Source organism: Gymnodinialimonas sp. (assembly GCF_059726805.1).
Genome location: NZ_AP041059.1, coordinates 663999 through 717500 on the forward strand (window position 1 = coordinate 663999; position 53502 = coordinate 717500).

At 64.0% G+C, this 53502-nt stretch carries 58 protein-coding genes, 1 tRNA gene and 1 pseudogene (2 of these 60 running past the window's edge); 36 read left to right on the plus strand and 24 right to left on the minus strand.

What is annotated here, in order from left to right:
* Nucleotides 1-850, minus strand: the 5' portion of a protein-coding gene (locus AC6I9R_RS03330) for a calcium-binding protein (protein ID WP_461429154.1). 809 nt of this gene lie to the left of the window's left edge; 850 of the gene's 1659 nt are visible here — the first part of the coding sequence; it begins with the start codon at nt 848-850; its stop codon lies off the left edge, out of view.
* 452 nt (nt 851-1302) lie between these two features.
* On the opposite strand from AC6I9R_RS03330, the gene rpsO reads away from it, so the two are divergent.
* Together rpsO and AC6I9R_RS03340 are read left to right on the plus strand one after the other, a co-directional pair.
* Nucleotides 1303-1572, plus strand: a complete 270-nt coding sequence (gene rpsO / locus AC6I9R_RS03335) for a 30S ribosomal protein S15 (protein WP_068360923.1) — start codon at nt 1303-1305, stop codon at nt 1570-1572.
* A 66-nt stretch (nt 1573-1638) separates the two neighbouring features.
* On the plus strand, nt 1639-2682 hold the full coding sequence (locus tag AC6I9R_RS03340) for a JmjC domain-containing protein (RefSeq protein WP_461429155.1): 1044 nt from the start codon (nt 1639-1641) through the stop codon (nt 2680-2682).
* Between the two features lie 121 nt (nt 2683-2803).
* Here the strand turns inward: AC6I9R_RS03340 and AC6I9R_RS03345 are convergent, their stop codons facing one another.
* Nucleotides 2804-3487, minus strand: coding sequence for a hypothetical protein (locus AC6I9R_RS03345; protein WP_461429156.1), 684 nt, complete (start codon nt 3485-3487; stop codon nt 2804-2806).
* A 222-nt stretch (nt 3488-3709) separates the two neighbouring features.
* Here AC6I9R_RS03345 and pnp point away from each other — a divergent pair, with 222 nt between their 5' ends.
* Nucleotides 3710-5833, plus strand: a complete 2124-nt coding sequence (gene pnp / locus AC6I9R_RS03350; RefSeq protein ID WP_461429157.1) for a polyribonucleotide nucleotidyltransferase — start codon at nt 3710-3712, stop codon at nt 5831-5833.
* A gap of 145 nt (nt 5834-5978) precedes the next feature.
* Complete coding sequence (locus AC6I9R_RS03355; RefSeq protein WP_461429158.1) at nt 5979-6359, plus strand: hypothetical protein; 381 nt, start codon at nt 5979-5981, stop codon at nt 6357-6359.
* 92 nt (nt 6360-6451) lie between these two features.
* Here the strand turns inward: AC6I9R_RS03355 and AC6I9R_RS03360 are convergent, their stop codons facing one another.
* Entirely contained in the window at nt 6452-7654 is a 1203-nt protein-coding gene (locus tag AC6I9R_RS03360) for a cation:proton antiporter (RefSeq protein ID WP_461429159.1), read from the minus strand.
* 268 nt (nt 7655-7922) lie between these two features.
* On the opposite strand from AC6I9R_RS03360, the gene AC6I9R_RS03365 reads away from it, so the two are divergent.
* Entirely contained in the window at nt 7923-8543 is a 621-nt protein-coding gene (locus AC6I9R_RS03365; protein WP_461429160.1) for a L,D-transpeptidase, read from the plus strand.
* 137 nt (nt 8544-8680) lie between these two features.
* Here the strand turns inward: AC6I9R_RS03365 and AC6I9R_RS03370 are convergent, their stop codons facing one another.
* Nucleotides 8681-9334, minus strand: a complete 654-nt coding sequence (locus tag AC6I9R_RS03370; RefSeq protein ID WP_461429161.1) for a peroxiredoxin — start codon at nt 9332-9334, stop codon at nt 8681-8683.
* A 220-nt stretch (nt 9335-9554) separates the two neighbouring features.
* On the opposite strand from AC6I9R_RS03370, the gene AC6I9R_RS03375 reads away from it, so the two are divergent.
* Nucleotides 9555-10988, plus strand: coding sequence for an aldehyde dehydrogenase family protein (locus AC6I9R_RS03375; RefSeq protein WP_461429162.1), 1434 nt, complete (start codon nt 9555-9557; stop codon nt 10986-10988).
* A gap of 349 nt (nt 10989-11337) precedes the next feature.
* Here the strand turns inward: AC6I9R_RS03375 and AC6I9R_RS03380 are convergent, their stop codons facing one another.
* From AC6I9R_RS03380 to AC6I9R_RS03405, 6 genes are all read right to left on the minus strand, one after another.
* Nucleotides 11338-12021 carry an RluA family pseudouridine synthase gene (locus AC6I9R_RS03380; protein ID WP_461429163.1) on the minus strand — a complete coding sequence of 228 codons (684 nt, stop codon included), beginning with the start codon at nt 12019-12021 and terminating at the stop codon, nt 11338-11340.
* On the minus strand, nt 12018-12281 hold the full coding sequence (locus tag AC6I9R_RS03385; protein WP_461429164.1) for a hypothetical protein: 264 nt from the start codon (nt 12279-12281) through the stop codon (nt 12018-12020). Before AC6I9R_RS03385 ends, AC6I9R_RS03380 begins: the two co-directional genes overlap by 4 nt.
* Complete coding sequence (locus tag AC6I9R_RS03390) at nt 12278-12481, minus strand: hypothetical protein (RefSeq protein ID WP_461429165.1); 204 nt, start codon at nt 12479-12481, stop codon at nt 12278-12280. The genes AC6I9R_RS03385 and AC6I9R_RS03390 overlap by 4 nt, the downstream gene beginning before the upstream one ends.
* Nucleotides 12478-13191 carry a class I SAM-dependent methyltransferase gene (locus tag AC6I9R_RS03395; RefSeq protein ID WP_461429166.1) on the minus strand — a complete coding sequence of 238 codons (714 nt, stop codon included), beginning with the start codon at nt 13189-13191 and terminating at the stop codon, nt 12478-12480. The genes AC6I9R_RS03390 and AC6I9R_RS03395 overlap by 4 nt, the downstream gene beginning before the upstream one ends.
* Before the next feature lie 121 nt (nt 13192-13312).
* Entirely contained in the window at nt 13313-13954 is a 642-nt protein-coding gene (locus tag AC6I9R_RS03400; protein WP_461429167.1) for a ChrR family anti-sigma-E factor, read from the minus strand.
* Between the two features lie 25 nt (nt 13955-13979).
* A complete protein-coding gene (locus AC6I9R_RS03405; RefSeq protein ID WP_461429168.1) occupies nt 13980-14534 on the minus strand; it encodes a sigma-70 family RNA polymerase sigma factor in 555 nt (184 codons plus the stop codon).
* A gap of 249 nt (nt 14535-14783) precedes the next feature.
* Between AC6I9R_RS03405 and AC6I9R_RS03410 the strand changes: the two genes are divergently transcribed.
* The 5 genes and pseudogenes from AC6I9R_RS03410 (at nt 14784) to AC6I9R_RS03430 (ending at nt 19202) form a co-directional block, all read left to right on the plus strand.
* Nucleotides 14784-16076, plus strand: coding sequence for an NAD(P)/FAD-dependent oxidoreductase (locus AC6I9R_RS03410; RefSeq protein WP_461429169.1), 1293 nt, complete (start codon nt 14784-14786; stop codon nt 16074-16076).
* On the plus strand, nt 16073-16837 hold the full coding sequence (locus tag AC6I9R_RS03415) for a DUF1365 domain-containing protein (RefSeq protein ID WP_461429170.1): 765 nt from the start codon (nt 16073-16075) through the stop codon (nt 16835-16837). Before AC6I9R_RS03410 ends, AC6I9R_RS03415 begins: the two co-directional genes overlap by 4 nt.
* A pseudogene (locus AC6I9R_RS03420) lies at nt 16834-18027 on the plus strand (MFS transporter); the annotation flags it as partial. The gene AC6I9R_RS03415 and the pseudogene AC6I9R_RS03420, both read left to right, overlap by 4 nt.
* Before the next feature lie 51 nt (nt 18028-18078).
* A complete protein-coding gene (locus AC6I9R_RS03425; protein WP_461429215.1) occupies nt 18079-18816 on the plus strand; it encodes an SDR family NAD(P)-dependent oxidoreductase in 738 nt (245 codons plus the stop codon).
* A 71-nt stretch (nt 18817-18887) separates the two neighbouring features.
* Nucleotides 18888-19202, plus strand: a complete 315-nt coding sequence (locus AC6I9R_RS03430; RefSeq protein ID WP_461429171.1) for a DUF3775 domain-containing protein — start codon at nt 18888-18890, stop codon at nt 19200-19202.
* A gap of 178 nt (nt 19203-19380) precedes the next feature.
* Here the strand turns inward: AC6I9R_RS03430 and AC6I9R_RS03435 are convergent, their stop codons facing one another.
* Nucleotides 19381-20436: a saccharopine dehydrogenase gene (locus AC6I9R_RS03435; protein WP_461429172.1), complete on the minus strand. Its 1056-nt coding sequence runs from the start codon at nt 20434-20436 to the stop codon at nt 19381-19383.
* 121 nt (nt 20437-20557) lie between these two features.
* Between AC6I9R_RS03435 and AC6I9R_RS03440 the strand changes: the two genes are divergently transcribed.
* Entirely contained in the window at nt 20558-21034 is a 477-nt protein-coding gene (locus AC6I9R_RS03440; protein ID WP_461429173.1) for a DUF2383 domain-containing protein, read from the plus strand.
* Nucleotides 21035-21055: 21 nt separating this feature from the next.
* Here the strand turns inward: AC6I9R_RS03440 and AC6I9R_RS03445 are convergent, their stop codons facing one another.
* On the minus strand, nt 21056-21760 hold the full coding sequence (locus AC6I9R_RS03445; protein WP_461429174.1) for a response regulator transcription factor: 705 nt from the start codon (nt 21758-21760) through the stop codon (nt 21056-21058).
* Nucleotides 21757-23664 carry a PAS-domain containing protein gene (locus AC6I9R_RS03450; RefSeq protein ID WP_461429175.1) on the minus strand — a complete coding sequence of 636 codons (1908 nt, stop codon included), beginning with the start codon at nt 23662-23664 and terminating at the stop codon, nt 21757-21759. Before AC6I9R_RS03450 ends, AC6I9R_RS03445 begins: the two co-directional genes overlap by 4 nt.
* Nucleotides 23665-23864: 200 nt before the next feature.
* Between AC6I9R_RS03450 and AC6I9R_RS03455 the strand changes: the two genes are divergently transcribed.
* The 11 genes from AC6I9R_RS03455 (at nt 23865) to AC6I9R_RS03505 (ending at nt 34295) form a co-directional block, all read left to right on the plus strand.
* On the plus strand, nt 23865-25838 hold the full coding sequence (locus AC6I9R_RS03455) for an AMP-binding protein (protein WP_461429176.1): 1974 nt from the start codon (nt 23865-23867) through the stop codon (nt 25836-25838).
* 104 nt (nt 25839-25942) lie between these two features.
* Complete coding sequence (locus AC6I9R_RS03460; RefSeq protein ID WP_461429177.1) at nt 25943-26761, plus strand: ABC transporter ATP-binding protein; 819 nt, start codon at nt 25943-25945, stop codon at nt 26759-26761.
* A complete protein-coding gene (locus tag AC6I9R_RS03465) occupies nt 26754-27110 on the plus strand; it encodes a hypothetical protein (RefSeq protein ID WP_461429178.1) in 357 nt (118 codons plus the stop codon). The genes AC6I9R_RS03460 and AC6I9R_RS03465 overlap by 8 nt, the downstream gene beginning before the upstream one ends.
* A gap of 2 nt (nt 27111-27112) precedes the next feature.
* On the plus strand, nt 27113-27748 hold the full coding sequence (locus AC6I9R_RS03470; protein ID WP_461429179.1) for a hypothetical protein: 636 nt from the start codon (nt 27113-27115) through the stop codon (nt 27746-27748).
* 45 nt (nt 27749-27793) lie between these two features.
* The gene (locus AC6I9R_RS03475; protein WP_461429180.1) at nt 27794-28780 is read left to right on the plus strand and encodes a branched-chain amino acid ABC transporter permease; all 987 of its coding nucleotides are present in this window, start codon (nt 27794-27796) and stop codon (nt 28778-28780) included.
* Between the two features lie 4 nt (nt 28781-28784).
* Nucleotides 28785-29201: a hypothetical protein gene (locus AC6I9R_RS03480; RefSeq protein ID WP_461429181.1), complete on the plus strand. Its 417-nt coding sequence runs from the start codon at nt 28785-28787 to the stop codon at nt 29199-29201.
* Nucleotides 29201-30286, plus strand: a complete 1086-nt coding sequence (locus tag AC6I9R_RS03485) for a branched-chain amino acid ABC transporter permease (RefSeq protein ID WP_461429182.1) — start codon at nt 29201-29203, stop codon at nt 30284-30286. Before AC6I9R_RS03480 ends, AC6I9R_RS03485 begins: the two co-directional genes overlap by 1 nt.
* A 126-nt stretch (nt 30287-30412) precedes the next feature.
* Nucleotides 30413-31693, plus strand: a complete 1281-nt coding sequence (locus AC6I9R_RS03490; protein ID WP_461429183.1) for an ABC transporter substrate-binding protein — start codon at nt 30413-30415, stop codon at nt 31691-31693.
* 126 nt (nt 31694-31819) lie between these two features.
* Nucleotides 31820-32650 carry an ABC transporter ATP-binding protein gene (locus AC6I9R_RS03495; protein ID WP_461429184.1) on the plus strand — a complete coding sequence of 277 codons (831 nt, stop codon included), beginning with the start codon at nt 31820-31822 and terminating at the stop codon, nt 32648-32650.
* A gap of 22 nt (nt 32651-32672) precedes the next feature.
* The gene (locus tag AC6I9R_RS03500) at nt 32673-33053 is read left to right on the plus strand and encodes a cupin domain-containing protein (protein WP_461429185.1); all 381 of its coding nucleotides are present in this window, start codon (nt 32673-32675) and stop codon (nt 33051-33053) included.
* 36 nt (nt 33054-33089) lie between these two features.
* Nucleotides 33090-34295 (plus strand): phenylacetate--CoA ligase family protein, encoded by a 1206-nt coding sequence (locus AC6I9R_RS03505; RefSeq protein WP_461429186.1) that lies wholly within the window; start codon nt 33090-33092, stop codon nt 34293-34295.
* Here the strand turns inward: AC6I9R_RS03505 and AC6I9R_RS03510 are convergent.
* Nucleotides 34292-34600, minus strand: a complete 309-nt coding sequence (locus tag AC6I9R_RS03510) for an EF-hand domain-containing protein (RefSeq protein WP_461429187.1) — start codon at nt 34598-34600, stop codon at nt 34292-34294. The genes AC6I9R_RS03505 and AC6I9R_RS03510 overlap by 4 nt on opposite strands.
* 234 nt (nt 34601-34834) lie before the next feature.
* Between AC6I9R_RS03510 and AC6I9R_RS03515 the strand changes: the two genes are divergently transcribed.
* Together AC6I9R_RS03515 and AC6I9R_RS03520 are read left to right on the plus strand one after the other, a co-directional pair.
* Nucleotides 34835-36541 (plus strand): peptidoglycan-binding domain-containing protein, encoded by a 1707-nt coding sequence (locus AC6I9R_RS03515; RefSeq protein ID WP_461429188.1) that lies wholly within the window; start codon nt 34835-34837, stop codon nt 36539-36541.
* A gap of 14 nt (nt 36542-36555) precedes the next feature.
* Nucleotides 36556-37077: a DUF4329 domain-containing protein gene (locus AC6I9R_RS03520; protein ID WP_461429189.1), complete on the plus strand. Its 522-nt coding sequence runs from the start codon at nt 36556-36558 to the stop codon at nt 37075-37077.
* Nucleotides 37078-37246: 169 nt separating this feature from the next.
* Here AC6I9R_RS03520 and ykgO read toward each other — a convergent pair whose 3' ends face one another.
* Nucleotides 37247-37372, minus strand: coding sequence for a type B 50S ribosomal protein L36 (gene ykgO / locus AC6I9R_RS03525; protein ID WP_008562923.1), 126 nt, complete (start codon nt 37370-37372; stop codon nt 37247-37249).
* Nucleotides 37373-37544: 172 nt separating this feature from the next.
* A tRNA-Val gene (locus tag AC6I9R_RS03530) sits at nt 37545-37619 on the minus strand.
* Between the two features lie 170 nt (nt 37620-37789).
* Here AC6I9R_RS03530 and AC6I9R_RS03535 point away from each other — a divergent pair.
* The gene (locus tag AC6I9R_RS03535; RefSeq protein ID WP_461429190.1) at nt 37790-38647 is read left to right on the plus strand and encodes an N-formylglutamate amidohydrolase; all 858 of its coding nucleotides are present in this window, start codon (nt 37790-37792) and stop codon (nt 38645-38647) included.
* Nucleotides 38648-38878: 231 nt separating this feature from the next.
* Here the strand turns inward: AC6I9R_RS03535 and AC6I9R_RS03540 are convergent, their stop codons facing one another.
* Nucleotides 38879-40183 (minus strand): DNA polymerase IV, encoded by a 1305-nt coding sequence (locus AC6I9R_RS03540; RefSeq protein WP_461429191.1) that lies wholly within the window; start codon nt 40181-40183, stop codon nt 38879-38881.
* A 79-nt stretch (nt 40184-40262) separates the two neighbouring features.
* Between AC6I9R_RS03540 and AC6I9R_RS03545 the strand changes: the two genes are divergently transcribed.
* Nucleotides 40263-40565 carry a DUF6958 family protein gene (locus AC6I9R_RS03545; RefSeq protein WP_461429192.1) on the plus strand — a complete coding sequence of 101 codons (303 nt, stop codon included), beginning with the start codon at nt 40263-40265 and terminating at the stop codon, nt 40563-40565.
* Here the strand turns inward: AC6I9R_RS03545 and AC6I9R_RS03550 are convergent.
* Nucleotides 40562-41053 (minus strand): GNAT family N-acetyltransferase, encoded by a 492-nt coding sequence (locus AC6I9R_RS03550; RefSeq protein WP_461429193.1) that lies wholly within the window; start codon nt 41051-41053, stop codon nt 40562-40564. The two genes, AC6I9R_RS03545 and AC6I9R_RS03550, sit on opposite strands and share 4 nt — an antisense overlap.
* Nucleotides 41054-41177: 124 nt before the next feature.
* On the opposite strand from AC6I9R_RS03550, the gene AC6I9R_RS03555 reads away from it, so the two are divergent.
* Genes AC6I9R_RS03555 through AC6I9R_RS03565 form a run of 3 tightly spaced genes read left to right on the plus strand, consistent with a single transcriptional unit; the run spans nt 41178 to nt 43127 of the window.
* Complete coding sequence (locus AC6I9R_RS03555; RefSeq protein ID WP_461429194.1) at nt 41178-42068, plus strand: SPFH domain-containing protein; 891 nt, start codon at nt 41178-41180, stop codon at nt 42066-42068.
* Complete coding sequence (locus tag AC6I9R_RS03560; RefSeq protein ID WP_461429195.1) at nt 42068-42346, plus strand: NfeD family protein; 279 nt, start codon at nt 42068-42070, stop codon at nt 42344-42346. Before AC6I9R_RS03555 ends, AC6I9R_RS03560 begins: the two co-directional genes overlap by 1 nt.
* Nucleotides 42330-43127 (plus strand): hypothetical protein, encoded by a 798-nt coding sequence (locus AC6I9R_RS03565; RefSeq protein ID WP_461429196.1) that lies wholly within the window; start codon nt 42330-42332, stop codon nt 43125-43127. The genes AC6I9R_RS03560 and AC6I9R_RS03565 overlap by 17 nt, the downstream gene beginning before the upstream one ends.
* Here AC6I9R_RS03565 and pyrF read toward each other — a convergent pair.
* From pyrF to AC6I9R_RS03580, 3 genes are all read right to left on the minus strand, one after another.
* A complete protein-coding gene (pyrF, locus tag AC6I9R_RS03570; protein WP_461429197.1) occupies nt 43124-43813 on the minus strand; it encodes an orotidine-5'-phosphate decarboxylase in 690 nt (229 codons plus the stop codon). The two genes, AC6I9R_RS03565 and pyrF, sit on opposite strands and share 4 nt — an antisense overlap.
* A 54-nt stretch (nt 43814-43867) precedes the next feature.
* Nucleotides 43868-44056 carry a hypothetical protein gene (locus AC6I9R_RS03575; protein WP_461429198.1) on the minus strand — a complete coding sequence of 63 codons (189 nt, stop codon included), beginning with the start codon at nt 44054-44056 and terminating at the stop codon, nt 43868-43870.
* A 330-nt stretch (nt 44057-44386) separates the two neighbouring features.
* Nucleotides 44387-45016: a helix-turn-helix transcriptional regulator gene (locus AC6I9R_RS03580; RefSeq protein ID WP_461429199.1), complete on the minus strand. Its 630-nt coding sequence runs from the start codon at nt 45014-45016 to the stop codon at nt 44387-44389.
* A gap of 56 nt (nt 45017-45072) precedes the next feature.
* Here AC6I9R_RS03580 and AC6I9R_RS03585 point away from each other — a divergent pair, with 56 nt between their 5' ends.
* The 4 genes from AC6I9R_RS03585 to clpB all read left to right on the plus strand — a co-directional run bounded on the left by AC6I9R_RS03585 (nt 45073) and on the right by clpB (nt 49151).
* Complete coding sequence (locus AC6I9R_RS03585) at nt 45073-45489, plus strand: SRPBCC family protein (protein ID WP_461429200.1); 417 nt, start codon at nt 45073-45075, stop codon at nt 45487-45489.
* Nucleotides 45486-45905: a DUF6855 family protein gene (locus AC6I9R_RS03590; protein WP_461429201.1), complete on the plus strand. Its 420-nt coding sequence runs from the start codon at nt 45486-45488 to the stop codon at nt 45903-45905. The genes AC6I9R_RS03585 and AC6I9R_RS03590 overlap by 4 nt, the downstream gene beginning before the upstream one ends.
* 36 nt (nt 45906-45941) lie before the next feature.
* A complete protein-coding gene (locus AC6I9R_RS03595) occupies nt 45942-46448 on the plus strand; it encodes a hypothetical protein (protein ID WP_461429202.1) in 507 nt (168 codons plus the stop codon).
* 87 nt (nt 46449-46535) lie between these two features.
* On the plus strand, nt 46536-49151 hold the full coding sequence (clpB, locus tag AC6I9R_RS03600) for an ATP-dependent chaperone ClpB (RefSeq protein WP_461429203.1): 2616 nt from the start codon (nt 46536-46538) through the stop codon (nt 49149-49151).
* Nucleotides 49152-49310: 159 nt separating this feature from the next.
* Here clpB and AC6I9R_RS03605 read toward each other — a convergent pair whose 3' ends face one another.
* The 3 genes from AC6I9R_RS03605 to AC6I9R_RS03615 all read right to left on the minus strand — a co-directional run bounded on the left by AC6I9R_RS03605 (nt 49311) and on the right by AC6I9R_RS03615 (nt 50990).
* Entirely contained in the window at nt 49311-49733 is a 423-nt protein-coding gene (locus tag AC6I9R_RS03605) for a VOC family protein (RefSeq protein ID WP_461429204.1), read from the minus strand.
* A 186-nt stretch (nt 49734-49919) separates the two neighbouring features.
* On the minus strand, nt 49920-50438 hold the full coding sequence (locus AC6I9R_RS03610; RefSeq protein ID WP_461429205.1) for a fasciclin domain-containing protein: 519 nt from the start codon (nt 50436-50438) through the stop codon (nt 49920-49922).
* A gap of 81 nt (nt 50439-50519) precedes the next feature.
* Entirely contained in the window at nt 50520-50990 is a 471-nt protein-coding gene (locus AC6I9R_RS03615; RefSeq protein ID WP_461429206.1) for a fasciclin domain-containing protein, read from the minus strand.
* Nucleotides 50991-51298: 308 nt separating this feature from the next.
* Here AC6I9R_RS03615 and AC6I9R_RS03620 point away from each other — a divergent pair, with 308 nt between their 5' ends.
* Both AC6I9R_RS03620 and msrP read left to right on the plus strand, forming a co-directional pair.
* On the plus strand, nt 51299-52783 hold the full coding sequence (locus AC6I9R_RS03620; protein WP_461429207.1) for an FMN-binding glutamate synthase family protein: 1485 nt from the start codon (nt 51299-51301) through the stop codon (nt 52781-52783).
* A gap of 174 nt (nt 52784-52957) precedes the next feature.
* A protein-coding gene (gene msrP, locus AC6I9R_RS03625) for a protein-methionine-sulfoxide reductase catalytic subunit MsrP (protein WP_461429208.1) crosses the window boundary here: on the plus strand, nt 52958-53502 show its 5' portion. Its footprint extends 364 nt past the window's final position; the window shows 545 of its 909 coding nt (coding positions 1-545); it begins with the start codon at nt 52958-52960; its stop codon lies beyond the right edge, outside the window.

Below are 53502 nucleotides of genomic sequence, written 5' to 3' on the forward strand. Positions count from 1 at the left end.
CGATAATGGCATCATCGGGCAACAGCGGTGTCAGGTTGGTGAATTGGGTAAGGGGACCAGAGGGCTCCGCCTCGGGATCGGGGGGCGTGATTTGCACCGTCTCGGCTTCCGGCAGGATCTGCGGATCGCTGGTTTCAGGATCGGGCGCCTCTAAGGCCTCAGCCAACAGAGGTGACGTTTGCGGCGTCAGCGGATCGCCCCCGGGGTCCAGAGCTGCCAAGCCCTCTGCATCGGGGATAACCTGCGGCTCCAGACCGCTTTCGTCGCCGCCCATGACAACGCGGACGTGCTCGGCGGTCATGCCCTCGGCGCCTTCCACCAAAGTCACGGGCAGGCCGTTGGCCAGCACGATCGCGGCGTCTTCTTCGGCGTCATATTCAACTGAAATCTCGGGCGCGTCCGAGGGCTGGCCTTCAAACTCCAGCACCAGGGTGTCGGTTGCGGTGTCGAAGCCGTCGACATAGGCCACGTCTTCGCCGTTCTCGAAGGTAGCCACGGTGTGGACTTCCAGGAAATCTGCCGTGGGCGCTGCCGCTTCGGCACTGGTCCAGGCGCTGTCGATCCCGGCTTCTTCAGCCTCGGCCTCCTGCGTTGACGGGTCTTCATCCTCCAACTCAATCGCGTCGAGCGGCGTGTAGGACAGGGCGGCTTCCGATTGCTCGTCTTCGGGCGCCTCCCCCGGGAACAGCAGGTCGGTCAGCCCGTCGCCTTCGCCGGATTGATCGGACAGGTCTTCTTCGCCGCCGGTGTCCGTCTCGGGATCATCGGCTTTATCGTCGCCTGAGTTCACGAACCCATCGACAGCAAGCCCCATCAGGAGCAAAGCAAATACACTTCCGGCGACGATCATGGCAGATCCCTCGGGTTGTCCGGTCTTGGAATTGACAGCGGGCGGTGGAATGGCGGGCGTTGGATGTTCAGGTCTGCCGCGACTGTGCGACGGGCCTGGCCCATGCCTTCTGGCAACAACCGGATGACCGTGCGGCTTGGCGGCATGAAGATGCGGCCAGTCGCAGGAAAGATCACCTGATGATCCGTTTCTACGGGTCAGGCCTTATCGAAAGCTAAAGCCCCGGCACATTCATACCCAAGATTTCTACCAAATTCGCGGTGAATCTTTGGCTGTGGTTAACGCATTCGCGCACGGCGGCGGCGCATCTGTTCGCGGGGGGGTTCCCTCGCGCAATGATTCGGTGTAGCTGCGCGCATCTGCATCGGGCCTCGGCTCGAGCGGACCCTCCATGGGCCTTGCTGGACGACATCCCGGCCTGCGCCATAACTCTAACCCTTAAGGAGACCCCGATGTCGATTACGCCAGAAGAAAAAGCCCGCCTGATGAAGGAATTCGCCACCAAAGAAGGCGACACCGGCTCCCCTGAAGTTCAGGTTGCCATCCTCACCAGCCGCATCTCGACCCTGACCGAGCATTTCAAGAGCCACAAGAAAGACAACCACTCCCGTCGTGGTCTGTTGATGATGGTGGCACAGCGCCGCAAGCTCTTGGACTACACCCGCGCCAAGGATGAGGCCCGTTACCAGGATCTGATCAAGCGCCTGGGCATCCGCCGCTAAGGCATGCCTTACACTGCTACGGAGGGGCCGCATCACGCGGCCCTTTTTGTGTTTGCCCCCCGGTGAATGCTCGCCGCCCGGTCGCACCAAGTCCTTGCCTTTTTTGTGCGCTGCGCCTCCATTAGCCTGTGGAAGGCAGCACAACGCCTGTCGCCGAAACCTATTTGCAAGGACGACCCGGCCATGGACGCACTCTCTCCTGATCTGTTTGCCAAAATTCTGAACAGGGACGATTGTCACCGCTTCGTCGAAACCCACCTGGGCCGGTCCGCGGCACATTTCACGGAATGTACGTTCCCGGACCTCGGCTTTGACCTGCCCCGGTTCTATGAAGTTTTGAGAGATACGGTTTGGGGTAGCAAAGCTGATCTGAAGTTCCTTGCAGATCGCGAGAAGGATAGCGCACCCGTGGATTGGTCGTCCTTTGTGACAGAGCAGGGTGTGCTGACCTTGGATCAGATCCTTCGGTTGAAAGCCGCGCGCACGACGATCTACGCGCGCCAGATGCATTTGCGGGATCAGAGCCTGCGACACCTGGTACAAAGCCTGGGCCGCACCGGGTATTTCCGCGCCCGTGTGAACGCATTCTTTACACCTGCCCATGGGCGGGGGACCGCGATCCACTTCGACCAACACGATGTGCTGGCGTTGCAGGTCCATGGGTCAAAGATCTGGACCGTAGATCAGACTCCGGTGGTGGAAAATGTGATGTTCGAAATGGGCGAGTTGGACGGGGTTGACCTGAAGTTCCGCGCGCCGACCGAGTATCACTTGAAGGCAGGGGAGGCGCTATATGTTCCGCGCGGCGTGATGCACAGTGTCGAGACGTTGGACGAGGACTCACTGCACCTTGTCGTCGGTTTGCGGGCCTTGAACTGGCATGATGTTGCCCTCCACTGGGTGGAGCGCGAAATGAAAACCAACCCCGCGATACGCGCGCCCGTTCCGGCGCGCGTTTCACAGGAACAAGCCGCTGCAGTGTTTGGTGCCTTGTCCGACCCGGAGGTGCTGCAGGCGACCATACAAAGCGCGCTCAAGAACAGAGCGATGCAACAAGGCAATTTGCAGTTTGGACAGATTTTCGCGAGGGATATCGCGAAGCTTCTGTAGGTAAGAGGAAGCCCGCCTTCCCGCAGATCCAAGGCGCTTTCCAATCAAGCTGAATTGGTGTCGGGCCGCCGAACTGGGCGGCCCTTTTGCGTTTGTGGTTTGGTCAGGGACCCTCGTGGGTCTATTGGCTTACGGCGAAGGGATAGCATGCTTCGCCGGTCATATCCCCAACGGAGAACAGGGCTAGGAAGATGCCGCTGGGAGCGTTGTAATGGTGACCGCCAGCGGTGCGCGTGTCGTCTACCCGAAGAGTCGTTTCGGCGAACGCCTCTGCTCGGTTTCGGAAGGCCTCAGCCGTGGCCTCGACATAGCCGGGGCCGCCTTCGGCCCAGTGGATCAGGCGAAGGGAGGCAGGCTGTGCCCAGGGCATGTTGATCCCCTGGCACCCCAAAACGCCATCAAGCGGGCGCACGGTGACGTTGGCGCGGATGGGGTGCAGGCAGGCCTCATCCTGGATGATCTCAACGCTCATTCCAGCGTTGAAGGTGGTCCCCTGACGGATCACGGGCCCGATGGCATCGACAGGTATGCCTTGGAGGACCCACCCGGCCTGCACGCGGATGGTGCAAGCAGGGTTTGCGCGCTCCACCAGATCAGCTCGAAACCCACCTCCGCCGGATGCGGCACCCGCTGAGACGCCAGACGGCGGTGTGAGCAGGTCATAGGTTGGCGACATGCGCAGAAAGCGGCCAACCGCCGGAAGGGCGCGCCACGTGGCCGATGCGCCATCGACGGCTTGGGCGGGGGCAGTGGTTGGAATACTGGCGATTGCAGCCACAAGAAGGGCCCGGAATGCAGGGGACATAGAAACTTCCTCTCAAATTAATCGGGAAACGCTATCGCGAGATATTGCCCCTTGCAAAGGGCATGGCTTTGCAAAGCGGGCAAAGTCCTGTATGCGCCCTCACATCTGTGACGACACGCTTTGATCCCGGCGTTCGCAAAGGACAGGGGTCGGCGGCAATGGGGCCGCCATATGGATGAGGGACGCGGCAGGGGCCGCGAGAGCCCTCGAATAGGAAACTAGATGTTCAACATTGTTAAGAAAGAGATCCAGTGGGGCGAAGAGACGCTGACACTGGAAACCGGTCGTGTGGCCCGTCAGGCTGACGGCTCCGTGATTGCGACGCTGGGGGAAACCAGCGTCATGGCCAACGTGACGTTCGCCAAAAGCCCAAAGCCCGGAATGGATTTCTTCCCATTGACCGTGCATTACCAGGAAAAATACTACGCCGCGGGCAAGGTCCCCGGCGGCTTCTTCAAGCGTGAGGCGCGGCCCACCGAGAAGGAAACCCTGACAGCCCGCCTGATCGACCGTCCGATCCGCCCGCTGTTCGTCCCCGGTTTCAAGAACGAAACCCTCGTGATGTGCACCGTGCTGTCCCACGATCTGGTCAACGACCCCGACATGGTCGCGATGATCGCGGCGTCGGCTGCGCTGACGATTTCCGGCGCGCCGTTCCGTGGCCCGATCGCTGGGTGCCGCGTCGGCTTTGAGGATGGCGAATACATCCTGAACCCCGAGATCGACGACATGCACGATCTGCGCAACAACCCCGATCAGCGCCTCGATCTGGTTGTTGCAGGCACCAAAGATGCCGTCATGATGGTGGAATCGGAAGCCTATGAGCTTTCGGAAGCCGAGATGCTGGGTGCGGTGAAGTTCGCCCACGACAGCATCCAGCCCGTCATCGACCTGATCATCGATCTGGCCGAAGACGCCGCGAAAGAGCCCTTCGATTTTGAGGCGCCCGATTATTCCGAGCTCTTTGCCGCCATTCAGGCAGCGGGCGAGGCGAAGATGCGCGAAGCCTATGCGATTTCCGACAAGCTGGAGCGTCAGGCAGCGGTTGCTGCTGTGAAGGAAGGCGTGAAGGAAGGCCTTTCGGAAGAGCAGTTGGAAGACCCGAACCTGTCGGCGGCTTTGAAGAAGCTGGAGTCCACGGTTCTGCGCTCTGACGTCGTGAAGAATGGCCGTCGCATCGATGGCCGCGCGCTGGACGAGATCCGCGATATCGTGTCCGAGACGAAGGTCCTGAACCGGACCCACGGCTCGGCCCTGTTTACGCGCGGTGAAACCCAGGCGCTCTGCGTGACCACTCTGGGCACCGGAGACGATGAGCAGTTCATCGACGCGCTGCACGGCAACTTCAAATCCAACTTCCTGCTGCACTATAACTTCCCCCCCTATTCGGTGGGTGAAGCCGGTCGCGTGGGCCCTCCGGGCCGTCGTGAGATCGGCCACGGCAAGTTGGCGTGGCGTGCGCTTCAGGCGGTTCTGCCTGCGGCAACCGACTTCCCCTACACCGTGCGCGTGGTGTCCGAGATCACCGAATCCAACGGCTCGTCTTCGATGGCCTCCGTCTGCGGTGGCTCTCTGTCGATGATGGACGCGGGCGTTCCGCTCAAGGCCGCCGTTGCGGGCGTCGCCATGGGTCTGGTGCTGGAGGAAGACGGCTCCTACGGGATCCTGTCGGATATTCTGGGGGATGAAGATCACCTGGGCGACATGGACTTCAAAGTGGCTGGAACGGAAGCGGGCATCACGTCCCTGCAGATGGACATCAAGGTCGCCGGCATCACGCAGGAGATCATGGAGAAGGCGCTGGAGCAGGCGAAAGCAGGCCGGTTGCATATCCTGGGTGAGATGGCCAAAGCGGCCACCGAAGCGGGTGAATTCTCCGAGCATGCCCCGCGCATCGAGACGATGCAGATCCCCACCGACAAGATCCGCGAAGTGATCGGCTCCGGCGGCAAGGTCATCCGCGAGATCGTGGAAGTGTCCGGCGCCAAGGTCGACATCAACGACGAAGGCATCATCAAGATCGCGTCTCCCAATGGCGACTCGATCAAGAAGGCCTACGACATGATCCACTCGATCGTGGCCGAGCCCGAGGAGGGCAAGATCTACAAGGGCAAGGTCGTGAAGATCGTCGACTTCGGCGCCTTCGTGAACTTCTTCGGCAAGCGCGACGGTCTAGTGCACGTGTCCCAGATCAAGAACGAGCGTCTGAACCACCCCTCTGACGTCCTCTCCGAGGGCCAGGAGGTTTGGGTCAAACTGCTTGGCTTCGACGATCGCGGCAAGGTCCGTTTGGCCATGAAGATGGTCAACCAGGAGACCGGCGAAGAGGGCGTCGCGGCTGAGTAACCCCGCGCCCGATGGAATTGGAAAAGGCCCCGGCGGAAACGCTGAGGCCTTTTTTGTGGTGTGTCAAAGTTTGGATTTTGGCCCATTGTGGTCATTCAGTACCAAGACAAATGCCAGTCGATTAAGTACAGTTGTTGATGGTGGAATGCTTGAAGAAGAGCGGACAAATCTCATGTGCAGTAGGAACGGGTTGTCCGAAGACGACAGTATTTGGGATGGCGTCCAAGTAGACTGGGGCGGTAGATCCGCTCCTACAATTGCTTCCCAGAAGAATGCGGAGTCTTTACTGAGAATTCTTAGGCCTCTCAATTTGATGCCGAAATCCGCCGGGCGTGGTTTCTGGGAAACTACGATACTGTCGTGGAAAGACCCGCTGGTAGATATTGAGGTCTTTGATGGCCGGTTCGAGCTTTATATTTATCCACCCTTGGTTTCTGGCCCACTATTTGACGTCCATGAGTTTGACGGTGGACTTGAATCCGATTTGGATCGACTCTTAGAAAAACTAAAGACACTTCTCAATTGAAGGAGGCACAGTTTCGTAAAGCTTACACCGGGCGAAGCTAACCTCGCGCCTCCAGCCCCTAACGCATAGTCTTTCGCCTGACGCCTCAGCCGCTACCCCCGCCCGATGCGCTTGGCCAGCGGCGTTGCACTAACCCCGTGGAGCAGGACCGACAACGCGACGGTGAGGGAGACGCAGGCCAGAAGCTCTTCCTCGCCGGGCAATTCGAACTCGTCCATCATGATCAGGGTGAACAGGATCGAGGCGAGGCCGCGGGGGCCGAACCAGCCCAGGAACAGTTTCTCGCGCGCGGGCAAGCCGGTGCCTGCGAGCGACAGGAAGATCGGCACGATCCGCACGAGGGTCAGCATCGATAACGCCACGAGGCCGGTGGACCAGGTGAAGTGGGACAGGCCGTCGGGCAACATCAGCGCCCCGAAGACGAGGAAGGCGGACATGGTCAGAAGCTGGCCGGTGCCCTCCATGAACTCTCGGATGAAGTGGATGTCGTGGCGGTAGGTGTTGCCGAAGACGGCGCCCGCCACGAAGGCCGCGATGAAGCCGTTGCCGCCGATCAATTCGGCGGCGAGGAAGCTGATCAGGGCCGTGCTGATGAACACGACCCCTTGGGCGCTTTCCACGATCAACGCGCGCTTCTGGGCAAGATCCAGGGCGCGCGCCACGCCCCAGCCCACCGCAATGCCAACGAAGGGGCCGAGGATAATCTGCGTCACCGCCATCAGCGCCAACCCCTCGGTGCCCTGCATCGCCGAGGACGCCATGATCGCGCCCAACAGCACGAAGGGCAGCACCAGGCCGTCGTTCAACCCGCTTTCTACGTTGATCGATTGGCTCAGATGCGCAGGCACGTCGGGGCTGGAAACGACGGTTTGCCCAAGGGCGGCATCGGTGGGGGTCAGCAGCGCGGCGGTCAACAGCGCGAGGGCAAGGCCGCCTTCGGGGAAGATCGTGAAGACCACCAAGGTGCCAAGCGCGATGGTGCCGGGCATCCCCAGGATCAGCATCCGAAGGGGCAGCGTGAAACTGGTTCTCAACTGCGCAAACCGCACATGGCTGGCGTCGGCGAACAGGATCAGGACCAGCGTGATCTCGGCCAGAAGCCGGGCAGAGCCGCGCAGGTCTTCCGTCGTCCCGAGCGACGCCGTAACAGGCGCGCAGAGGTAGCCGAGGGCCACGAAAATCAGCGGCAGCGTCAGGATCGTCTTTGAGATTGCCCGGGTCAAAAGCGCATAGGCGACCGCGCAGATCAGCACGCCAAGCAGGACGATTTCGAGGGAGGAGGTGCCGTGTTCCATGGCCAACTCTGTTTGCCTAATCCGCAAAGCGCAAGGACGCAGCGCGGTTTGGCAGCGTGCATCACGGCCTGTTTACCCGCCCCAAAGCGCGCGTCAGCGTGTCGATTTTGCCAAGATTTGCCGAAAAAACCGGCAAAGGCCCAATGGGTGCAGGATTTCCTTACGCAGATGTGACTAAAAGCGACGCCGTGGGGACTTGTCCACAGGCCCCACGGTTGAGACATTAGGGCTACTGATTCCATACGACGACCGTTTAGGACCGAAAACAATGCTGACGCGCCGCCATTTTATCACCACCACCACGACGCTGTTCTCAGGCGCGCTTGTTGCGCCTGCTTTCGCGCAGGATGCCGTGGGGATCGAGATTGACGAGGCCCTGGACGTTGCGGGCAACACCGGCCCGAACCCCTGGGGTCTGCATGAGCGTTTCATGCCCACACGCGTGGCGGCCAACGGCGGCCTGCGTGTCGGCGACATCCACGTCGATCCGACAGCCCGGTTCCTGTATCACATCGAAGAGGGCGGCACCGCGATGCGTTACGGCGTGGCCGTGGGCCGTGCGGGTCTCTACCAGCCCGGCAACTTCCGCATCCAGCGCGTGGCCGAGTGGCCCTCCTGGACGCCCACCGCGAACATGATCCGCCGCGAGCCCGAGGTCTACGCCCAGTACGCCGAAGGCGTGCCCGGCGGCCCCGACAACCCGCTGGGTGCCCGGGCGCTGTACCTCTATGCCGGGGGCCGCGACACCTACCTTCGTATCCACGGCACGCCGCAGCCCTGGTCCATCGGCACCTCTGCCTCGTCGGGCTGTGTGCGTCTGGTCAATGATCACGTGATCCAGCTGGCCGACAATATCCGCACTGGCAGCCGGGCGATCCTGCACAGCTGATCGGCCATGGGTGCACCATGAATGTGCACCCTACGGGTGGCCCCGGGCCGCATGCCAGAAATCGCAAAAAAAGCCCCGACCGATTGGCCGGGGCTTTTTGTGTTTGGTGCGGGGGGTGAAACCCGCTCTGCGTCCCTTCACCCGGGAAGCTTCGCCATCCGCAGATAGGGCAGCTTGGTATCGATGCTGCCGTATTTCGCGATGGCGTCTTCATCGGACACGGCGACAGGCACGACGACGTCCTGGCCGGGGACCCAGTTGGCGGGGGTTGCCACGTTCTCTTTCGCCGCCGTCTGCAGGCCATCGAGGGCGCGCAGAACCTCGGCAAAGTTGCGGCCCACGTTCATCGGGTAGGTCATCGTCAGTTTCAGCTTCTTGTCGGGCCCGATGATGAAGACGGACCGCACCGTGGCGGTGTCATTAGGGGTGCGCCCGTCGGGCAGATAGGCCTCGGCGGGCAGCATGTCGAAGGCTTTGGAGACCTCAAGGCCGGGGTCTGCGATGATCGGGAAGGTCGGCTCGGCGCCCGCGACGGACTGGATGTCGCCCTTCCAGCGTTTGTGCTCTTCCACGCCATCAACCGAGACGCCGATGACCTTGGTGTTCCGCGCCGCCCATTCGTCGGCCAGCTGCGCCACGGCGCCGAATTCAGTCGTGCAGACCGGCGTGAAGTCCTTGGGGTGGGAGAACAGGATCGCCCATTGGTCGCCCACGAAATCGTGGAGCGTTGTGGTGCCGTGGTCGGTTTCGACCGTGATGTTCGGGATCTCGTCATTGATGCGCAGGCCCATGGGGTGCTCTCCTTTTTGCCGTCAGAATCGATGTCACTGCGAAACCTAAGCATTTCGATGCGGGTTGTCAGGGAGGGCATCACAGAAAAGAGGATCGATTGCGCGCAGGGGCGCCTGCGCGGACGGGTGTTCTGCGGCGGGCGCGCGCGATGGTCCGGCGGGACTTGCGCCTTGGCGCGTCCGCTGTCACGGTCCCGCGCGAAACAGACGGGAGGCTTCCATGAGCAACGCAAAGAACTTCTACATCGACGGCAAATGGGTGGCCCCGGTACAGGCCCGCGATCTGGCGGTCATCGACCCGTCGACCGAAGAGGTTTGCGAAACAATCTCGCTCGGGGATCAGGCCGATACCGATGCGGCGGTTTCTGCTGCGCGCCGGGCGTTCGCAAGCTGGGGCGTGAGCGATCCGGCAGCGCGGATCGCCGTGGCGGAAAAGGTGCTGGAGGTCTACAAGGCCCGGTCCGAGGCTATGGCCCAGGCGATCTCGAAAGAGATGGGCGCGCCCCAGGATCTGGCGCGGGCACAGCAGGTGGGCGCGGGGTCCTGGCACCTGGAGGGGTTCATTCGCGCGGCGAAGGATTTTGTCTGGGATCATCCCCTGGGCGACTGGGCGCCGGGGGAGCGGACGGTGTATGAGCCGATTGGCGTCTGCGCGCTGATCACGCCCTGGAACTGGCCGATGAACCAGATCGTGCTGAAGGTCATTCCGGCACTGCTGACCGGTTGCACGATGGTGCTGAAACCATCCGAAATCGCGCCTTTGTCGGGCATCTTGTTTTCCGAGATCATGGACGAGGCGGGCGTGCCCGCGGGCGTCTACAATATGGTCAACGGGGACGGTCCGGGCGTGGGCAGCCAGCTGTCGGCGCATAAGGACGTGGACATGGTGAGCTTCACGGGCTCCACCCGGGCGGGGCGGTTGATCTCGAAAGCCGGGGCCGAGACGATCAAGCGGATCTCGCTGGAGTTGGGCGGCAAGGGAGCGAATATCATCTTTGCCGATGCCGATGAGAAGGCAGTGAAGCAGGGCGTCATCCGCTGTTTCCGGAACACGGGCCAGAGCTGTAATGCGCCCACAAGGATGTTGGTGGAGCGGTCTCGGTATGATGAGGCTTTGGAGCAGGCGGCGGAGGCGGCGGCGAAGGTGACTGTGGGGCCAGCCTCGGAAGAGGGGCGGCACATTGGGCCGGCCGTCAGCGAGGTGCAGTTCAACAAGATCCAGGATCTGATCCAGGTGGGGATCGACGAGGGTGCCCGGCTGATTGCGGGCGGTGTGGGGCGGCCTGAGAACCTGAACCGGGGCTACTATATTCGCCCGACGGTCTTTGCCGACGTGACGCCGGATATGACGATCTACCGCGAGGAGATCTTTGGGCCGGTCCTGTCGATCATGCCGTTTGACGGGGAGGACGAGGCCGTGGCGATTGCCAATGATACCGAGTACGGGCTGACGAATTATGTGCAGACCGGGGACGTGGAAAAGCTGCGGCGGGTGGCGCGGCAGCTGCGGTCCGGGATGGTGGAAGGCAATGGGCAGGGGTTTGCCCAGGGCTCTCCGTTTGGGGGGTACAAGCAATCGGGGAACGGACGCGAGGGCGGGCGGTTTGGTCTACATGAGTTTTTGGAGACCAAGGCCGTGTCCGGCTGGGGGTGATCAAGCTTGAGCATCTGCGTAAGCGTCGGATAAGTATGTATTTTCAGTTTCGCGTTAACCTTTTGGAAAGGTTTTGCGCGGGAGAAGAGAGAGGGGCTGCGGGCGCGGCCCCTTTTCTTTTGCGGGGTGTTTGGGGCGGGCGGGGAGACGCTGGTTTGCGGCTTTTTGCGAAGCAAAAAGCGCAAACGTCGCCCCTCCCGCCCTCCCGTAGGGCGCTCGGTTTGAGGTGACGGCGCGGGGGGCTGGTGGAGGGACGCCTCCCCTTACGGCGGCGAAGCCGCCTGTCGGGCAGGGGGCGGGGAGTTGTATTTGGCAAGATGAAAGGGAGCGCGCGGTTGGGGGCGGTGCGTCAGAACGGCACCGGGGCGCGGAAGGTCATGCCGATGCCGCCATCGGGGTGGCGGAGTTTCAGGCTTTCGGCGTGGAGCATCAGGCGCGGGAAATCGCGGGCGGGGCCTGTGGCATAAAACGGATCGCCCAGGATCGGGTGGCCGATTTCGCGCATGTGGACGCGGAGTTGGTGCGAGCGCCCGGTTTTGGGGAAGAGGCGCATCCTTGTGGTGCCGTCTTCCACGCGCATCCGGCGCCAGTCGGTCTGGGCCGGTTTGCCGGTGTCCCAATTCACATGTTGCAGCGGGCGGTTGGGCCAGTCGACGATCAGGGGCAGGTCGATGTGGCCTTCCCTCTCCGTAACTTCGCCCCAGACCCGGGCGACGTAGGCTTTCTTGGTGTGGCGTTTCTCGAATTGCAGGCCCAGGTGGCGTTGGGCGTGGGGGGTGCGGGCGAAGACCATGACCCCCGAGGTGTCCATGTCGAGGCGGTGGACCAGAAGCACCTCGGGGAAAGCCACTTGCAGCCGCGCGATCAGGCAATCGGCCAGGTGGTCGCCCTTGCCGGGCACCGAGAGGAGGCCTGCGGGTTTGTTGACCAGAAGCAGCTCGTGATCCTCATGGAGAATATCGAGCGGGGTGTCGGGCGGGCTGTAGGTGAAATCTGACGTGACAGGCCCGGACGTCGCAGGCTCAGGCGTCATGGAGCCGTCAGGATGTTCATCGCGTTCATGGCGATCAGCACGAAGGTGAGGAAGAACAATGTCTTGCGCTCGCTTTTGTCCTCCTCGCTGGTGAGCCAGTATTTCAGCTGGCCCGAGAAGCCGCCCACGGTGGGGATCTGTGGCCCGCCCTGATCGGCCTGGCGCGCGCGCAGGGTCATCAGGGTGCGGAACATCAGGAAGGCCCAGGCGATGAATACGAGCGCTTGCAGCGCCAGGCGGATGATTTGACCGGTACTCATTCAGGCGGGTCCTTTCGCAATTGCCAGGCCGACCACAGGGCGGAGCCGCCAAAGAACGCCCCGCCGATGATCGCGATTTCCAGCGATGCGATACCAGAGATCCCGTGGCTCGCATAGGCACCGATCAGCAGCGCCAGCCCGCCGAGGCTGATGGCCAGGCGTAGTTTCAACTCGCCACGGGAGGGGCCGAACTTGCTCATGGGGCTTTGCGGGCGCGGATGTACCAGCCCGGCGCCGAGGACCAGACAGTTTCGCCCCGGCGGCCCGCGTAGTTTGATTTTCCGGCAAACCGCGCGCGGGCCTCCAGGATATCGAAGAGGGCGGCCCCGGTTTCCACAATCCCCCGGATCGCCTTATCGCCCCGGCCCTTGATCATCAGCGCCGAGGTGCGGCGGCCGAAAACCAGGGGCAGGAGGGTGGTTTCTTCATACCCGAGCCCGTCGAGGGTGGTGCCCCACCACGACGGCGTGTGGCGGTTGAAATCATCGGGGTGGCCGTGGACGGGGTACATCCAGGGCACGATGATATGGAGCGTGCCGCCGGGTTTGAGGGCCCGCGTGACCTCGTGCAGGGAGGCTGTGTCGTCGTAGATATGTTCGAGCACGTTGAAGGTAATCACGGCATCGAAATGGGCATCGGCGAAGGGGATGGGGTCGCCCACCTGCACCAGATCGGTGGGGTTGAACTCCTCGTTGATGTTGACCGAGCGGTAGGTGGCGGTTTTGGCCAGATGTGGCGCGTAATTGGTGGTGGTGCCACCGCCGAAATCCAGGACCTCGCCCTGAAGGTCCAGGGTGCGGATCAGGTCCAGCTCCATCCGGCGCAGCATGGTTTCCTTGGCGCCGTAAGCGCGCAGGGCCCGGAACCGGGCGAGGCTGGGGAGGGGGGGATCTTGCAGGGTCAGGGTCATGGGGCGCTTTGCGGTGGCAGCTTCGCCTCCCTCGGTCGCGCAAATCCGGGGCGCTGGCAAGGGGTCCACGCAAAACGCCGCCCCCGGGGGAGCGGCGTTGAAGACGGGTTGGCGCCTGGGGTCAGATGCCCACGAAGGGTTGCGCGATGCGCGGCAGCAGGCCCTGGAACTTCAGCTTGGCGTTGGTGGCGACCAGGCAGATGCAATCTTCGCCGGGTTCGGCCACGGGCTGGTGATTGGTGTCGGCATCGGCCAGTTCCAGATCACCGCGGGCGAAGACGCCGTCTTCGTCGCGGAAGGCGCCTTTGAGGACCAGTGTCATCTCAGTCCCGTGGTGGCTGTGGGCGGGCATCGCCTTGCCGGCGGGGATCAGGAGGAGGCGGGCAGTGCCGCCCTCGTCCGAGTGCAGGATGCATTGCTTCACGCCACGACCGACCGAGCGCCAGCGCACGGCATCCTCATCGCCGCCAACCATCGCCTGCAGGGGTGCGGGGAAGGTCCCCACCGACGGTGCGGGGCGTTCAATCGGGGCGCTGCCGCGGATCTTGGCCAGGGTCTGTTCCAGGCTATCCTCGGCCACCTCGGCGGTGTCCATGCTGCACAGGACGGCGCCGCCGAGCGCCTCAAACGTCTCGAGCCGGGCGCGGGCGTCATCGCTGAGCGAGACGTGGGTCGCCAGCACAAGGTCAAAGGCCTTGGCAAGCGATCCGGACGCATAGCCCATCAGCATATCGTCGGGGACGGAGTGGTGTGTGTCGGTCATTTCAATCTGTCGTTCTTAAAGCGTTTCAATTCATCGAGTGTCTAAGTCGATCGAGGGCTAACCTAATCCGCGACTTGATTGTGCCAAGGGGCAAACCGGTTTCTATCGCGATTTCGGAATGGGTGAGGTCGCCGTAGTAGGCGTGCTTGATCAAGTCCCGCTGTTTCTCGGGCAGGGTGGCAAGCGCCTTTGCAAGGCGTGTCGTGTCCTGTTGCAGCGCGATGACGTCGGCCTGGTCGGGGCCTTGCTCGGGGCCCCAGGGCAGCTCTTCCGGCTCAGGCCGGGAATAGCGGCGCAGGAGGTCAATTTTACGGTTGCGGGCAATCGTGAAGATCCACGTCGCCACAGAGGCGCGTGCCGGGTCATACATATGTGCTTTGCGCCAAAGTGTGGCCATGACATCCTGCATACAATCTTCAGCGAGGCTGGGATCAGCCCCGGATTTGATCAGGAACGCCTTCACCCGAGGGGCGAAGTGCCGAAAAATCTCGGCGAAGGCGGACTGATCCTGGTCCTGCGCAATGGCCGCCATCTTCGCGACCCATAGCGCTTCTGAGTTTTCGTTTGCCGTCACGGTCATTCCACGCAATCTGTCTGGCAATAAGTAGCGCCCGTAAGCGCATCCTCCACCGGACAGACTGTCACAAGTGCGTGGTCGTTCGCGATCAGCTTATTCGTGTTACGGCGCTTCGCCTAGTGTGGATCACTTTTACATGAGATCAGAAACGATTTCACGTGAAATGATTGGCGCAGCGGGGGGTTTCTTTGATCCTCTTCCGGGCCCGGACCGTATATCCCTTGAACAATCGCGATGTGCGCAGGGGATATTATGCCGTTTGAGACGCCCGTTCAGGGACCCAAGAAGATCGCCGTCATCGGCGCAGGAATTTCGGGGATGGCTGCGGCCTACCATCTGTCTACCGACAACCAGGTGACACTGATCGAGGCCGAGGGCCGATTGGGCGGCCATGCCCGCACCATCGTGGCCGGAAAGAACGGCGATCAGCCCGTGGACACGGGGTTTATCGTGTTCAACCACGTGAATTACCCCAACCTCTGCCGCCTGTTTGACGAGTTGGACGTGCCGACGGCCCTGTCGGACATGTCCTTTGCGGCCTCCATCGGCGGGGGGCAGATCGAATACGGGTTGCGCAACCTGCGCGCGCTGTTTGCTCAGCCCGCCAACCTGGCGCGCCCCGGGTTCCTGCGCATGGTGCGGGACCTGATGCGCTTCAACGCCAAGGCCGAGACCGTGGCCACCGACAGCACCGTGACCCTGGGCCAGTTGATGGACCAGATGAACATGGGGCCGTGGTTTCGGGACTATTACCTGACGCCCGTCTCGGGCGCGATCTGGTCGACGCCGAAAGAAGAAATCATGGATTTCCCGGCGCAGGCCCTGGTGCGCTTTTTCCGCAATCACCATCTGCTGGCCGCCACCGGGCAGCACCAATGGTACACGGTGCAGGGCGGCTCGATTGAATATGTGAAGCGGCTGGAGGCCGCGATGCGGGCGCGGGGCGTGGATATTCGCCTGGGCAACGGCGTGCAGGCCGTGAAGCGCGACGCGGGCGGTGTGCAGATCCAGCAAGAGGGCCACTGGGAAAACTTTGACGAGGTCGTCTTCGCCACCCATTCCGACGACACGCTGGCGATGCTGGCCGATCCCTCGACCGCCGAGAAGGCCGCGCTGGGGGCCGTGCGCTATCAGCCCAACGAAATGGTGCTGCACGCCGATGCGCGCGCCATGCCGCAGCGTCGCGCCACTTGGAGCAGCTGGAATTACACCGAGCGGCCGGGCTTCACCGGCGGGCCGATTGACCTGACCTACTGGATGAATTGCCTGCAACCGATCCCCGAGGCTGACCCGATGTTCGTGACGCTCAACAGCCGGGCCCCCATCGATGATAAGCTGATCTACGACACGGCCACCTTCCGGCACCCGGTTTACGATCTGCCCGCCTTGGCGGCACAAAAGACCATCGCCCAGATGAACGGCGAGAACGCCACGTGGTTCTGTGGCGCCTGGATGAAAAACGGGTTCCACGAGGATGGCTACGCCTCGGCCATGGATGTGGTTGCGGGGCTGAAAGCTCGGACCACCAGCGCGCTGGTGGCATGAGCGGCAGCGTCGATCATATCCAGGGACAGACGTTCCACGGGCGGCGCGGCGCGGTGGAGAATGCGTTCACCTATGGCATTGATTACGTGATGCTGGACGCGGAAGCGCCTGCGCGCGGCCCTGCGTTCTTCGGGCGCAACCGGGGTGGGCTGTTCTCTTTGCAAGACAGCGACCACGGCGGCGCGCCCAAGGATGGCGCGGGCGCGCCCTGGGCGCGGGAGGTTCTGCAAGCCCATGGGCTGGCGGGCGTGACCGATGGCAAGTTGATGCTTCTGGCGCAGCCTCGGGTCCTGGGCCATGTGTTCAACCCGGTGTCGTTCTGGCTGGCCTATGACCGCCAGAACCGCCTGCGCGCGGTGATCGCAGAGGTTTCCAACACGTTCGGCGACCGGCATTCGTACCTTTGCGCGCACCATGATCAGCGGGTGATTTCCCGCGAAGACACGCTGACGGCCACGAAGATCTTCCACGTCTCACCGTTCCAGCCGATCAAGGGCGGCTATACGTTCCGCTTTGATATCCGGCCCGACCGGGTCGGCATCTGGATCGAGTTCACCACCGGCAACGAAGGCGTGCTGGCGACGCTGACGGGCGCGCGCGCGCAATTGACCAATGGGTCGATCCTGCGCGCGGCGCTGCGACGCCCGTTGGGCTCGCGCCGGGTGCTGACGTTGATCCACTGGCAGGCGCTGAAACTGTGGTGGAAAGGCGCGTCCTATCGCACCCGGCCCGAGCCGCCTGCGGAAGAAGTCTCTCGGTGAGAAAAGCGCCGTCGCTGCCCGGCTATGCCGTTTTCGCGGCGATGCTGGCGAGCGCGGGCTTGCCCATCTATATCCACGCGCCGAAATTCTACGTCGACACCTATGGGGTGAGCCTGACTGCGCTGGCGGCGGTGCTGTTCGGCTTGCGCCTGTTCGATGTGGTGCAGGACCCGGTGCTGGGTTGGCTGGTGGGACGGCTGCGGGCGGCGCGGGGCGGGGCCGTTTTGGTGGGCTGCGGCGTGATCGCGGCGTCGATGATCGGCCTGTTCGCCGTGGCGCCGCCGCTGCCGCCGTTGGTGTGGTTCACCTTGACGATGATCGGCCTGTTCTCGGCCTTCTCGTTCCTGACCATCGCGATGTATTCCGAGGGGGTGACGGCAGCCGCGCGCGTGCCGGGCGGGCACCTGAAGCTGGCCGCCTGGCGCGAGACGGGGGCGCTTTTGGGGGTCTGCGTGGCATCCATCGCGCCCTTCGTGCTGGGGTTCGCCGGGTTCGCGGTGTCGTTTGTGGTGCTGACCGCGCTGGCCGTCTGGTTGATGCGGGGCGAATGGGGCGGCGGCGCGGCGCTTCAGTCCGGGGGCTTCGGGCCGGTCCTGCGGGATCCGCTGGCGCGACGGCTGTTGTTGATCGCGCTTTTGAATGCGGCACCGGTGGCGGTCTCCTCGACCCTGTTCCTGTTCTACGTCGAAAGCGTGCTGATGGCGGGTGACGGGGCCGGGGCCTTCCTGATCCTGTTCTTCATCATGGCCGCCGTCTCGGCCCCGATCTGGAGCAGGCTGGCCGCGCGCCACGGCAGCCGCCGAATGCTGTTTGCCGCGATGACACTGGCGATCGTGGGGTTTCTGGGCGCGCTGGCGCTGGGGCCCGGGGATACGCTGGCCTTTGCGCTGGTGTGCATCGTCACCGGCTTCGCGCTCGGCGCAGATTTCGCGTTGCTGCCCGCTGCCTTTGCCGCAAGAATGGAACAGGTGGCCCCCGACGCGGGTGAAGCCTTCGGCCTGTGGGCGTTTGTGTCCAAGGCCACGTTGGCGATTGCGGCAATCACGCTACTTCCGGCCCTGGAAGCGGCAGGGTTTCGCGCAGGAGAGGCGTCGCCGGACCAGGCGATTGCACTTCTGAGCTATCTATATGCAGGGGTGCCCTGCGTGCTGAAATTAGGCGCCATGGCGCTGTTAGGATTTACCCCCCTGCCGGGGGACAGAAAAGCGGCCCCCGAGGGGCAGGATTTGAAAGGACACTTGATGCGGGATTGGGCGGGAAAGCGGTATTGGTTAGTCGGGGCGTCTGAGGGCTTGGGGCGCAGCCTGGCCCAGATCATGAGCCGGTCCGGCGTGAAACTGGTCCTGTCGGCGCGGTCCGAGGACAAGCTGCAGGCCCTGGCCGCCGAGCTGCCCGCGCCCGCCGAGGTGGTGGCGATGGACATCGGTGACCGCGCCTCGGTCGAGGCCGCTGCCGCGCAGGTGGGCGAGGTCGACGGCGTGGTGTTCCTGGCGGGCGTCTACACGCCGATGAAGGCGCAGGAATGGGATGCCGACAAGGTCGAGCAGATGTTCGACATCAACCTGACGGGCGCCGCGCGCGTCGTCGGCCAGGTGATCGCGCCGATGGTCGAGCGCAACGCGGGCCACATCGTGCTGACCGGCAGCCTCTCGGCCTACCGGGGCCTGCCCGGCGCGATCGGGTACTCGGCCTCCAAAGCCGGGCTGATGGCGCTTGCGGAATCGATGCACGGCGATCTGCGGCACACGGATGTGGAAGTGCAATTGGTCAACCCGGGTTTCATCAAGACCCGTCTGACCGACCAGAACGAGTTCGACATGCCCTTCATCATGGAGCCCGATGCCGCCGCGCAGATCATGTTCGAGCATATGTGTACCGATGATTTCCAGCGCGATTTCCCCTGGGGCTTCAGCCTGGTGTTCCGCCTGTCGCGGTTCCTGCCGACAGGGCTTTACGAGCGGCTGTTCTTCCGCCGCTGAGCTTGTCCTGAGTCAAAGCGCGGGCGTGTTGCTTCTGGTTTGCTGAGGGCAGAAACCGGAAGGAGCGGGATATGGAAATCTCTACGCGGGCCGTCGCCCATGTGATCTTGATGGGCCGAGAGATGGGCCGCGCCGAAGGCGAGTTGCGCGGGTTTATCGAGCGATTGCCCGAGGAAGAGCAGGCCGAACTGGTCGCGATCTTCTGGATCGGGCGCGGCAGTTACGAGCCCGAGGAATTTGACGAGGCGCTGGCGATGGCGCAGCAGGAGGCCTCCGCGCCGACGGCAGACTACCTGTTCGGCAGCCCCCACTTTGCCGATCATCTGGAGGCGGGCGCAGAGGCGCTGGATCTGGATGTGGCGGGGCAGGAAGAGGACCTGCTTTAGGGTTTGCGCCGCCTTCGGCGTCGCCGGGGGGCCTCGCGCCCTGCGGGCGCTCGGCCCGGTGCATTGTATCTGGCAGGGGTGCTTGGGGCCGCGTGCGGAAGGGGGCGCTGCCCCCTTTGCGTCTTTTCCGAGGGAAAAGATCGCATACCCCCGGGATATTTTTAGAACGGGGAAAGGGTTAGAGGGGGGCGAGCGCCTGTTGGTAGGTGGTGTGGGCGCGGGCCCAGACGCCGTGGGTGAATTGCGGCAGGGTCAGAAGGTGGGGGAGCAGTTGCGCGGCGAAATCCTCGGAGCTTTCAAGCGGCAGCAAGGACGGCAGGTTGTCGATGGCCATGACGTCGAGCGGCGGGGTTTGGGCGACGCGGAGAACGGGCGCGGCCCAACTGGTGACGCGGTCGTAGACCTTGATCGGCGAGAAGTCCGAAGAAGGATCGCAAGCGATATCGCCGATGACCCGCAGGGCGCGGGGGGCGGTTTTGGCCGAAGCGGGGACGAAGACGGGGACGCCGTCCATCGCGAGGATGCAGTTGAAGAAGATGTCATGGGCCAGGACCTGCGGGAACGGGCCGCGGTGGGCGGTCTCGGCCATATCCCAGGCGGTGGGGGCGATGTCGAGCGCGGTGAGAAGCGCTGTGGCCCCCGTGCCGGTGCGGCCCAGGGCGCCGATGATCAGAGCGGTGGGCAAGGGCGCCTTGGCGGCGGTGAGCTGCGCCTGGATTTCTTCGACGAGGGTGGCTTGATTGGGCCAGCTGGTCACGGCCGCCATCGGGTCCGGGCCGTGCTGCGCGGCCCAGGCGGATAGGCTAAGCGCGGCGCCGACAAAGCCCGCCCAGTAGCCGAAAGCCGCGACGCGGCGCTGGCTGTCGTCGACCAGGTATTCCAGATCATAGAGCGCGCCGCCGCCGTGTTGGAAACGCTCCAGCAGGTGCTGCCCGTCGGCCTGGCCCTTGAAGGCATGGCCGAAAAGGATGTGGCGGTGGCGCAGGGGGCCGGTGTCTTCGGGCAGTTCCTTGAGGCCGAAGATCACGGCGTCCCCGGGCGCGTCTCGCCACGACCCGGGGGGCGCGATCTGCGCGCCGGCCTGGCGGTAGCTGTGGATGGGGAGGATGCGCGTGGGGCTGTCTTCGACCGTCACCTCCATGCCGCTGGCCAGAAGCTGCGCCACGCCTGCCGGGGTGACGCCCACGCGCCGTTCATTGGCGCGTTCTTCCGCGCGGACCCAAAGGTGTGTCATTGGCGCATGCTCCGGCCTGGTGATGGTGGGACGCTAGCATTCGCGCCGGTGCATGGGAACCATCGGGCGTGCACGCGGGTTGACCCTTTGAACGTTTAACTCAACCCACAGGAGGTCCCCCATGGCCACGCCCGCCGCCCCGATTACGCCCGTCACCCCGATGGAAAGCACAGACACGTCGGTTGATGCCGAGATCATTCAAAAGCCGTTGACCCGCACCGTGGATGCCCTTGCTGGGTATGAGAAGATGGTGGCGGAGGCCGAGCCTGAGGTTCTAGCAATCCTTCAGAAGCTGCAGGCGACCCACAAAGAGCACGCGGCGCAATTGGCCGCGATCATCGTGGCCGCCGGTGGCACGCCAGACACCGATGGCTCACTGATGAGCACGGTGAATACCGCCGTCGTCTCGCTGCGCGCCATGTTCGACGAGATCGATGACGACGCGCTGGAGCATGCCATCGACGGCGAGAAATACGTGGTCGAGGCGTTTGAGGACGCGATGAAGGAATTGCCCGAGGGCGAGAATCGCCAGGCTCTGGCGGATATGCTGGCGCAATTGGAAGGTGTTCTGGCCGAGGCGCGTGTGATCGCGGATTGACGCGGGTCCCCGCCAAAGACGCTAGGACCAGGTGACATCGCCCAGAAAGATATAACCCGCGCCGTAGATCGTCTTGATCAGGCGCGGGTTTTTGGGATCCTCGCCCAGTTTCGTGCGCAGGCGCGAGATGCGCACGTCCATGGCGCGGTCAAAGCTGTCGCCCGCCGCGCCACCCAGGCTTTCCTGCATGTGTTGGCGCGAAATCAGCCGCTTGGGGGCGTTCAGGAACAGGCGCAGGACCTCGCCCTCGGCATGGGAAAACGGGGTCTCGACCCCCTCGGCATCGGTCAGGGTGTAGCTGTCGAACTGCGCGGTCCAGCCGTTGAAGCGCGCGGTGTTCTGGGCGCGGTCGGGCGCCTTGGGGCTGCGCAGGCGGGCGCGGACGCGGGCGATGACCTCCGCCGGATCGAACGGCTTGATGATGTAGTCGTCAGCCCCCAGCTCTAGCCCCGTCACACGGTCCTGCACCTGGGCGCGGCCCGAGATGATGATGATCGCGGCCCCGGATTCGAGCGCCAGGCGGTGGACGACCGCCAACCCGTCACGGTCCGGCAGGCCAAGATCCACAAGGCAGACATCGGGCGTGGTGTGGCGCAAGGCGGCTTCGAACTCGGTGGCGCGCGCGAAGGTTGCGGTGCGTAATCCGGCGTCTTGCAGCGCGTCCGAGAGCATGGCGCGGATCTGTGGTTCATCGTCCAGGATGGTGACGAGGGGGGCGTCTGTCATGGCGTGACCTCTGTCGAAAGGAGGCGGGCGAGGGCGCCGCTGTCGAGGGGTTTGCGCAGGACGGGCCAGCGGGCCGCGCCTTTGGCGAAAAGCGGGTTGCTTGCGGGCAGCGATGTCATCAGCGCGAGCTTGAGCACCGGGTGCCGTGCGGCGATGTCGGTGAGAAGGGCGACCCCGTCGGCCTCTGCCAGATGGATGTCGGACACCACCCAATCGAGGCCGGGCAGATCGGCCAGGGTCCGCGCCTCTTCCGCGGTGGCGGCCTCGATCACCTGGTGGCCCAGGTCGGTCAGCAGATCGCGGACCTGGGCGCGGATATCGGCCATGTCATCGACCAGCAGGATCAGGCGGGGGCGGGGGTCGGCCGTTGCCGGGCGAAGCGGCAGGCGCAGGGTGACGCGTGCGCCCCGCTCGGTGTTGGACAGGCGCATGGTGCCGCCTGCAAGCTTCACGAGGTCGTAGACCATGGTCAGGCCCAGGCCCGAGCCCTCATCCCCCTTGGTCGTGAAGAAGGGGTTCAAGGCTTGCGTCAAGGCGGCCTGGGAAAATCCGCGCCCGGTGTCATCGATGGTGATTTCCAGCCAGGTGTCCTGCACGTCGCGCAAGGACAAGGTGATGTCACCGGTTCCAGAGATCCCGTCGCGGGCGTTCAACACCAGGTTCAGAAGGCCGTCTTGTAGTGAGCCCGCGTCCAGCATCAGGGCGGGATGGGGGATATCGCAGGTGATCCTGAGGGTGACGCCATCGGGCAGGGCCGCCTCGGCCAGGGGGAGAAAGCTGGCGAGGAAATCGTCGACGAAGACCGGGGCGGGGTGGATTTCACGCGCGCCTGTCATGTTGGCGATCTTGTCCAGCAGCAGGCCGCCCCGGCGCACCGCCATGCGGGTGGCGCCCGTCAGCTCATGCGCGCCCTGGGGCAGCGGCAGTTTCTCCAGCCGGGCCTGAAGGCCCATGATGATGGTCAGAAGGTTGGCGAAATCATGGGCGAGGCCAGAGGTCAACTGCGCGGTCAACTCGCGCTTGTGGGTCTGTTCCAGGGCGGTGCGGGCCTGGGTTTCTTCGGTGACATCGGTGGACAGCAGATAGACGCCGCCCTCGGCGTGGTCGTCCGGGGTGAAGGCGGTGCGGATGCGGCGGCCGGACGTCGGCTCGGAGAACTCAAGAACCGCAGGCTCTCCGGCGCTGGCGCGCGCCAGGGTCGGGCGCAGAAGGGCGGCGGTGTCCTTGCCCAAAGCCTCATCAAAGCTGAGGCCGATGATGTCGCTGTCGCGCCCGGGCAGAAGCGAGGACAGGCGGCGGTTGGTGAAGGTGTAGATACCGTCGGCATCGACATGGCCGATATGGGCGGGGGTCATTTCGGTGACCAGGCGGGTGCGGGCCTCCATCTCGGTAAGGGCGGCCTTGGCTTCCTGCAATTGGCTGATTGTCGCCTCCAGCCGGCGGTTGGTCAGCGCGAGTTCCTCGGCGTGAGACAGCACCTGATCGGACAGCTCTTCCGAGCGGGCGCGCAAGAGCGCCTCCTGCCGTTTGGTGGCGGTGATGTCGGTGTAGACCGTGACCCAGCCGCCATCGGGCAGGGGCGAGCCTTCGACCGAGATCGTGCGGCCATTGGCGCGGGTGCGTTCCATGTAATGGGGCTGAAAGGCGCGGGCCTGTTCCACGCGGGTGCGGATGAAATCCTCGGGGTCATCGATGTGGCCGTATTCGCCTGAGGTCGCCAGGTAGGCGATGGTCTCGTCAAAGCGCGCGCCGGGGGTGACGAGGTGGGGGGGCAGGCCAAACATCTCCTGAAACGGGCGGTTGCACACGGCCAGGCGCAGGTCCGCGTCATAGATCGACAGCGCCTGCTGGATCAGGTTGAGACCTGCGCGGGTAAAAGATGTCGTGGTGCGATCGCGTGCCATGGGCCCATGGCTAGCGGGCCGGATCGCTTAGGCCAAGCTCCGTCCGGGCGTTGTTACAATTCGTAAGGATTGCGAAAAAGTCACGTAACGCTTGACCAACAACTCTCGTGTGGCACGGTGGGCGGGCTGAAGAGCGCCTCGTTCCAAGAGGGCGCCTGCGGTGCACGTCGGCCGGGAGGGTCGGCGATAGGGAGGATAGATTGGCCGATATCACACCGCCTGCGGGCGCGCCCCAATCCGTGCCGGCGCTGCTGCGTCGCAACGCGGCCCAATACGGCGCGCGCGATGCCTATCGCGAGAAGGAATACGGGATCTGGCAAAGCTGGACCTGGGCGCAGACGCTGGAAGAGATCGAGGCGCTGTCGATCGGCCTGTTGGCGCTGGGGCTGGCGCGGGGCGATTACGTCGCCATCATCGGGCGCAACCGGCCCGCTTTGTACTGGTCCATGGTTGCCGTGGAAATGGCAGGCGCCGTGCCGGTGCCGCTATATCAGGACGCGGTCAGCGAAGAGATGACTTACGTGCTGGAGCATTGCGGCGCGCGTTTCGTGATCGCGGGCGATCAGGAGCAGGTCGACAAGGTGATCGAAGCGCAGGAGACCCTGCACGGGATCGAGCATATCATCTACGTGGACCGGCGCGGGATGCGCAAATACGACCACACCAAGATGAACGCGCTGGACGATGTGCAGGCGGAAGGCCGCGCCGCACGTCAGCGCCTGTTGCCGGAACTGCAGGCCCGCGAGGCCGAGCTGACCTACGACAGCACTTGCGTGATGCTTTATACCTCGGGCACCACGGGCAAGCCCAAAGGCGTGGTTCTGTCGAACCGCAACATCATGGAGGCCTCCAAATCGTCCTGCGAGTTCGATGGACTGCGGGCCGAGGACGAGGTGCTGGCCTATCTGCCGATGGCCTGGGTGGGGGATTTCATCTTTTCCATCGGGCAGGCCTATTGGGCGGGGTTCTGCGTGAACTGCCCCGAAAGCGCCGACACGATGATGACCGACCTGCGCGAGATTGGGCCCACGTATTTCTTCGCTCCGCCCCGCGTGTTCGAGACGCTTTTGACCAGCGTGATGATCCGCATGGAGGATTCCGGTCGTTTCAAGAAGCGGCTCTTTGATCGCGCCATGGCGCGCGCCAAGGAAATCGGGCCGAAGATCCTGGACGGCAAGCCCGTGAGCGGCGGCGAGAAGCTGGCCTATGCGATAGACAATGCGCTGGTGATCGGGCCGTTGAAAAACACCTTGGGCATGAGCCGCATCCGCGTGGGCTACACCGCCGGGGAAGCGATTGGGCCGGAGATTTTCGATTTCTACCGGGCCCTGGGGATCAACCTGAAACAGCTGTACGGGCAGACCGAGGCCAGCGTTTTCATCACCCAGCAGCCCGACCACGAGGTGCGGCCCGACACGGTCGGCGTGCCTTCACCCGGGGTGGAGTTGAAGATCGGCGACAACGGTGAGGTCTTCTACCGCTCCCCCGGCACCTTTGTGGAGTATTTCAAGAACCCCGAAAGCACCGCGTCGACCAAGGATGCGGAGGGCTGGGTCGCGACGGGCGATGCGGGGTTCATCGAGGAAGACACCGGGCATCTGCGGATTCTGGACCGGGCCAAGGACGTAGGGAAGATGGCCCACGGCGGGCTATTCGCGCCGAAGTTCGTGGAGAACAAGCTGAAGTTCTACCCCGATATCCTGGAGGCGGTCGTCTTCGGGAACGAGCGGGAATTCTGCACGGCGTTCATCAACATCGACCTGAGCGCCGTGGGCAATTGGGCGGAGCGCAACAACATCGCCTATGCTTCCTACCAGGAATTGACTGCGCATCCGCAGGTCTTGGCCTCGCTCAAGAGCCATGTGGAGGCGGTGAACAGATCGGTCGCGGAAGACCCGATGCTGTCCCATTGCCAGATCGCGCGGTTCCTTGTGCTGCACAAGGAATTGGACGCCGACGACGGGGAAATGACCCGGACGCGGAAGGTGCGCCGGCGGATTGTGGAAGAGAAATTCTCGGATCTGTTGGAGGCGTTATACGGCGGCAAGACCGAGCAATACACCGAGACGGAAGTGACCTACGAGGATGGCCGCAAGGGCAAGATCACGGCGACGTTGCAGATCATTGATGCGGAAACGGTCTCGGTCAGTGCCGGTCAGATGGCGGCGGAATGAGGGGTGGGTTTGCTTCGCAAATACGCGCATGCACGATTTTTTGCGACGCAAAAAACGCATATGACGCCCCACCCCCCATCCCGTTTGGCGCAAAGGGGTGAATGATGCTTGATCAGGCAGACGGATATACCACCGCGGACGGGCGCAAGATTGGCCCTGTGGTGATGGAGATGCGCGGAATTACCCTTAGATTTGGGGGGGTTGAGGCGATCAAGGACATCTCGTTCGATGTGCGCGAGGGCGAGATCCGGGCGATCATCGGACCCAATGGGGCGGGCAAATCCTCGATGCTGAACGTCATCTCGGGGTTCTATCATCCGCAGGAGGGGGACGTCTTTTATCGCGGGGCCAAGAGGCCGTCGATGAAGCCCTATCAGGTGGCGCAGCAGGGCATCGCGCGGACGTTTCAGAACATCGCGTTGTTTGAGGGCATGAGCGTTTTGGACAACGTCATGACCGGGCGGCTCAACCACATGAAGACGGGTCTTTTTGGCCAGGCGTTCTGGTGGGGGAAGGCCGAGGCGGAAGAGGTGGCGAACCGGGCCAAGGCCGAGGAAATCATTGATTTCCTTGAGATCCAGGCGATCCGCAAGACGCCCGTGGGCCGCCTGCCTTACGGGTTGAAGAAGCGGGTGGAGCTGGCGCGGGCCCTGGCGGCAGAGCCGCAGATCCTGCTGCTCGATGAGCCGATGGCGGGGATGAACGTGGAGGAGAAGGAGGACATGTCGCGCTTCATCCTCGACGTGAATGACGAGTTCGGCACGACGATTGTGCTAATCGAGCATGACATGGGCGTGGTGATGGACCTGTCCGACCGCGTCGTGGTGATGGATTACGGCAAGAAGATCGGCGACGGCACGCCCGATGAGGTGCGCAACAATCAGGAAGTGATCGACGCCTATCTGGGGGTCTCCCATGACTGAACCAGGCGGTCACAAGCTGTACACAACGCGTACACAGGCCGTGCACAGGGCGGTGGCGTGCGGGCTGGGTGTGGCCAGATCGGCCTCGGCGCAGGCCGGGGATTTGTTCGCCCAGTTTCAGACGCGCGGCCTGACGCCGATGGCGGAGCTGCGCGACTGGCAGATGGGGACGACGACACCCGAGGCGGTTGCGCAGTTCTGCGCCATTCACGGCGCGCTCGGGCTGGAGGGTGTAGCGCCCCAGACCCTGCAATCGACCGCCTGGCGCGCGCCCAGGATCGAGGCGCAGATCGACCGGGTGCGTGAGCCGGTGGGCCTGAGGGTCCTTGAAACGGTACGGGAGAGTTGAGGATGGGGGTGCGCGCAAAATCCCCGTTTCAGGCAATCGCCGCCGGGCGCGCGCCCATGATGGTGGGCGGGATGCTTGCGGTGCTTGCAGGGGGCGGGCCGTCCGTGGCCGCAACCTATGAGACGATTGCGACCCGGCTGGGTGTCTGCGCCAATTTCGTCATTTTCCGCGATCCATCGCGGATCGACGATGTTGCCCCCGAGATGTTGGGAGAACAGGAAGACTACGGCAATCCTGACGGTGACATCGAAGAAAGCTTCGGGCGCAATTTCGTGACCCTGACGCCCGAGGGCCGCCTGAACCGAACCGTGGGGTTTGCGGCGCACCGCGACGCGTTTCGACCCCGGTCCGAGGTTTCTTGCGGCATTGGATTCTGGGAAGTCTCCCCTGACGATGCGTTGCGGGCGGCGAACCTGGTGGTGGGCGGTTTTGCGACGCAGTTCCGGACCATCCAACCGATGGAGCAGGTGGGGCGGAGCAATCGGATCGGGTTTTGCACCAGTGAGGGGCGGCCGATCCTCGTGACCCTCAATTACGACGACGCCGGTGACGTGGCTGGCCTGGAGATGCGTGACATCCTGCCCGGCGAGACCCCCAGCGGCGTCACAGGCTGTGACCCGGAGGCTGCAAGCGAATGAACCTGAAACGATACCCAGCCTGCGCATCTGACAAGGGAGGCGCCCATGCCTGAACAACTGATTTTCGCCATGGAGGTCATCCTCAACGGGCTGATGACCGGGGTGATGTATGCGCTGGTGGCGTTGGGGTTCGTGCTGATCTTCAAGGCGTCGGGCATCTTCAATTATGCCCAGGGCGTCATGGCCCTGTTTGCGGCGATGACGCTGGTGGGCATTCAGGACGGTCGGGTGCCGTTTGCGCATCTGATCAACGAGGTTCTGGGGACCGACATCCATTACTTCGGGTGGGAGGTCCCGGCGCTGGCGGCGATCCTGCTGACCGTCGTGGTGATGATCGCCTTCGCCTATCTGGTGCAGCGGTTCGTGTTCAAACACCTGGTGGGTCAGGAGCCGATCATCCTGTTCATGGCCACCATCGGTCTGGCGTATTTCCTGGAGGGCGTGAGCGACCTGATGTGGGGGAGCGAGATCCGCAACCTCGACGTCGGCCTGCCCCAGGGGATCAACGACTGGATCGACATCACGACGTTTGAGATTTTCGGCTACGGGTTCTTCATCGACAACCTGGATATGGCGGCGACGCTGATTGCGGCGATCCTCGTGATGGGGCTGATCGCCTATTCGCAATACACCAAGAACGGGCGCGCGATGCGGGCGGTGGCCGATGATCACCAGGCGGCGTTGAGCGTCGGGATTTCGTTGAACTACGTCTGGGTGCTGGTCTGGTCGTTGGCGGGGATCGTGGCACTGGTGGCGGGGATCATGTGGGGGAGCAAGTCTGGCGTGCAGTTCTCGCTTTCGTTGATCGCGCTGAAGGCACTGCCGGTGCTGATGCTGGGGGGCTTCACCTCCATCCCGGGCGCCATCGTGGGCGGGTTGATCATTGGCGTCGGAGAGGCGCTGTTCGAATTCGCCATCGGCCCGATGATCGGCGGCGCGACGGAGAACTGGTTTGCCTATGTGCTGGCGCTGTTGTTCCTGGTGTTCCGGCCCCAGGGCCTGTTCGGGGAGAAGATCATTGAACGGGTTTGAGACCATGCCTGCGCCCCGCCTGCGCCCCTGGGTGGTTGGCCTCGTGATCACGGCGGCGCTGCTGCTCTGCGTTCCGGCGCTGATTTTCGGAACCATTGTCGCCGCCGCCATGATTGGAAACGCCCAGGGCGCGAGGGAATGGGCGTTGGGGCTTGGATTGCTGGCGTTGGCGGCAAGCCCGGTTGTCGCCGCGCGGCTCGGTTTCCGGTTGCGGCAGGACGGCCCCGGCGCGCGGGGGCGGGCGCTGACCGGCGCCGCGGTGATGGGCCCGGCTGCCCTGTTCTGGCTGTTCGCCGTCCTGCGTCCCAGCCCGCTGTTCGGTCAGGATACGGCGGTGGCGGCGGGCGTCCCGTCCGCGCTTACCCTCATTCTCGTTGCGGGGTTCATCGCCCTTGCAGCGATCAGCACAGGAGCTTCGTGATGTTCTACCGTGAAGCGGGCGACTTTTCGTCCACCTATGCCGAGGACAACCAGACGTTCCCGATCAAGTTTGATCGGTATCGCTACTATGTGGTCCTGTTGATCGGCGCGGTGCTGATCCCGTTCATCATCAATGACTACTGGGCGAACTCGATCCTGATCCCGTTCCTGATCTACGCGATTGCGGCCATCGGGCTGAACATTCTGACGGGCTATTGCGGGCAGGTCAGCCTGGGCACCGGCGGGTTCATGGCGGTCGGGGCCTATACGTCCTACAAGCTGATGACGGCGTTCCCGGGCCTCGACATGATTTCGATCACACTGCTGAGCGGTGTGATGACGGCCATGGTGGGGGTGGCGTTCGGCCTGCCATCGCTCAGGATCAAGGGGTTCTATTTGGCGGTGGCGACGCTGGCGGCGCAGTTCTTCCTGGTGTGGATGTTCAACAAGGTGCCGTGGTTCTACAATTACTCGGCTTCGGGCCAGATCGGCGCGCCGGAGCGGAACTTCTTCTACTTCATCAATGTCCCCGTCACCGGGCCGAACGCAGAGGCCTGGGCGAAATATCTGTTCTGTTTCCTGTTCGTCTTCGTGCTGGCCTGGGTGGCGCGCAACCTGACGCGGGGCAGCGTCGGGCGGCAGTGGATGGCGATCCGCGACATGGATATCGCCGCCGAGATCATCGGGGTGAACCCGATGAAGGCCAAGCTGACGGCCTTTGCGGTGTCGTCCTTCTATGTGGGGATCGCGGGGGCGCTGTTGTTCACGGTCTATCTGGGCGCAGTGGAAGTGGGGGAGGTCTACGGGATCACCAAGAGCTTCCTGGTGTTGTTCATGATCATCATCGGCGGGCTTGGCAGCATCTTTGGCAGCTTCGCGGGCGCGGCCTTCATGGTGATCCTGCCGGTGGTTTTGCGCAACTTCCTGACGGGAACGCTCAGCTGGGACAGCGCCTTGGCCACGCATTTTGAGTTCGTCATCGTCGGCGCCTTGATCATGTTCTTTCTGATCGTCGAGCCCCACGGGCTGGCGCGGCTTTGGGCGCTGGCGAAGGAGAAATTGAGATTGTGGCCGTTCCCCCACTAGGGACGGTCCGACGCATTGGTGGGTTTCACCCACCCTACATTCCCTGCGGCCGTAGGGTGGGTGAAACCCACCTGCCTTGGGGGATGGCACCGAAGAGAATCGGAAAACCATGGGAGGTATAAACCGATGAAGAAACTGACAATCCTGGCGCTGACAAGCGCGATGGTGGCCGGCACGCCCGTGATGGCGGACCTTGTGTTCCCGTCGCTCAGCTACCGGACTGGACCCTACGCCGCTGGGGGCATCCCGTTTGCCGATGGCTATGCGGATTACATGACGCTCCTGAACCAGCGCGATGGCGGCATCGGCGGGGTGATGACCCGCGTGCCGGAGTGTGAGACGGCCTACAACACCGAGCGCGGCGTGGAATGCTATGAGAGCACGCGCGGCGAAGGTGCCCTGGTCTATCAGCCGCTGTCGACCGGCATCACTTACCAGTTGATCCCGCGCACGACCGTGGACGGCATCCCGCTTCACACGATGGGCTATGGCCGGACCTCGGCTGCCAATGGCGATGTCTTCAGCCATACCTTCAACTACCCGGCCAACTACTGGGATGCGGCCTCGGTGATCATCAACCAGCTTCTGGAAGAGAACGACGGCAGCCTTGAGGGGCAGACGATCGCGCTGCTCTATCACAACTCGGCTTACGGCCGCGAGCCGATCCGCACGCTGGAAACACTGGCCGCGCAATATGGCTTTGAGCTGAGCCTTCTGGCGGTTGACCATCCGGGCCAGGAGCAGGGCAACCAGTGGCTGCAGATCCGCCGCGAGCGTCCCGATTATGTCGTGATGTGGGGCTGGGGTGTGATGAACCAGGTCGCCATTCAGGAAGCCATCAACACGCGCTTCCCGATGGAGAACTTCATCGGCAACTGGTGGGCTGGGGCCGACCACGATGTTGAAAGCGCCGGTGCGGATGCGGCGGGCTACCGCTCGCTGAACATGAACCGTCTGGGCGACATGCCTGTGTTCGCAGAAATTCAGGAGCATGTGATCGACGCGGGCCTGAACGCGGGCGACGGGTCCAACCTCGGGAACGTGCTGTATACCCGCGGCATGTATGCGGCGATGCTGGCGGCGGAAGCGGCCGCCACTGCGCAGGAGATCCACGGCGTGGCCGAGATCGACGCCTCGATGATGCGCGACGGTATGGAGGCGCTGGAGATCACCAACGCCCGCATGGAAGAGCTGGGCATGCCGGGCATCGGGCCGGAATTCGCAGTGACCTGCGAGGACCACGGCGGCACTGGCATGGCGATCATGCAGCAGTGGGACGGAGAGAACTGGGTCACGCTGACCGACTTCATCGCGCCTGATGATTCCGTGACGCAGCCCCTGATTCTGGAAGATTCGGCGCAATACGCCGAGGAGAACGGGATCACGCCGCAGTGTGGCGAGAGCTGATCTGAACTGTCCGGCGGCAGCGCGTGTCGTTGCCGCCGGATTGAGTTGTATTTGGCAAGATGAAGCAGGGGAGCGGTGCGCTGAACGGACGGGCGCGCGCGTTAACCTTAATCAGAGGTGAATGGGATGCTGGATCAGGGGACCGAGGCGGGGGTGGAAACGCTTCTGGAGGTCAACAATATCGAGGTGATCTACAACCATGTGATCCTTGTGCTGAAGGGCGTGTCGTTGAAGGTGCCCAAGGGCGGGATCACCGCGCTTTTGGGGGGCAATGGCGCGGGCAAGACGACGACGTTGAAGGCGATTTCTAACCTGCTGCATTCCGAGCGCGGCGAGGTCACCAAGGGCGCGATCGAATATCGGGGTGAACGGATCCAGGACCTGAACCCCTCGGACCTGGTGGAGCGGGGTGTCATACAGGTCATGGAGGGGCGCCATTGTTTTGAGCATCTGACGGTGGAGGAAAACCTGCTGACCGGCAGCTACACGCGCAAGGACGGGCGCGGGGCGGTCGCGGCGGATCTGGACCTGGTTTACGAGTATTTCCCGCGCCTGAAAGAGCGGCGGACGTCCCTGGCGGGCTATACCAGTGGCGGCGAACAGCAGATGTGCGCGATTGGGCGCGCGTTGATGTCCCGGCCTGAGACGATCCTGCTCGATGAGCCCTCCATGGGTCTGGCGCCGCAGTTGGTGGAGCAGATTTTCGGCATCGTGAAGCGGTTGAATGAGGAGCAGGGCGTGACGTTCCTGTTGGCCGAGCAGAACACCAATGTGGCGCTGCGGTTTGCGCATTACGGCTACATCCTGGAAAGCGGGCGCGTCGTGATGGACGGCCCGGCGGCAGAACTGCGAGAGAACCCCGATGTGAAGGAATTCTACCTCGGGATGAGCGACGACGGGCGCAAGAGCTTCCGCGACGTGCGGTCATACCGCCGCCGCAAGCGCTGGCTCAGCTAATCAAACAGAGAAAGGCGACCCCATGAGATGGATTTTGACAGCGACCCTTGTCGCGGCAACCACGCTTCCGGCCCTGGCCCAGGACCTCGCCCGCGAGGAGATCCGGCGCGAGGCGGTTCCGGGCTCGGAAAACATGGTCGTGATCGTGTCGCGGCTGACGGTGCCGCCCGGCGCTACGGTGCCCTTGCACACCCATCCCGGGGATGAACATGCGGTTGTCATAACGGCTGCTACCGCCGAGGCGCCCAATGGCAACGTCATCGAATTTGCCGTGGGCACGTCGCTTTATTTTCCCGAGGGCCAGGTGCATGGCGGCCTGACGAACGTGGGCGACGCGGACATGGTTGCCATCACCACCCATGTGGTGAGGGCCGACGAGCCACTGACAACATTGGCTAACTGAGCCGCCGCGCGCGGCACATTGCAGAGGAGCGCGAGAATGCTGGACAAAGGCCAAGGTCACTACGACGCTCTGGAAACGCGCAGCGCCGATCAGCGCGGGGCTGAACAACTGGCGGCGCTGAATGCGCAGTTGGAAAGGGTGGCCGAGGCGCAGGACAGCTGTTTGGTGTCCGGACCGCTGCAGGATCTGGCGGGGCTGGCGGATCTGCCGGTGTTGCGCAAGTCGGACCTTGTGGCGTGGCAGGCCGAGACGCCTCCGTTCGGGGGGATGGCGGTGTCAAACGTGGCCCATGTCTTTCAATCCCCCGGGCCCATTTATGAGCCCGGCGGCATCAGCCACGATTGGTGGCGGATGGGGCGGTTCCTGCATGCGGTGGGGATTGGCAAGGGCGACATCGTGCAGAATTGTTTCGGCTACCACCTGACGCCGGCGGGGATGATCTTTGAAAGCGGCGCGCGGGCCGTGGGGGCCACGGTGCTGCCCGCCGGTGTCGGCCAGACAGAGCTTCAGGTGCGCGCGGCCAAGGACATTGGCTGCACGGCCTATGCCGGTACGCCGGATTACCTGAAGGTGATCCTCGACAAGGCTGAGGAGATGGGGGAGGCGCTGACGTTTACGCGCGCCGCCGTGGGGGGCGGGGCGCTGTTCCCGTCCTTGCGCGCGGAATATGCGGATCGTGGCATTGCCTGCCTGCAATGCTATGCCACGGCGGACCTGGGCAATATCGCTTACGAGAGCCCTGCGATGGAGGGGATGATCCTTGATGAAGGGGTGATCGTGGAAATCGTGCGCGTGGGCACCGGCGATCCGGTGGCCGAGGGTGAAGTGGGGGAGGTCGTGGTGACCTCGCTGAACCCTGACTATCCGTTGATCCGCTTTGCCACCGGCGATCTGAGCGCCATTCTGCCGGGCCAAAGCCCCTGCGGGCGGACCAACAAGCGCATCAAGGGCTGGATGGGGCGCGCTGATCAGACCACCAAGATCAAGGGCATGTTCGTGCGCCCCGAACAGGTGGCGGACCTGGTGGCCAAGACCGGCATGGCGAAAGCGCGGGTCACAGCCCGGCGTGAGGGCGAGGCCGACGTGATGCTGGTGCAGATGGAGGGCGAGGGCGGGGACGGCGCGGCCTTGGCCGAGGCGGTGAAAGCCACCCTGAAGCTCAGCGGTACCGTGGAAATCGTGGCCCCCGGCAGCCTTCCCAACGACGGCAAGGTGATCGACGATCAGCGCAGCTACGACTAATTCTGGCGCTCTGCGGCGCGCAATTCTTCCGGGCAGGCGAAGCCGTCGCCGTTCACGTCCACGCGGCCAAAGGCGATGCGGTAAAGGCCCAGGTTCTGGATGCGCTGGGACATCGGGGCACCGGCGGCGGCCATGTATTGGATGAAGCTGCGGAACTCAGGCAGGGTCAGGCGCTCGTCACCATTTTGATCGGCGGCCAGAAAGAACTGCACGCTTTGCGCCTCGAACTGAGCGGCAGCTGGGGTGGTCGGCGCCAGCGCGCCAAGGCCAAGCGACAGGAAGACGGCAAGCGGGACGCGGGGCATTGATCTCTCCTTTAAGGGGCGGACAGGCACGACGCTGCTCATTAACTGGGGTCGCGCAGGGCGCGGTTCCAGATACAATCGCGACAGAAGGCCGTGATCGGCCAGGGCCTGCCGATGGGCGGGCAGCTGACATCCCATGACAGACGCACCAATGGGGTTCGTTATCCGTTAACCGGGCGTTCCCGTGCTAAGCCTTGGGGGCAATAAACGATTCTGTTTCGGAGCTTTTCAATGATGTCCTTCCGCCCCCTTGCCGTTGCCGCCGCGCTGTTCAGTGGCCTGACGGCCCAGGCAGCCCTTGCCGATACGGCCCTTCTGATGGTCAACGACCGCTACGCCCATGCCCAGAACCTGCGCGACGCGCGCCCGGTGGAAAACCTGCGCGCGCGGCTGTTGGATGCCGGGTTCAACGTCATCGTCGTTTCCGATGGCGACGGCGCGGACCTGCGCGAGGGGCTCTCGCGTCTGCTGCAATCGGGCGAGGAAGAGCGTATTCTGATCGCTGCCGTCGGCCATTTTGCGCGCTCCACCACCGACTGCTGGCTGTTGGGCAGCCAGGCCAACCAGCCCTCGCTGGCGACGGTCGGGGGTGACGGCCTCAGCCTTTCGGTCCTGATGGAGGTGGCGGCCAATGCGCCGGGGCGCTCCATCGTCATGCTGGGGCTGGAGCGGCGCCGGATCGAGCTTGGACCCGGCGTCAGCGCCGGTGTCGGGCGCATCGATGCGCCCCAGGGCGTGACCGTTCTGGCCGGGGCGCCCGATGACCTCGCAGCTTTCGCGACCAACTATGTGTTGATCCCCGGCACGGATATGACCGAGGCCGTGGCGCAAGCGGGCAACTTGCGCGCCTTCGGGTTCCTGTCGTCCACCGTGCCCTTCGTGCCCCAGGCCACAGTCGCCCGACCGCCCGAACAGCCGCCGGTCCAGCCCCCAAGCCCGACCCAGCCGGGCGCTGATGAAACCGCGCTTTGGAACGCGGCGCTGGAATTGGACACCGTGGGGGCCTACCGCGCCTACCTCGCCCGCTATCCCAATGGCTTCTTCTCGGTCGATGCCCGCGCCCGGGTGAATGCGTTTGAAAATGACCCCACCGCCATCGCGCGCGCGGCGGAAGAGGCGCTGGGCCTGGACCGCAACCAGCGCCAGCAGATCCAGCGCAGTCTTTCGATTCTGGAATACGACACGCGAGGCATCGATGGGATCTTCGGCACCGGCACGCGCAATGCGATCCGCGGCTGGCAGGCCTCGCGCGGGTTCACGGTGACCGGCTATCTCGACGGCCCGCAGGTCAACGCCCTGGGCCAGCAAGCCGCCGTGCGCGCGGCAGAGTTGGAAGAGGCCGCCCGCCAGGCGCAGGAGGCGCAGGAACGCGCGGATCGGGCCTATTGGCAGGTCACCGGGCAGGGCGCCTCGGAAGACGGTCTGCGCGCCTATCTGGACCGCTACCCCGACGGGTTGTTCGCGGAACAGGCCGAAGCGCGCCTGGATGAGTTCGAGCGGATCGCCCGCGCCGAAGCCGAGGCGCGCGACCGCGCCGCATGGGACGTGGCCCGCACCACCGATACGGTGCAGGCCCTGCGCGCCTACCTGAACGAGAACCCCAACGGCGCGTTTCGCCAGCAGGCCCGCGCCCGGATTGATCAGCTGACCGGCAACGGCGGGGGTCTCACGCCGCAGCAGATCGCGCAGCTGGAGGCCCAGGAGGCCGCGTTGAACCTGCCGCCGGTCACACGGTCGTTGATCGAGCAGCGCCTGACGGTTCTGGGGCTGGAGCCCGGCCGCGTCGATGGCCGCTTCAACAATCGCACCCGGCGGGCGATCCGGCGCTACCAACAAGCGCGGGGGATGGACGTGACGGGCTATCTCAACCAAGCTGTCGTGGTGCGCCTGCTGGCGGAAACCGTCGGTGGCATCCTGCAACAAAATGGATTGGTGGATTGAGATACTCACTTTTGATGGCCGCATTTGCGGCGGCCATGCTGCCCCTGACGGCCAGCCCGACCGTGGCCCAGGACGCGGCAGAGCTGGCCGCCGCACGCGGTGTGCTGCTGCAATTGCAACCGCGCAGCTTCGCCGAAAACCTGGAGTATTGCGGCTATATCGGGCGCTTGCCCGATGGCCGTCTGACCGCAACCGAGGTCACCCGGGGCGATACCTGGGGGTGTCTGAGTCGCGCCGACGAAAGCCGTTTCGTGGAGATCGTGGCCAGTTTCCACACCCACGCGGGCTTTGACCGCGCCGCCGACAGCGAGGTGCCGAGTACCGACGACATGAACGGCGACATCGCCGAGCAGGTAAACGGCTACGTCGCCACGCCCGGCGGGCGGCTGTGGTACATCGACTACCGCCGTGCCGTGGCGACGCAGGTCTGCGGGCTGGGATGCATGGGCCAGGACCCGGATTTCATTCCGGGCGACGCAGGCCCGATCGCGCAGCGCTACACCTTGCAGGAATTGCAGCGCCGCGAGGGCCGCTGAGCCGCGCACTCAGGGCGGGTGGTCAGTTGCCCGGGCCCCAGCCGTGATTGGTCGAAAGGTCCGGCTTGAAGACCGAGGCCCCGGTGTCCGCGCACCCCAAGAAAAAAGCCGCCCCGGTGAGGGCGGCTTTTTCAAATTCTGGTCGCTCAGATGACCTAAGCCCCGGGGATTAACCCTGGCGGGCTTTGAACCGGCGCTGCGTCTTGTTGATGACGTAGACGCGGCCCTTACGGCGCACAACGCGGCAATCGCGGTGGCGGTTCTTGAGCGAGCGGAGCGAGTTCTTGACCTTCATGGGTCTCTCCTTCGTCGCGGCGCGTCAGCTGCGCCTGGTTACGGTCTGGGTGCCTTGGGGGCGCCCGGTGAATATCGTGGCCCCTTGGGACCGGTTGTCTTTCCCGATTTCAGACTTTCTTGCAGAAAGTCGAAACTCGGGTATCTGACATTTTTCCAGGAAAAATGCAGACTGGTGGGCGATACTGGGATCGAACCAGTGACCCCTTCGATGTCAACGAAGTGCTCTACCGCTGAGCTAATCGCCCTTCACCCCGTTGGATCGCACCGTTTTGGCTGGCCAGACGGCGTAACCAATGGCGCGGGGACCGCGTGGGTGAGTGGGCGTATAAAAGGTTGCCCCCCCTCGCGCAAGGGCTTTTGGACCTGCAAAAAAACAAGCTATAACCTTAGGTATCCTTTTGTGCTCGGAGCCCCCATGCACCCCGCATTTCGCCTTGAACTGCCGCCAGAGACAACCAGCGCCGTCGTCGTCGCCTCGCCCCATTCGGGCCGGTATTATGCGCCGTCGTTCCTGGCCGCCTCGGTGCTGGATGAGCGGGTTATCCGGTCGTCCGAGGATGCGTTCATGGACCGTCTGGTGACCGCTGCGCCGTCTTTGGGCGCGCCGCTTTTGGCGGCGGAATGGCCCCGTGCCTACCTTGATTTGAACCGCGGCGCCGATGAATTGGACCCCGGCGTGGTCGACGGGGTGGCGCGCGGCGTGCAGACGCCGCGGATCAATTCGGGCCTTGGCGTGGTGCCCCGGGTCGTGGCCAACGGGCGCGCGATTTACCGGGGCAAGCTGACGCGGGCCGAGGCGGAGGCGCGGATCGAGCAGATCTGGCGGCCCTATCATACCGAGCTGACTCGCCTGATGGCGGCGGCCAAGGCGGATTTCGGCAAGGCGGTTCTGCTCGACTTCCACTCCATGCCCCATGAGGCGCTGGACGCCATTGCGCGCCCCGGCACGCCGCGCCCGCAGATCGTTCTGGGGGACCGATTCGGGGCCTCGGCCGATAGTGAGATTGTCGATGTGCTGGAACAGGGCTTCCTTGATGCCGGTCTGATCGTCAGCCGCAATGCGCCGTTCGCGGGGGCCTATGTGACCCATCGCTATGGGCGGCCTGCGAAAGGGCACCACGCCATTCAGATCGAGATCGACCGCAGGCTTTACATGAATGAGCGGATGATCCGGCCCAATTCGAATTTCGAGGCGATGAAGCAGATCGTCGCCCAAGTCCTGTCCCGGGTCATCGGCGCGCTGCCGGGCCGGGTGCCCCTGGCGGCGGAGTAAGTCCTAGCAAATTGCCCGCTTGCGCGGATTCTTTTTTTGTTTGGGGGGCTCTGCCCCCGCGCGCATCCTTTGGATGCGCTTTCCCCCGGAGTTTTCCGGGCAAGATGAAAGGGAGGCCTAAAGCGTCCCGCCTTTAACCTGAGACATCAGATAGAGGCGGGGCGCGTGCAACGATCAAGCCTTGCACTGCGCTCCCCCAAAAGCTGTGGTTCAGGTCTTTTTCGGAACGCTTTAGCGCAGCGCGCGGCCCTTGAGGATCGCATCGGCGCCGAAGCGGTCGCGGATCGCGTCGGTGGCGCGTTCGGCCTTCAGGCGGGCGGCTTCCTGGGGGTCCAGCAGGTTGCCTTCGCGGTCGGCTTGCGCCTCGGGGATCAGGTCGGCGACGCCGACGCCAAGGAGGCGGTAGGGCCCCACACCGGGACGGTGTAGGTCTTTGGATGGGTGGTCCATTCGGTCGAAAAGCGCGCGGGCGGTGGCGTAGATGCGGTCGGCGGTCTGGGTGGCATCGGGCAGCGTGGTGCGGCGGGTGATCAGCTTGAAATCGGCGCGTTTGAGTTTCAGCGTCACCGTGCGCCCGGCGATGCCCTTGGCTTTCAGCCGGTCCGAGACCTTTTCGGCCATGCGCCAGATGTGGCCGTCCAGCAGGTCGACATCGGCGATGTCCTCGTTGAACGTCGTCTCGTTCGACACGCCTTTGACGGCGCGGTCGCGTTTGACCGCGCGGTGGTCTTCGCCGCGCGCCAGGTGCCAGAGACGCTCGCCCATGGAGCCGAACCGCTCGTGCAGGGCTTGGCGTTCCCAGCGTTGCAGATCGCTGAAGGTGTGGATCCCGGCCTTGTTGAGGGAGGCCTGGCCCACGGCGCCAATGCCCCAGATCATCCGCACCGGTTTGTCGTGCAGGAAATCCTGGGTCTCGGCCTTGCCGATGACGGAAAACCCGCGCGGCTTGTCGAGATCGGACGCGATCTTGGCCAGAAACTTGTTGTGCGACAGGCCAATAGAGCCGGTGATCCCGATCTCGTCCCGCATGCGTTTGACCAGACGCGCCAGCATCGCGGCGGGGGGCCGGCCATGGACGCGCGCGGTGCCGGTGAGGTCCATGAACGCCTCATCGAGCGACAGGGGCTCGATGGCGGGGGTCAATTCCTCCATCAGTTGGCGGATTTGTTTGGAGACGTCGACGTAGGTGTCCATCCGGCCCCGCACGACGACGGCCTCGGGGCAGAGCTTCAGGGCCTGGAACATCGGCATGGCCGAGCGCACGCCCTTGATCCGCGCGATGTAGCACGCGGTGGAGACGACGCCGCGCCTGCCGCCGCCGATGATCACCGGCTTGTCGCGCAGCTCGGGGTTGTCGCGTTTTTCGACGCTCGCGTAGAAGGCGTCGCAATCCATATGGGCGATGGAGAGATCAAAGAGCTCGGGGTGCGAGGTCACGCGCGGGGACCGGCACGCCGGGCAGCGGCGTGCCTTTTGGCGCGCATGGGGGTGCGCGGCGTCGAAGGTTTCCAGACAATCTCGACAGAGTGCGGGCATGGCGCAATGATACGCCCATTCGGGGGCGTTCAAAAGTGCGCTCCTGACAGGTTGGGTCAGGAAGGGGGAGGCCAGGATCATGGACGAGGAACGCATCGCTTGCCGCACGCCCGCAGAGGGGCGCGATGGGGTGACGAATATCCCGGTGTGGAAGTTTGACCTGTTGCGCGGGGCGATTCTGAAGGTCGTGGGCGCGGCAGGGCCTTCGGGCATGCTCAACAAGGACCTGCGCGATGCAGTCGGCGCAGAGTTGAGCGCCGAGGATCTGGAGCGATTGGGCAAGCTCGGCTGGCATGTCGTGACGGTGAAGCTGGAGCTGGAAGTGCGCGGAGAGATCGCGCGGATGGACGGCAAGGGGCCGATGCGGATTGCCCTGGCCTAGGGCCAGGGTCTTTTTGGGCGCGGTCGGCCCGGCCAGGGCTCAGCGGCTTTTTCCAGGTAGACGCGGCTTAACCCCCGCTCCGTCACGCGATGCGTGATGGTGAACCCATGGCGCTCGTACAGGTCGATATTGCTTTGCATCTTTTCGTGGGCATAGAGGCGCATGCGCGAAAAACCGGCCTCGCTCGCAATCATATCGGCACTATCAAGCATCCGCTTGCCCCAGCCCTTGCCCTGCATGTCGGGCCGCACGGCCATATTGTCGATCAAGAGCGTGTCGCCTTGATCCAGCAAAACCATGACCTTGAAAATGCCCAGGGTGTCTTCGCTGACACCGACCCATTCTTCCTTAATCAGCTTGGCGTAATCGTCCAGCATCGGGCCGGGCATGGCGCCAATCACCTCGACCCACGGGGCATAGGCGGCTTGGACCAGCGCGGTGACAGCCTCGGCATCCTCGGGGCGTGCTATGCGGGTCGGGATCGTCATCAGGGGGGCCTTTCGATGGCAGACGGCGGGAAAACCTTAGTCAGATAGGGCTGGAGTTGCGCGCCGATACGGCCCATATCCTGAATAGATGAAGCCGGAAGATCAAATTAGAGGGTTTTTGACCATGCTGGAAGACATCCTGGGCGGACTGGGAGGTGGCGGCGTCGTCACGCTCGCACTCGCGCTATTCATTATTCTTTGCATTTACCTCGGCATTCGGATCGTTCCGCAATCCGAGAAATACGTGGTGGAACGCTTTGGCCGCCTGAAGTCGGTGCTGGGGCCGGGGATCAACCTGATCGTGCCGTTCCTGGACCGGGTGGCGCACAAGGTTTCCGTGCTGGAGCGTCAGCTGCCCAACGCCGAGCAGGACGCGATCACCAAGGACAACGTGTTGGTGAAGATCGACACCTCGGTGTTCTACCGCATCCTTGAGCCGGAAAAGACCGTCTACCGGATCCGCGACGTGGATGGCGCCATTGCCACCACGGTGGCCGGGATCGTGCGGGCCGAGATGGGCAAGATGGACCTTGATGAGGTACAATCGAACCGCTCGGCGCTGATCACCTCGATCAAGCAACAGGTGGAGACGGCGGTGGACGACTGGGGCATCGAAGTGACCCGGGCGGAAATTCTCGACGTGAACCTTGACCAGGCGACGCGCGACGCGATGCTGCAACAGCTCAACGCCGAGCGGGAGCGGCGCGCCGCCGTGACCCGCGCCGAGGGGGAGCGTCGCGCAGTCGAACTCGCCGCCGACGCCGAGCTTTACGCCGCCAAGCAGGTGGCCGAGGCGCGCCGGATCACCGCAGACGCCGAGGCCTACGCCACTGGCGTTGTGGCCGAAGCCATCGCCAAGGGCGGCCTGGAAGCGGTGCAATACAACATCGCGCTGGAGCAGGTGAAAGCCATTGGCACCATGTCCTCGGGCGCGGGCAGCAACACCATCGTGGTGCCCGCCGATGCGGTGGACGCCTTCGGCAAGGCGTTCCAGATGTTGAAAGGGCGCAGCTGATGGACCTGCTGTGGGCACAATGGTGGGTTTGGGGCGTCGCCGCCGTGGCGCTTGCCGTGGGCGAGGTGCTTTTACCGTCCTACGTGCTGCTGGGCTTTGGCATCGGGGCGGGCGTCGTGGCGTTGATGCTGCTGGTGGGGATCACCTTTGGCGGGTCGCTGCCGATCCTGCTGCTGGTCTTCGCCCTCACATCACTTGTCGCCTGGCTGGGCCTGCGCCGCTGGCTGGGGCTGCACCATGGCCAGGTGAAAACCTTCGACCATGACATCAACGACTGATCTCGAAGCCTACGCGTCGCTGTCTGAAAAGGCGGCGGCGCTTTGCGCGGATGACGACCTGACCCTCACGTCCGCCGACTTCCCGGATACCCTCGCGGATCACAGCGTCTTCGACGGGTTTGCCATCGACACCGGCTTCAAACGGTCGATGGGATGGGCGGGTGAGGGCGACATGCCCTTCGAGATTGTCGAGCAAAGCCCCGGCTTCAACGCCGTCGCTGACCCGGAGGGGTATCGCCGCATCGGCCTGTGGCTGCTGCACCTGTTGCTGTCGGATCGCGACTGGGCCGGGCTGACCCTGACGCATCCCGAAAGCCATGTGCAGGTGTTCTACGTCCGCATCGCGCGGCCCGCCCTGCGCGACCACAAGTTGACGCAAACCGCGCCGATCACCTTCGCCAGCTACGAGTATTGGCCGCAAGAGGTCTGGCGCCACCCCTTTGCGGACGCCGCCATGGCCCCCGTTCACCGGGTCGAGGAACAGGATCGCCCGTTCTTCGCGCTCGGGTGGAGCGATGATGCCGACCGCATGGCGTTAGATCCGGCCAAGGCCGATCAATTGATCCTGGAGGCCACGCCCGAAGGCATCGCCGCCATGGCCTGCGTGCTGATGGACATGGCGCATCCCACCCTGGGCCGGGAAGAGATCAACATGGAACCGCCGCTTATCGGCTTCGCGGGCACCCAGCCCCGCAGCCTTGAAGCCCGCTTCTGGCTGCCCGAGGCGATCTGTTTTGCCGCACCATCAGTGGCCGAGGTGAAGATCCTGCCGCACCGTTAGGGTAGCTCGGACACCACCATTTCAGCCGCCGCGCGCGGGTCCTGGTGTTGCCAGATCGGGCGGCCCACCACGATGTGGTCGGCCCCGTCGGCGATGGCCTGACGCGGCGTGGCAATCCGCTTCTGATCGCCCGAGGCCGCGCCCGTGGGGCGCACGCCGGGGGTCACGATCAAACGCCCTTCGGATTGCGGTAGGGCGCGGATCATCGCGGCCTCTTGCGGCGAAGAAATCACCCCATCGGCACCGGCCTCCAACGCGCGGCCGGCACGCTCGGCCACCAGATCAGGAATACCGCCGTCGCGGATCAGGCAATCGTCCAGATCGCCCCGGTCCAGCGAGGTCAGGATGGTCACGGCGAGGATCTTCGTGTCGCTGCCCGCAGCGCCTTCCTTGGCGGCGCGCACCACATGGGGATCGCCGTGGACGGTCAGGAAATCGAGGTTGAATTGCGCCAGGCCCCGCACCGCAGCCTCCACCGTCGCCGAGATATCAAACAGCTTCATGTCCAGGAAAATGCGCTTGCCATGGTCTTGTTTTAGCTCATTAGCTAGGGCCAGCCCGCCGCCCGTCAGCATCCCCAGCCCGATTTTGTAGAATGAAACGCTCTCCCCCAACCGCTCGGCCAGGGCCAGGCCCTGCACGACGTTCGGCACGTCCAGCGCCACGATCAAACGGTCATCCGACATGTCTTTCTCCCCTGATGCTGACGCTGATTAGACGGCGTCTTGGGGGAAGTCCACTTAGCTCCCGCTCAGGGCGGCATCGCGCAGGCCGCGCGCGATGCGGGGAAACTCGGCGGTGAACGGGCCGCGCCACATGATGCCCCGGCGATGAACGCCCGTGGCGTTCACGAATTGCGCCTCCGCGCGGAAGGCGGCGGCATCGGGGTCATAGGCGACGCGGTGCAGGCTAAGGCAAGGGGTCGACATGGGCATTCCTTCGTCAAATGGGCCTTCAAGATACCATCTGTTGGGTTAATGGCGGATTACCACTCAACATGTCGAGATCAGGATCCCCTTACCTCTCACGCTTTGGTGAGGGGGGAAGGTGGCCCGGATCGCCCAACACCAAGAAGGCGATCCGGACCGGCGCGCTGCGGAACAACACCCGCGCGCGCAAGGAGGCGGCTGCACCGTTGAGGGGAGGGGAGGTGCAGCCGGGGACGGAAGGGGGGTCGTCCCATGCAAGTGATATGGGGGCGGGTGCGCGCGGTTTTGCGGGGAATAATGCAGGCACTTTGCCCCTAGGCGCGCAGGCGGCTACGCGAACCGCTTGGCCGAGATGTTGAGGTCGCCCCAATCCGCCCGCGCAATGGCGTCCCCCGGCGCGCGGGCGTCAAAAACGCTCCAATCGCTGCCATCAAACGACAGGCGCAGAGGATGGCACACCAGCGGCGCGGCACTGCGCGCGCGCAGGCGCACAATGCGCCGTTCGGCAACCGCCTCGGCCATGGCGATCACATAGGCGTCTGGCGTGCTGGGCGGCAGGGTCACGTTGATCTGCTCGGCGGCGGCCTCGCTTTCCAACCGCGTCTGGTCCGGAAAGCTCTCGATCAGTTTCGCACGCGCGGTCTCAAAGGCGGGTGTAATCCCCAGGGTCTGGACCGCCGATGAAGGCGCGGCAAGTTGCACGCTCAGCGCCCGCGCCTCTTCTCGCGTCAGGCCGGTCAGGCGGGTGCGATAGTTGAACCCCAACTCGATCCCGCCGCGATTGCCCTGATGCACGATGATCGGCAGGCCCGCCTCGGTCATCGCATCGACGTCGCGCAGGATGGTCCGCGGCGCGCATTCCAGCTCAGTCGCCAATTGCCGCGCCGTCTGGCGCCCGCGATTTTGCAGGATCAACAGAATACGAAGGAGGCGAGACGCGCGCATGGGGGATTTAAACATGACAGAAGATGTCATGTAAGGGGGCGTAAGCAGGGCCGGCATAGCACGGAGGCACCATGCGATATTACGAGGCAAGACAGGCCATTGCGGCCAGGCCAGAGCAGATTTGGCCGATTCTGACGGACGCAGCGCGGCTGCAAAACGGCGGGTTCGGCATCACCCGGATCAAAGGGCAGATCGCGCCGGGTCAAAGGATCAAACTGTGGTCCGAAGTGGACCCGAACCGCGCGTTCGCGATCCGCGTGGTGCGGATGGACGCGCCGACAGAGATGATCTGGTCGTCCGGCATGCCCCTCGGGCTCTTCCGAGGCACGCGGGTGTTCCGCTTGACGCCGGTGGCCGAGGGGACAGAGTTTCACGTGAGGGAAGATTACACTGGCCCGATGGCGGGCCTGATCTTCAAGCAGATCCCGGATCTGACAGCCTCCATGGCGCAATTCGCAACGGCACTGAAACGGGAGGCAGAGGCATGATTACCTACGGCGATGGCACGGCAGAGGACCCGTGGCGGCTGAAGACGCCGCCGGGCAGCAGCGACTACCTGGCCTGGCGCGATGATACGCGCGACCCGCCCGCGCTGGTGGTGCAGGTGGGCAAGACGCAGCTCAGCTACCAGTGGCGCGCGGTCGATGACGCCGCCGCCATGCTGCGCGCGCGCGGCGATTGGGTGGATCTGGGCAATGCCGATGAGGGCAAGCCCGTCAAAGACGGCTCGCTTGAGGCCTGGGCGCGCGACGCGGGCAACCCTGTGGGCGGCTACTACGGGCTGCGCAAGGGGTATCGCGGGCGGTTTGCCAACTACGTGGGCCCGGTGCTGGAGCTGCTGGGGCTGGCGGAGTTGGAGCACAACCCGCGCAACAACCGCATCCGGGCGCGCGACCTGGGCTGACTTGGCAAGGCCGGGGGCAGGCGGCATCATGGGGGCATGCAACAGCCCTCGGACATTGCCGCGGCGCTTGCCGCCTTTGACGGCACGCACACCGCGCCGCTCAAGGCGGTGGCGCGGGACGACCTGTCGCCCGCTGCGGTGCAGGCCCTCGTCGACGCCGTCCCCGGCCCCCAGGAAATCGCCGCCACCTGGCTGATCAAGGCGCTGGCCGAGGCCGGACGCCTCGGCGCGGGCACCCTGGTCCAGGTGTTCGAACGCCTGCCCAACATCACCGCCGCCGACGCCGCGCTCCACATCCTGCAATGCGCGCAACTCGCCCCCGATGCCGCTCCCCTCCTGCGCCCGCACCTCTCCCCCTACTACGGCAGCAAGAAAATCCTCCTGCGCGTCTGGGCCTTCGACGCCTATTGCCGCGGCGCCGATCCGGCAGAGGACCTGAGCGAACGCATCAAGCAGGGCCTCACCGACCGTTCCGCCGCCATGCGCGCCCGCGCCCGCGCTTTGGCGCGAGAGTTCGGCATAGATCTTGAGAACGACCCCTAAGCTCCCCATTTATGGCAAGGAGGCCCAATTTCGTATGCTGCCAAGGCGGGTGCGAACAGTCGGGCGCTTGGATTAAGGAGATACGCCATGAACTTAGAGAAGTTCACCGACCGCGCGCGCGGCTTCCTTCAGGCCGCGCAGACCATTGCGCAGCGCGAGGATCACCAGAAACTGGTGCCCGAGCATCTTTTGAAGGCTCTACTCGATGATGACCAAGGCCTTGCCGCCAACCTGATCGGCCGCGCCGGCGGCGCGCCTGCCCGTGTGGTCGAAGCGCTGGACGCGGCCATGGCCAAGCTGCCCGTCGTCACCGGCGACGGCGCGCAGGTCTATATGGACAAGCAACTCGGCAAGGTCCTGGACGAGGCCGAGAAGGTGGCCACCAAAGCGGGCGACAGCTTTGTCCCGGTGGAGCGTCTGCTGACCGCTCTGGCGATGGTCAAATCCGGCGCCAAGGACGCGCTGGACGCCGGTGCCTTGAACGCCCAGGCGCTCAACGCCGCCATTAATGATCTGCGCAAGGGCAAGACCGCCGACAGCGCGTCGGCCGAAGACAACTACGACGCCCTGGGCAAATACGCCCGCGACCTGACCGAGGCCGCGCGCGAGGGCAAGATTGACCCGATCATTGGCCGGGATGAGGAAATCCGCCGCGCCATGCAGGTCCTGTCGCGCAGGACTAAGAACAACCCCGTTCTCATCGGTGAACCCGGCGTCGGTAAAACCGCCATCGCCGAAGGCCTCGCCCTGCGCATCGTTAACGGCGACGTGCCGGAGTCGCTCCGCAACAAAACCCTCATGTCCCTCGACATGGGCGCCCTCATCGCAGGCGCCAAATACCGGGGCGAGTTCGAGGAACGCCTGAAAGCCGTCCTCACGGAAATCGCCACGGCGGCGGGCGAAATCATCCTTTTCATTGATGAGATGCACACCCTCGTGGGCGCCGGTAAATCCGAAGGCGCGATGGATGCCGCAAACCTGATCAAACCTGCGCTGGCGCGGGGCGAGCTGCACTGCGTGGGCGCCACAACCCTCGATGAATACCGCAAATACGTCGAAAAAGACGCCGCGCTCGCGCGCCGGTTCCAGCCCCTTGTTGTAGAAGAACCGACGGTGGAAGACACGGTCTCGATCCTGCGCGGCATCAAGGAGAAGTATGAACTCCACCACGGCGTGCGGATCAGCGACTCGGCCCTCGTGGCTGCCTCCACGCTCAGCCACCGCTACATCACCGACCGGTTCCTGCCCGACAAGGCCATCGACCTGATGGACGAAGCGGCCTCGCGTCTGCGCATGGAAGTCGACAGCAAACCTGAAGAGCTTGACGCCCTCGACCGCCAGATCCTGCAAATGCAGATCGAGGCCGAGGCCCTGAAACAGGAAAGCGACACCGCCTCCAAGGACCGGCTGGAAACGCTTGAAAAGGACCTGGGCGACCTGCAACAGCAGTCCGCCGAGATGACCGCCCAGTGGCAGTCCGAGCGTGACAAGCTGGAATCGGCGCGGGGCCTCAAGGAACAGCTCGACCACGCCCGCGCAGAGCTGGACCAAGCCAAGCGCAACGGTGATCTCGCCAAGGCAGGCGAGCTTTCCTACGGCGTCATCCCCCAGCTTGAGAAAGAGCTGGAGGCCGCAGAAGCGCAGCCCGAAGACGTGCTGGTCGAAGAGGCCGTGCTGCCCGAACAAATCGCCGAAGTGGTCGAACGCTGGACGGGCGTGCCCGTCGCCAAGATGCTGGAAGGCGAGCGCGAGAAGCTCTTGCGCATGGAAGAGGAACTCGGCAAGCGCGTCATTGGCCAAACCCAGGCCGTCAGCGCCGTGTCCCGTGCCGTGCGCCGGGCGCGGGCGGGCCTGCAGGACGAAGGCCGGCCCTTGGGCTCCTTCCTGTTCCTCGGGCCCACGGGCGTCGGCAAGACCGAGCTGACCAAGGCGCTCGCCGAATACCTCTTCGACGATGACCAGGCCATGGTCCGCATCGACATGTCCGAGTTCATGGAGAAACACGCCGTCGCCCGCCTGATCGGCGCGCCTCCGGGCTACGTGGGCTATGACGAGGGCGGCGTGTTGACCGAAGCCGTGCGCCGCAGGCCGTATCAGGTGATCCTGTTTGATGAGGTCGAAAAGGCCCATCCCGAGGTCTTCAACGTGCTGCTCCAGGTGCTCGATGACGGCATCCTGACCGATGGTCAGGGCCGTCAGGTGGACTTCAAGCAGACGCTGATCGTGCTGACATCAAACCTCGGCAGCCAAGCCCTGTCGCATCTGCCCGAAGGCTCGGACGCGTCGCAGGCGCAAAGGGACGTGATGGACGCCGTGCGCGCCCATTTCCGGCCCGAGTTCCTGAACCGTCTGGACGATATGATCGTCTTCGACCGCCTCACGCGCGAGGATATGGACGGCATCGTGAAGATCCAGCTGGGCCGTCTGGAACGCCGTCTGTCGCAGCGGAAGATTCAGCTTTCGCTTGATGAAAGCGCCCAGACCTGGCTCGCCGACGAAGGCTATGACCCGGTCTTCGGCGCCCGTCCACTGAAGCGGGTGATCCAACGGGCCTTGCAGGATCAACTGGCCGAGATGATCCTTTCGGGCGATGTCATGGACGGCTCGGACATCTCAGTTAGCGCCGGGCCGGATGGGCTGATCGTGGGCGACCGTTTGGCCGCTTCGAACCGGCCCAAGCCGGATGACGCGGTGGTGCATTAACCCAAAAGAAAACCGGCGTTCCCTTAAACAGAGGGGAGCGCCGAACCGCCGGGGTGGTGCTGAAAGCGCCGCCCCGGGGGGGCGGGTCGGCGCTGCCCGGGGTGCCCCCGGGCGGGTGCCTTTGGCAGGGGCACTGCGTTAGACCGGACCTGCGGCGTCTTATGAACGGCGCGCAACCTCTTCCAAATCATACGTCGTCACCTCAAACCGATTCCCATCGGGATCGCAGAAGTACACCGACCAAGACGCGCCATGATCCACCACACTCTCAGCAGTCACGCGCTCGCCGCGCGCATCGCGAAGCTGTAACTCTCCCAACCGCCCGCGAAATTCCACAAAATCTGCCCCCGTCACCCGAAACGCAACCGTCGCATCGCGCGACGGCGCGGCGCATCCCCTGGCAAAGAGCGACAGGGCAGGCGCACCGTCTCCGGCCTCAAGGATCAACGGCCCCATCGGATCCTCGGCCCAGGCCGCCAGCGCGCCATGGGGCCGCAGCCCCAGCACATGGGCAAACCACTGGGCGGCCACCTCCCGGTCGCGCACTTCCACATGGACATGATCGATTTTCAGAACCCGCATGGCCCCAGTGAATATGACACTGGCCCGCCCGGCAAGGCCTGTAGCGGCGGCGGACCCCGCCACCTGCGCACTCACAGCCTCTAAGGTCGTGAAAGTCTTAAGAAAGTCTTAACGAAAATAGGAAAATAACGTGATTACAATGGTGTAAGGGGGGTGCTCAAGCTTGAGCACCCCCCCACTTGGGCCTTAATGCGGCAGCAGAACCGCATCGATGATGTGAACGACCCCGTTCGAGGCGAAGACATCCGCCGTCGTGACGCGGGTGTTGCCGTTCAGCATGACAGAGCCGTGGCGCCCATCCACGCGGATTGCCTGGCCCTGAACCGTGCGGTGCACGGCACCGACCTGACCCACGAACTGGGACGCGGGATAATAGTCAGGCGAGACGTGGTAGGTCAGCACGTTGGTCAGCGCGGGAATGTCAGCCAGCAGGCTGTCCAGCACGCCGTGGGGCAGATGCGCGAAGGCGCGGTTCGTCGGCGCGAAGACCGTGAAGTTGCCGCGCGAGGACAGCGTGTCCACAAGGCCCGCGGCTTGGACGGCGGTTACGAGGGTGGAGAGGTCGGGCGTGGCCACGGCCAGCTCGACAATGTTGGAGCTGCCGGTCACAGCCAGAGCGGGCGCGGCAAGGCCCGCGAACGGAGCGGCGGCGGCGAGGCCTGCGGTGCGGGTGATGAAGTTGCGGCGGTTCAGGTTCTGGGTCATGGAAAGGTCCCCCTTTGGTTTGGTTGCTGTTTCTTGAAGTGGAAAAGGGGGCAGCTCTCGCCGCCCCCTTTTCAGTGCGATTTACATCGGCGGCAGCAGAACGCTGTCGATGACGTGGATGATACCGTTGGACGCCTCGATATCCGCGGCAACGACGTTGGCATCGTTAATCATCACGGGATCGAGCGACACGGTGATGTCGGCGCCGTTCACGGTGGCGGCGGTCATGCCGTCGCTGAGGTCCGTCGACATCACCGCGCCCGCGACAACGTGATAGGTGAGCACGGCGGTCAATGCCTCGGTGTCGGCCAGCAGGCCTTCGACCGTGCCCTCGGGCAGGGCGGCGAATGCGTCATCGGTGGGCGCGAACACGGTCAGCGGGCCTTCGCCGGACAGCGTCTCGACCAGGCCGGCGGCCTCGGCAGCGGCCAGAAGCGTGGTGAAGGTGCCGGCCTCGGCCGCCGTTTCCACGATGTTCATCCCATGGCCGTCTGCAAAGGCAGGGGAGGCGAGGGCGGTGGTGGCCGCAAGGGCAAGGAGTGCTTTACGCATTGTTAAGTCTCTCTCTCATAATGTCGGGTCACGAGGGCTTGGGTCCCTCGGGTCAGCAAGGTCTGCCTGCTGACGAGTTGCGAAGTGCGGCGCAGGCAATTCTTTTCAACTGAAGCGACTTTCCGCCGGGGGGCTTGACCCAAATGACGGCCGCCCTAAGCCACGGGGCACGCGCGTTTCCAGTCACAGATCGGTGAGATCATGTGACCCGACGTTATGAAATGTTTCGTTTTTCCTGTCGCTCGGTTGCGCAGGGCCGAGGGGTTTGGCCATGATGCGAGCCAGCTATTTCGAAGAGGATGATGGAAATGCCAACGATGGAAAATGTCTCGGTCTTCCTGGAGGCGATGGCGATCCTTTTTTGGCTGGTGATCGGCCTGGCCGCGCTGGCCGTGGTGGTCCTGTTCGTGCTCGACCGGTTCCAAACCAGCGACGCGATCCGCCACAACTATCCGGTGCTGGGGCGTTTTCGGTCCCTCTTCAGCAGCCTCGGAGAGTTCTTTCGACAGTATTTCTTCGCGATGGACCGCGAAGAGCTACCGTTCAATCGCGCCCAACGCGAATGGGTGAAACACGCGGGCCAGGGCAAATCCTCGACACTGCCGTTCGGATCCACGCGCAACATCAACGTCGTGGGCACGCCGCTGTTCGTGCCGTCGGCTTTCCCACCGCTCGACGACCAGTTCTCAAGTTCCGAGCCGCTGATGATCGGGCCCCATTGCGACACTCCTTATATGGCAGCGAGTTTTTTCAACCTCTCGGGCATGTCCTACGGGGCGATCTCCAAACCCGCGGTCCGGGCGCTGTCGCACGGCTGCAAGCAGGCCGGGTGCTGGATGAACACCGGGGAGGGGGGCCTGAGCCCCTACCACCTTGAAGGCGATTGCGACGTCGTGTTCCAGATCGGCACAGCGAAATACGGCGTCAGGGACGCCGAGGGCAATCTCGACGAGGCCAAGCTTGCGGAAATGGCAGCACGCCCGCAGGTCAAGATGTTCGAGTTGAAGCTCGCCCAGGGGGCCAAGCCCGGCAAGGGCGGCATCCTGCCCGCCGCCAAGATCACCGAAGAGATCGCCGGGATCAGGGGCCTGCCGCAAGGCGCTGACGGGATCAGCCCGAACCGGCATCGCGAAGCCGGAAACGTGGAAGAGCTGCTGGACCTGATTGCACGCATCAGAAGCATCACCGGCAAGCCCGTGGGGATCAAGACGGTCATGGGCAACCCGCAGGTTTTTGAAGAGCTGTTCGCCGCCGTAAGCGCACGGGGCGAAGAAAGCGCGCCGGATTTCATCACGCTCGACGGCGGGGAAGGCGGCACGGGCGCCGCACCGATGCCGCTGATGGACCTGGTCGGCATGTCGATCCGGGAGGCGCTGCCGATCCTGGCCGATGCACGGGCACGGGCCGGGTTGAAGGACAGGGTGCGGATCGTGGCCAGCGGCAAACTGGTGAACCCTGGCGATGTCGCCTGGGCCTTGGCGGCGGGGGCGGATTTCGTGACGTCGGCGCGCGGGTTCATGTTCGCGCTGGGCTGCATCCAGGCGCTCAAGTGCCACAAGAACACCTGCCCCACGGGGATCACGACCCACAACCCCAGGTTCCAAGAGGGGCTGGATGTGACCGACAAGAAGGTGCGGGTGGCGAATTACGCGAAGAACATCGTGAAAGAGGTGGAGGTGATCGCCCATTCCGTCGGCGTAAGCGAACCGCGCCGGATGCGGCGCGAACACGTCCGTCTGGTGCAACCCGACGGCAGCAGCCTGCCGATGGATCGGCTGTTTCCCGCAGCATGAGCCCCGGGCGCCAAGACCCTTGCAAGGGTCTTGTCAAATCTCTTGCAAGAGATTTGCGCGCTGGGGCCGGTGCCTCACGTCGCCTAACCGTTCCGTGATATTCGATGTCAGCTATTGGGCGCAGGGCCACTTATGGGGCATGAACAGCGCAACGAAGGACAAGGAGACACCTTTATGGCCCGCCGCTACACCTCGAAGTTGACCTATGATGATGTGACCCCGGAACATCTGTTCCTGAACCGCCGCCAGATCATGGCGGGCGCAGGCGGCCTGTTGGGCGCGGGCATGATCGGCGGCGCGACCCAGGCGCAGGCTCAAGGGCTGGAGCCCAACACCTGGGAAGAGATCACGACCTACAACAACTACTATGAGTTCGGAACCGGCAAGAGCGACCCCGCCAACAACGCCCATACCCTGACGACCAGCCCCTGGGCGATTGAGATCGACGGCATGGTCGACAACCCCGGCACCTATTCCTTCGAGGACATCATGGCGGGGGTTGAGGTGGAAGAGCGTATCTACCGCTTCCGCTGTGTGGAGGCCTGGTCGATGGTGATCCCCTGGAACGGGTTTGAGCTGGCCGATCTGCTGGACCGCGTCGGCGTCCAAGATGGCGCGCGCTATGTCGCGTTCGAGACGGCCAACCGCCCCGACGAGATGCCGGGCGTGCGCGTGCCCGTCCTCGATTGGCCCTACCGCGAGGGGCTGCGCCTGGACGA

What these genes read in the sequence shown, in the direction of transcription:
- rpsO (WP_068360923.1), top strand. Translation starts at nt 1,303, where the DNA reads ATGTCGATTACGCCAGAAGAAAAAGCCCGCCTGATGAAGGAATTCGCC.
- AC6I9R_RS03340 (WP_461429155.1), top strand. Translation starts at nt 1,639, where the DNA reads ATGCTCGCCGCCCGGTCGCACCAAGTCCTTGCCTTTTTTGTGCGCTGC.
- AC6I9R_RS03345 (WP_461429156.1), bottom strand. Translation starts at nt 3,487, where the DNA reads ATGTCCCCTGCATTCCGGGCCCTTCTTGTGGCTGCAATCGCCAGTATT.
- pnp (WP_461429157.1), top strand. Translation starts at nt 3,710, where the DNA reads ATGTTCAACATTGTTAAGAAAGAGATCCAGTGGGGCGAAGAGACGCTG.
- AC6I9R_RS03355 (WP_461429158.1), top strand. Translation starts at nt 5,979, where the DNA reads ATGCTTGAAGAAGAGCGGACAAATCTCATGTGCAGTAGGAACGGGTTG.
- AC6I9R_RS03360 (WP_461429159.1), bottom strand. Translation starts at nt 7,654, where the DNA reads ATGGAACACGGCACCTCCTCCCTCGAAATCGTCCTGCTTGGCGTGCTG.
- AC6I9R_RS03365 (WP_461429160.1), top strand. Translation starts at nt 7,923, where the DNA reads ATGCTGACGCGCCGCCATTTTATCACCACCACCACGACGCTGTTCTCA.
- AC6I9R_RS03370 (WP_461429161.1), bottom strand. Translation starts at nt 9,334, where the DNA reads ATGGGCCTGCGCATCAATGACGAGATCCCGAACATCACGGTCGAAACC.
- AC6I9R_RS03375 (WP_461429162.1), top strand. Translation starts at nt 9,555, where the DNA reads ATGAGCAACGCAAAGAACTTCTACATCGACGGCAAATGGGTGGCCCCG.
- AC6I9R_RS03380 (WP_461429163.1), bottom strand. Translation starts at nt 12,021, where the DNA reads ATGACGCCTGAGCCTGCGACGTCCGGGCCTGTCACGTCAGATTTCACC.
- AC6I9R_RS03385 (WP_461429164.1), bottom strand. Translation starts at nt 12,281, where the DNA reads ATGAGTACCGGTCAAATCATCCGCCTGGCGCTGCAAGCGCTCGTATTC.
- AC6I9R_RS03390 (WP_461429165.1), bottom strand. Translation starts at nt 12,481, where the DNA reads ATGAGCAAGTTCGGCCCCTCCCGTGGCGAGTTGAAACTACGCCTGGCC.
- AC6I9R_RS03395 (WP_461429166.1), bottom strand. Translation starts at nt 13,191, where the DNA reads ATGACCCTGACCCTGCAAGATCCCCCCCTCCCCAGCCTCGCCCGGTTC.
- AC6I9R_RS03400 (WP_461429167.1), bottom strand. Translation starts at nt 13,954, where the DNA reads ATGACCGACACACACCACTCCGTCCCCGACGATATGCTGATGGGCTAT.
- AC6I9R_RS03405 (WP_461429168.1), bottom strand. Translation starts at nt 14,534, where the DNA reads ATGACCGTGACGGCAAACGAAAACTCAGAAGCGCTATGGGTCGCGAAG.
- AC6I9R_RS03410 (WP_461429169.1), top strand. Translation starts at nt 14,784, where the DNA reads ATGCCGTTTGAGACGCCCGTTCAGGGACCCAAGAAGATCGCCGTCATC.
- AC6I9R_RS03415 (WP_461429170.1), top strand. Translation starts at nt 16,073, where the DNA reads ATGAGCGGCAGCGTCGATCATATCCAGGGACAGACGTTCCACGGGCGG.
- AC6I9R_RS03425 (WP_461429215.1), top strand. Translation starts at nt 18,079, where the DNA reads ATGCGGGATTGGGCGGGAAAGCGGTATTGGTTAGTCGGGGCGTCTGAG.
- AC6I9R_RS03430 (WP_461429171.1), top strand. Translation starts at nt 18,888, where the DNA reads ATGGAAATCTCTACGCGGGCCGTCGCCCATGTGATCTTGATGGGCCGA.
- AC6I9R_RS03435 (WP_461429172.1), bottom strand. Translation starts at nt 20,436, where the DNA reads ATGACACACCTTTGGGTCCGCGCGGAAGAACGCGCCAATGAACGGCGC.
- AC6I9R_RS03440 (WP_461429173.1), top strand. Translation starts at nt 20,558, where the DNA reads ATGGCCACGCCCGCCGCCCCGATTACGCCCGTCACCCCGATGGAAAGC.
- AC6I9R_RS03445 (WP_461429174.1), bottom strand. Translation starts at nt 21,760, where the DNA reads ATGACAGACGCCCCCCTCGTCACCATCCTGGACGATGAACCACAGATC.
- AC6I9R_RS03450 (WP_461429175.1), bottom strand. Translation starts at nt 23,664, where the DNA reads ATGGCACGCGATCGCACCACGACATCTTTTACCCGCGCAGGTCTCAAC.
- AC6I9R_RS03460 (WP_461429177.1), top strand. Translation starts at nt 25,943, where the DNA reads ATGCTTGATCAGGCAGACGGATATACCACCGCGGACGGGCGCAAGATT.
- AC6I9R_RS03465 (WP_461429178.1), top strand. Translation starts at nt 26,754, where the DNA reads ATGACTGAACCAGGCGGTCACAAGCTGTACACAACGCGTACACAGGCC.
- AC6I9R_RS03470 (WP_461429179.1), top strand. Translation starts at nt 27,113, where the DNA reads ATGGGGGTGCGCGCAAAATCCCCGTTTCAGGCAATCGCCGCCGGGCGC.
- AC6I9R_RS03475 (WP_461429180.1), top strand. Translation starts at nt 27,794, where the DNA reads ATGCCTGAACAACTGATTTTCGCCATGGAGGTCATCCTCAACGGGCTG.
- AC6I9R_RS03480 (WP_461429181.1), top strand. Translation starts at nt 28,785, where the DNA reads ATGCCTGCGCCCCGCCTGCGCCCCTGGGTGGTTGGCCTCGTGATCACG.
- AC6I9R_RS03485 (WP_461429182.1), top strand. Translation starts at nt 29,201, where the DNA reads ATGTTCTACCGTGAAGCGGGCGACTTTTCGTCCACCTATGCCGAGGAC.
- AC6I9R_RS03490 (WP_461429183.1), top strand. Translation starts at nt 30,413, where the DNA reads ATGAAGAAACTGACAATCCTGGCGCTGACAAGCGCGATGGTGGCCGGC.
- AC6I9R_RS03495 (WP_461429184.1), top strand. Translation starts at nt 31,820, where the DNA reads ATGCTGGATCAGGGGACCGAGGCGGGGGTGGAAACGCTTCTGGAGGTC.
- AC6I9R_RS03500 (WP_461429185.1), top strand. Translation starts at nt 32,673, where the DNA reads ATGAGATGGATTTTGACAGCGACCCTTGTCGCGGCAACCACGCTTCCG.
- AC6I9R_RS03505 (WP_461429186.1), top strand. Translation starts at nt 33,090, where the DNA reads ATGCTGGACAAAGGCCAAGGTCACTACGACGCTCTGGAAACGCGCAGC.
- AC6I9R_RS03510 (WP_461429187.1), bottom strand. Translation starts at nt 34,600, where the DNA reads ATGCCCCGCGTCCCGCTTGCCGTCTTCCTGTCGCTTGGCCTTGGCGCG.
- AC6I9R_RS03515 (WP_461429188.1), top strand. Translation starts at nt 34,835, where the DNA reads ATGTCCTTCCGCCCCCTTGCCGTTGCCGCCGCGCTGTTCAGTGGCCTG.
- AC6I9R_RS03520 (WP_461429189.1), top strand. Translation starts at nt 36,556, where the DNA reads ATGGCCGCATTTGCGGCGGCCATGCTGCCCCTGACGGCCAGCCCGACC.
- ykgO (WP_008562923.1), bottom strand. Translation starts at nt 37,372, where the DNA reads ATGAAGGTCAAGAACTCGCTCCGCTCGCTCAAGAACCGCCACCGCGAT.
- AC6I9R_RS03535 (WP_461429190.1), top strand. Translation starts at nt 37,790, where the DNA reads ATGCACCCCGCATTTCGCCTTGAACTGCCGCCAGAGACAACCAGCGCC.
- AC6I9R_RS03540 (WP_461429191.1), bottom strand. Translation starts at nt 40,183, where the DNA reads ATGCCCGCACTCTGTCGAGATTGTCTGGAAACCTTCGACGCCGCGCAC.
- AC6I9R_RS03545 (WP_461429192.1), top strand. Translation starts at nt 40,263, where the DNA reads ATGGACGAGGAACGCATCGCTTGCCGCACGCCCGCAGAGGGGCGCGAT.
- AC6I9R_RS03550 (WP_461429193.1), bottom strand. Translation starts at nt 41,053, where the DNA reads ATGACGATCCCGACCCGCATAGCACGCCCCGAGGATGCCGAGGCTGTC.
- AC6I9R_RS03555 (WP_461429194.1), top strand. Translation starts at nt 41,178, where the DNA reads ATGCTGGAAGACATCCTGGGCGGACTGGGAGGTGGCGGCGTCGTCACG.
- AC6I9R_RS03560 (WP_461429195.1), top strand. Translation starts at nt 42,068, where the DNA reads ATGGACCTGCTGTGGGCACAATGGTGGGTTTGGGGCGTCGCCGCCGTG.
- AC6I9R_RS03565 (WP_461429196.1), top strand. Translation starts at nt 42,330, where the DNA reads ATGACATCAACGACTGATCTCGAAGCCTACGCGTCGCTGTCTGAAAAG.
- pyrF (WP_461429197.1), bottom strand. Translation starts at nt 43,813, where the DNA reads ATGTCGGATGACCGTTTGATCGTGGCGCTGGACGTGCCGAACGTCGTG.
- AC6I9R_RS03575 (WP_461429198.1), bottom strand. Translation starts at nt 44,056, where the DNA reads ATGTCGACCCCTTGCCTTAGCCTGCACCGCGTCGCCTATGACCCCGAT.
- AC6I9R_RS03580 (WP_461429199.1), bottom strand. Translation starts at nt 45,016, where the DNA reads ATGTTTAAATCCCCCATGCGCGCGTCTCGCCTCCTTCGTATTCTGTTG.
- AC6I9R_RS03585 (WP_461429200.1), top strand. Translation starts at nt 45,073, where the DNA reads ATGCGATATTACGAGGCAAGACAGGCCATTGCGGCCAGGCCAGAGCAG.
- AC6I9R_RS03590 (WP_461429201.1), top strand. Translation starts at nt 45,486, where the DNA reads ATGATTACCTACGGCGATGGCACGGCAGAGGACCCGTGGCGGCTGAAG.
- AC6I9R_RS03595 (WP_461429202.1), top strand. Translation starts at nt 45,942, where the DNA reads ATGCAACAGCCCTCGGACATTGCCGCGGCGCTTGCCGCCTTTGACGGC.
- clpB (WP_461429203.1), top strand. Translation starts at nt 46,536, where the DNA reads ATGAACTTAGAGAAGTTCACCGACCGCGCGCGCGGCTTCCTTCAGGCC.
- AC6I9R_RS03605 (WP_461429204.1), bottom strand. Translation starts at nt 49,733, where the DNA reads ATGCGGGTTCTGAAAATCGATCATGTCCATGTGGAAGTGCGCGACCGG.
- AC6I9R_RS03610 (WP_461429205.1), bottom strand. Translation starts at nt 50,438, where the DNA reads ATGACCCAGAACCTGAACCGCCGCAACTTCATCACCCGCACCGCAGGC.
- AC6I9R_RS03615 (WP_461429206.1), bottom strand. Translation starts at nt 50,990, where the DNA reads ATGCGTAAAGCACTCCTTGCCCTTGCGGCCACCACCGCCCTCGCCTCC.
- AC6I9R_RS03620 (WP_461429207.1), top strand. Translation starts at nt 51,299, where the DNA reads ATGCCAACGATGGAAAATGTCTCGGTCTTCCTGGAGGCGATGGCGATC.